This is a genomic window from Magnetococcales bacterium (genome assembly GCA_015231175.1).
Lineage (GTDB): Bacteria > Pseudomonadota > Magnetococcia > Magnetococcales > DC0425bin3 > HA3dbin3.
Genome location: JADGBZ010000019.1, coordinates 1 through 45,625 on the forward strand (window position 1 = coordinate 1; position 45,625 = coordinate 45,625).

49 protein-coding genes and 2 pseudogenes are annotated in these 45,625 nt (G+C 56.3%); 12 read left to right on the top strand and 39 right to left on the bottom strand.

Annotated features, from left to right (window positions below; genetic code table 11):
• Positions 1 to 725: 725 nt before the first annotated feature.
• The 4 genes from dsrA (at position 726) to HQL63_06205 (ending at position 6,522) form a co-directional block, all read left to right on the top strand.
• Positions 726 to 1,994 (top strand): dissimilatory-type sulfite reductase subunit alpha, encoded by a 1,269-nt coding sequence (dsrA, locus tag HQL63_06190; GenBank protein MBF0176424.1) that lies wholly within the window; start codon positions 726 to 728, stop codon positions 1,992 to 1,994.
• Positions 1,995 to 2,018: 24 nt separating this feature from the next.
• Positions 2,019 to 3,104 (top strand): dissimilatory-type sulfite reductase subunit beta, encoded by a 1,086-nt coding sequence (gene dsrB, locus HQL63_06195; protein ID MBF0176425.1) that lies wholly within the window; start codon positions 2,019 to 2,021, stop codon positions 3,102 to 3,104.
• Positions 3,105 to 3,144: 40 nt separating this feature from the next.
• A complete protein-coding gene (locus HQL63_06200; protein ID MBF0176426.1) occupies positions 3,145 to 5,025 on the top strand; it encodes an FAD-dependent oxidoreductase in 1,881 nt (626 codons plus the stop codon).
• A 201-nt stretch (positions 5,026 to 5,226) separates the two neighbouring features.
• A complete protein-coding gene (locus tag HQL63_06205) occupies positions 5,227 to 6,522 on the top strand; it encodes an EAL domain-containing protein (GenBank protein MBF0176427.1) in 1,296 nt (431 codons plus the stop codon).
• A gap of 172 nt (positions 6,523 to 6,694) precedes the next feature.
• Here HQL63_06205 and HQL63_06210 read toward each other — a convergent pair whose 3' ends face one another.
• From HQL63_06210 to HQL63_06220, 3 genes are read right to left on the bottom strand one after another with little or no spacing between them, the layout of a single operon-like run.
• The gene (locus tag HQL63_06210) at positions 6,695 to 7,306 is read right to left on the bottom strand and encodes a class I SAM-dependent methyltransferase (protein MBF0176428.1); all 612 of its coding nucleotides are present in this window, start codon (positions 7,304 to 7,306) and stop codon (positions 6,695 to 6,697) included.
• Positions 7,307 to 7,338: 32 nt separating this feature from the next.
• Entirely contained in the window at positions 7,339 to 8,211 is an 873-nt protein-coding gene (locus tag HQL63_06215; protein MBF0176429.1) for a TIGR02281 family clan AA aspartic protease, read from the bottom strand.
• 32 nt (positions 8,212 to 8,243) lie between these two features.
• A complete protein-coding gene (locus tag HQL63_06220; GenBank protein MBF0176430.1) occupies positions 8,244 to 9,935 on the bottom strand; it encodes a glutamine--tRNA ligase/YqeY domain fusion protein in 1,692 nt (563 codons plus the stop codon).
• A gap of 319 nt (positions 9,936 to 10,254) precedes the next feature.
• Here HQL63_06220 and HQL63_06225 point away from each other — a divergent pair, with 319 nt between their 5' ends.
• The gene (locus HQL63_06225; protein MBF0176431.1) at positions 10,255 to 10,761 is read left to right on the top strand and encodes a hypothetical protein; all 507 of its coding nucleotides are present in this window, start codon (positions 10,255 to 10,257) and stop codon (positions 10,759 to 10,761) included.
• Positions 10,762 to 10,855: 94 nt separating this feature from the next.
• Here the strand turns inward: HQL63_06225 and HQL63_06230 are convergent, their stop codons facing one another.
• From HQL63_06230 to HQL63_06250, 5 genes are read right to left on the bottom strand one after another with little or no spacing between them, the layout of a single operon-like run.
• Positions 10,856 to 11,386: a hypothetical protein gene (locus HQL63_06230; GenBank protein MBF0176432.1), complete on the bottom strand. Its 531-nt coding sequence runs from the start codon at positions 11,384 to 11,386 to the stop codon at positions 10,856 to 10,858.
• 12 nt (positions 11,387 to 11,398) lie between these two features.
• Complete coding sequence (locus HQL63_06235) at positions 11,399 to 12,004, bottom strand: hypothetical protein (protein MBF0176433.1); 606 nt, start codon at positions 12,002 to 12,004, stop codon at positions 11,399 to 11,401.
• A gap of 7 nt (positions 12,005 to 12,011) precedes the next feature.
• A complete protein-coding gene (locus HQL63_06240; GenBank protein ID MBF0176434.1) occupies positions 12,012 to 12,257 on the bottom strand; it encodes a hypothetical protein in 246 nt (81 codons plus the stop codon).
• A 17-nt stretch (positions 12,258 to 12,274) separates the two neighbouring features.
• A complete protein-coding gene (locus HQL63_06245; protein MBF0176435.1) occupies positions 12,275 to 13,105 on the bottom strand; it encodes a tetratricopeptide repeat protein in 831 nt (276 codons plus the stop codon).
• Positions 13,106 to 13,156: 51 nt separating this feature from the next.
• Positions 13,157 to 13,471, bottom strand: coding sequence for a DUF3301 domain-containing protein (locus tag HQL63_06250; GenBank protein ID MBF0176436.1), 315 nt, complete (start codon positions 13,469 to 13,471; stop codon positions 13,157 to 13,159).
• Positions 13,472 to 13,633: 162 nt separating this feature from the next.
• On the opposite strand from HQL63_06250, the gene HQL63_06255 reads away from it, so the two are divergent.
• Positions 13,634 to 15,211, top strand: coding sequence for a peptide ABC transporter substrate-binding protein (locus HQL63_06255; GenBank protein MBF0176437.1), 1,578 nt, complete (start codon positions 13,634 to 13,636; stop codon positions 15,209 to 15,211).
• 16 nt (positions 15,212 to 15,227) lie between these two features.
• Positions 15,228 to 15,977, top strand: a complete 750-nt coding sequence (locus tag HQL63_06260) for a metal-dependent hydrolase (protein MBF0176438.1) — start codon at positions 15,228 to 15,230, stop codon at positions 15,975 to 15,977.
• A 203-nt stretch (positions 15,978 to 16,180) separates the two neighbouring features.
• On the opposite strand, the gene HQL63_06265 is transcribed toward HQL63_06260, so the two are convergent.
• The 8 genes from HQL63_06265 to HQL63_06300 all read right to left on the bottom strand — a co-directional run bounded on the left by HQL63_06265 (position 16,181) and on the right by HQL63_06300 (position 23,551).
• A complete protein-coding gene (locus HQL63_06265; GenBank protein ID MBF0176439.1) occupies positions 16,181 to 17,149 on the bottom strand; it encodes a PHB depolymerase family esterase in 969 nt (322 codons plus the stop codon).
• Between the two features lie 101 nt (positions 17,150 to 17,250).
• The gene (locus HQL63_06270) at positions 17,251 to 18,177 is read right to left on the bottom strand and encodes a methyltransferase domain-containing protein (protein MBF0176440.1); all 927 of its coding nucleotides are present in this window, start codon (positions 18,175 to 18,177) and stop codon (positions 17,251 to 17,253) included.
• Between the two features lie 17 nt (positions 18,178 to 18,194).
• Positions 18,195 to 18,722, bottom strand: a complete 528-nt coding sequence (locus tag HQL63_06275; GenBank protein ID MBF0176441.1) for a chorismate lyase — start codon at positions 18,720 to 18,722, stop codon at positions 18,195 to 18,197.
• A 130-nt stretch (positions 18,723 to 18,852) separates the two neighbouring features.
• The gene (locus tag HQL63_06280; protein ID MBF0176442.1) at positions 18,853 to 19,833 is read right to left on the bottom strand and encodes a glycosyltransferase family 2 protein; all 981 of its coding nucleotides are present in this window, start codon (positions 19,831 to 19,833) and stop codon (positions 18,853 to 18,855) included.
• 72 nt (positions 19,834 to 19,905) lie between these two features.
• Positions 19,906 to 20,667: a class I SAM-dependent methyltransferase gene (locus HQL63_06285; GenBank protein ID MBF0176443.1), complete on the bottom strand. Its 762-nt coding sequence runs from the start codon at positions 20,665 to 20,667 to the stop codon at positions 19,906 to 19,908.
• 90 nt (positions 20,668 to 20,757) lie between these two features.
• Positions 20,758 to 22,692, bottom strand: coding sequence for a hypothetical protein (locus HQL63_06290; protein MBF0176444.1), 1,935 nt, complete (start codon positions 22,690 to 22,692; stop codon positions 20,758 to 20,760).
• Between the two features lie 291 nt (positions 22,693 to 22,983).
• Positions 22,984 to 23,235: a type II toxin-antitoxin system MqsA family antitoxin gene (locus HQL63_06295; GenBank protein MBF0176445.1), complete on the bottom strand. Its 252-nt coding sequence runs from the start codon at positions 23,233 to 23,235 to the stop codon at positions 22,984 to 22,986.
• 1 nt (position 23,236) lies between these two features.
• Positions 23,237 to 23,551: a DUF4258 domain-containing protein gene (locus HQL63_06300; protein MBF0176446.1), complete on the bottom strand. Its 315-nt coding sequence runs from the start codon at positions 23,549 to 23,551 to the stop codon at positions 23,237 to 23,239.
• 100 nt (positions 23,552 to 23,651) lie between these two features.
• On the opposite strand from HQL63_06300, the gene HQL63_06305 reads away from it, so the two are divergent.
• On the top strand, positions 23,652 to 24,080 hold the full coding sequence (locus tag HQL63_06305) for a hypothetical protein (GenBank protein MBF0176447.1): 429 nt from the start codon (positions 23,652 to 23,654) through the stop codon (positions 24,078 to 24,080).
• A gap of 481 nt (positions 24,081 to 24,561) precedes the next feature.
• Here the strand turns inward: HQL63_06305 and HQL63_06310 are convergent, their stop codons facing one another.
• The 11 genes from HQL63_06310 to hisB all read right to left on the bottom strand — a co-directional run bounded on the left by HQL63_06310 (position 24,562) and on the right by hisB (position 30,691).
• Positions 24,562 to 25,053, bottom strand: a complete 492-nt coding sequence (locus tag HQL63_06310) for a sel1 repeat family protein (protein MBF0176448.1) — start codon at positions 25,051 to 25,053, stop codon at positions 24,562 to 24,564.
• A gap of 82 nt (positions 25,054 to 25,135) precedes the next feature.
• A complete protein-coding gene (locus HQL63_06315; protein ID MBF0176449.1) occupies positions 25,136 to 25,321 on the bottom strand; it encodes a hypothetical protein in 186 nt (61 codons plus the stop codon).
• 25 nt (positions 25,322 to 25,346) lie between these two features.
• Complete coding sequence (locus HQL63_06320; protein ID MBF0176450.1) at positions 25,347 to 26,096, bottom strand: 16S rRNA (uracil(1498)-N(3))-methyltransferase; 750 nt, start codon at positions 26,094 to 26,096, stop codon at positions 25,347 to 25,349.
• Between the two features lies 1 nt (position 26,097).
• The gene (locus tag HQL63_06325; GenBank protein MBF0176451.1) at positions 26,098 to 26,451 is read right to left on the bottom strand and encodes a histidine triad nucleotide-binding protein; all 354 of its coding nucleotides are present in this window, start codon (positions 26,449 to 26,451) and stop codon (positions 26,098 to 26,100) included.
• Between the two features lie 47 nt (positions 26,452 to 26,498).
• Positions 26,499 to 27,239, bottom strand: coding sequence for a phosphoribosyl-ATP diphosphatase (locus HQL63_06330; GenBank protein MBF0176452.1), 741 nt, complete (start codon positions 27,237 to 27,239; stop codon positions 26,499 to 26,501).
• On the bottom strand, positions 27,236 to 27,625 hold the full coding sequence (gene hisI / locus HQL63_06335; protein ID MBF0176453.1) for a phosphoribosyl-AMP cyclohydrolase: 390 nt from the start codon (positions 27,623 to 27,625) through the stop codon (positions 27,236 to 27,238). Before hisI ends, HQL63_06330 begins: the two co-directional genes overlap by 4 nt.
• Positions 27,604 to 28,431 (bottom strand): imidazole glycerol phosphate synthase subunit HisF, encoded by an 828-nt coding sequence (gene hisF, locus HQL63_06340; protein MBF0176454.1) that lies wholly within the window; start codon positions 28,429 to 28,431, stop codon positions 27,604 to 27,606. Before hisF ends, hisI begins: the two co-directional genes overlap by 22 nt.
• Positions 28,432 to 28,436: 5 nt before the next feature.
• The gene (locus HQL63_06345) at positions 28,437 to 28,724 is read right to left on the bottom strand and encodes a SemiSWEET transporter (protein MBF0176455.1); all 288 of its coding nucleotides are present in this window, start codon (positions 28,722 to 28,724) and stop codon (positions 28,437 to 28,439) included.
• Entirely contained in the window at positions 28,721 to 29,461 is a 741-nt protein-coding gene (gene hisA / locus HQL63_06350) for a 1-(5-phosphoribosyl)-5-[(5-phosphoribosylamino)methylideneamino]imidazole-4-carboxamide isomerase (GenBank protein MBF0176456.1), read from the bottom strand. The genes HQL63_06345 and hisA overlap by 4 nt, the downstream gene beginning before the upstream one ends.
• A 1-nt stretch (position 29,462) precedes the next feature.
• Positions 29,463 to 30,098: an imidazole glycerol phosphate synthase subunit HisH gene (gene hisH / locus HQL63_06355; GenBank protein MBF0176457.1), complete on the bottom strand. Its 636-nt coding sequence runs from the start codon at positions 30,096 to 30,098 to the stop codon at positions 29,463 to 29,465.
• Positions 30,095 to 30,691 (bottom strand): imidazoleglycerol-phosphate dehydratase HisB, encoded by a 597-nt coding sequence (gene hisB / locus HQL63_06360; protein ID MBF0176458.1) that lies wholly within the window; start codon positions 30,689 to 30,691, stop codon positions 30,095 to 30,097. Before hisB ends, hisH begins: the two co-directional genes overlap by 4 nt.
• Before the next feature lie 144 nt (positions 30,692 to 30,835).
• Between hisB and HQL63_06365 the strand changes: the two genes are divergently transcribed.
• From HQL63_06365 to HQL63_06375, 3 genes and pseudogenes are all read left to right on the top strand, one after another.
• Positions 30,836 to 31,156, top strand: a complete 321-nt coding sequence (locus tag HQL63_06365; GenBank protein ID MBF0176459.1) for a hypothetical protein — start codon at positions 30,836 to 30,838, stop codon at positions 31,154 to 31,156.
• A 231-nt stretch (positions 31,157 to 31,387) separates the two neighbouring features.
• Positions 31,388 to 31,519, top strand: a pseudogene (locus HQL63_06370) (IS110 family transposase).
• Positions 31,520 to 31,667: 148 nt separating this feature from the next.
• Positions 31,668 to 31,906, top strand: a pseudogene (locus tag HQL63_06375) (DUF433 domain-containing protein).
• Between the two features lie 52 nt (positions 31,907 to 31,958).
• Here the strand turns inward: HQL63_06375 and HQL63_06380 are convergent.
• The 7 genes from HQL63_06380 to hrcA all read right to left on the bottom strand — a co-directional run bounded on the left by HQL63_06380 (position 31,959) and on the right by hrcA (position 39,130).
• Positions 31,959 to 32,819 carry an isocitrate lyase/PEP mutase family protein gene (locus tag HQL63_06380; GenBank protein ID MBF0176460.1) on the bottom strand — a complete coding sequence of 287 codons (861 nt, stop codon included), beginning with the start codon at positions 32,817 to 32,819 and terminating at the stop codon, positions 31,959 to 31,961.
• A 32-nt stretch (positions 32,820 to 32,851) separates the two neighbouring features.
• Entirely contained in the window at positions 32,852 to 33,214 is a 363-nt protein-coding gene (locus HQL63_06385; GenBank protein MBF0176461.1) for a hypothetical protein, read from the bottom strand.
• 37 nt (positions 33,215 to 33,251) lie between these two features.
• Positions 33,252 to 34,061 carry a 4-hydroxy-tetrahydrodipicolinate reductase gene (gene dapB, locus HQL63_06390; protein ID MBF0176462.1) on the bottom strand — a complete coding sequence of 270 codons (810 nt, stop codon included), beginning with the start codon at positions 34,059 to 34,061 and terminating at the stop codon, positions 33,252 to 33,254.
• 70 nt (positions 34,062 to 34,131) lie between these two features.
• Positions 34,132 to 35,280, bottom strand: a complete 1,149-nt coding sequence (dnaJ, locus tag HQL63_06395; protein ID MBF0176463.1) for a molecular chaperone DnaJ — start codon at positions 35,278 to 35,280, stop codon at positions 34,132 to 34,134.
• Positions 35,281 to 35,299: 19 nt separating this feature from the next.
• A complete protein-coding gene (dnaK, locus tag HQL63_06400) occupies positions 35,300 to 37,225 on the bottom strand; it encodes a molecular chaperone DnaK (protein ID MBF0176464.1) in 1,926 nt (641 codons plus the stop codon).
• A 165-nt stretch (positions 37,226 to 37,390) separates the two neighbouring features.
• Complete coding sequence (gene grpE / locus HQL63_06405; protein MBF0176465.1) at positions 37,391 to 38,014, bottom strand: nucleotide exchange factor GrpE; 624 nt, start codon at positions 38,012 to 38,014, stop codon at positions 37,391 to 37,393.
• A 39-nt stretch (positions 38,015 to 38,053) separates the two neighbouring features.
• Positions 38,054 to 39,130 (bottom strand): heat-inducible transcription repressor HrcA, encoded by a 1,077-nt coding sequence (gene hrcA, locus HQL63_06410; protein MBF0176466.1) that lies wholly within the window; start codon positions 39,128 to 39,130, stop codon positions 38,054 to 38,056.
• Between the two features lie 545 nt (positions 39,131 to 39,675).
• On the opposite strand from hrcA, the gene HQL63_06415 reads away from it, so the two are divergent.
• Positions 39,676 to 40,101, top strand: coding sequence for a DUF3124 domain-containing protein (locus HQL63_06415; GenBank protein MBF0176467.1), 426 nt, complete (start codon positions 39,676 to 39,678; stop codon positions 40,099 to 40,101).
• Between the two features lie 184 nt (positions 40,102 to 40,285).
• Here the strand turns inward: HQL63_06415 and HQL63_06420 are convergent, their stop codons facing one another.
• The 5 genes from HQL63_06420 to HQL63_06440 all read right to left on the bottom strand — a co-directional run.
• Entirely contained in the window at positions 40,286 to 41,305 is a 1,020-nt protein-coding gene (locus tag HQL63_06420; protein ID MBF0176468.1) for an aspartate-semialdehyde dehydrogenase, read from the bottom strand.
• A 154-nt stretch (positions 41,306 to 41,459) separates the two neighbouring features.
• Complete coding sequence (leuB, locus tag HQL63_06425) at positions 41,460 to 42,539, bottom strand: 3-isopropylmalate dehydrogenase (protein ID MBF0176469.1); 1,080 nt, start codon at positions 42,537 to 42,539, stop codon at positions 41,460 to 41,462.
• 17 nt (positions 42,540 to 42,556) lie between these two features.
• On the bottom strand, positions 42,557 to 43,198 hold the full coding sequence (gene leuD / locus HQL63_06430) for a 3-isopropylmalate dehydratase small subunit (GenBank protein ID MBF0176470.1): 642 nt from the start codon (positions 43,196 to 43,198) through the stop codon (positions 42,557 to 42,559).
• A gap of 420 nt (positions 43,199 to 43,618) precedes the next feature.
• Complete coding sequence (gene leuC, locus HQL63_06435) at positions 43,619 to 45,034, bottom strand: 3-isopropylmalate dehydratase large subunit (protein MBF0176471.1); 1,416 nt, start codon at positions 45,032 to 45,034, stop codon at positions 43,619 to 43,621.
• A 335-nt stretch (positions 45,035 to 45,369) separates the two neighbouring features.
• A partial coding sequence (locus tag HQL63_06440) for a hypothetical protein (protein ID MBF0176472.1) occupies positions 45,370 to 45,625 on the bottom strand: 256 nt, incomplete at its 5' end.

Consider the following 45,625-nt stretch of genomic DNA (forward strand, 5'->3'; position numbering starts at 1 on the left):
GGTGGTGGTGTGACCGACTTCTTCGTGGCGGAGGGTGGAGAGGCAGGGGCGGGTTCGGAATGGGTACGGGTTGCGGAGTGGTCAGCCTCATGCTTTCCAGCCAGGGCGAGCAGGCTGAGGAGGACGGCTGGGGTCAGGAAAACCTGCATCTGAAGTTTCCAGAGGTGAGGCAAAATCAGCAAAAACCACAATGGCAGCATGGTCCATCCCCGCAATGGAAATATGGTCTGTAGATCGCGTGTACCTTTCAGGAACAGCCACTATTCAGCACCCGGCAACAAACCGGGGTCCAGGGGGCTGGCTCCCTGCCAGGGCCTTGGACAGAAGACTGGTGGGGTTCGGGGCGAAGCCCTGTCCAAGGCTTTCATGTTCAGGCTTTTCTTGCAAGGGTGCTGAATGGTTGCCAGGCACATTAATCTTTACATGCGTCGTTGAAAAGTAAAAACTCTCCCCCTGCGATCGATCACCCTGGCGGGGATTATACTTGACGACGGAGAGGAAAGCGGGAAGAATCGGCTGATGGGTCGATTAGAAAAGATTGGGTTGCATATGGGATTTTTTTGGGTTAAGAAACCCTTGATTGCCATTTCAGAACTTTATGATGTTCTGATATGCTAATAAATCAACTTATGAACGATTAATTCTCCTTCTACCAATCGCTTGTCCAAAAACCACAAGTTTTCAAAGGGAGTCGCTGCATGAGTGTCAAAAACGATGCCCAAAGGATGGCGTTGAATACCCCTCTCTTGGACCAACTGGAGTCAGGTGGCTGGCCCAGCTTTGTCACGGATCTGAAAGCGTATTCCAACAAGCGGCCCCAGGTCGGGCAGTTGTTGAACCAGCTCAACGAGTCGTATGAGAACCGCTGGAACTACTGGATCGGCACGGTTCTGAACGTGCCTGGTTACGGTGGCGGCGTGATTGCCCGTCTCTCCCAGAAGGCCGACAAATATCCTGATCTGGCGCAATTTCACACGGTGCGCATCATTGAGCCGCCGGGTTGGGTGTACAACACCAGCAAGTTGCGCGAATTGGCGGATGCCTCCGAAAAGCATGGCGCGGGTATTCTTCAGCTGCATGGCATGAGCGGCGATGTGCTGTTGTTGGGATTCGACAACGACCAGTCCATGTCGGTTGCCGAGGAGCTGATGGAAAAAGGTTGGGACATCGGGGGTTCCGGTGGTGCCTTGCGGACTTTGCAGTGCTGCGTTGGTCAGGCCCGTTGTGAGATGGCCTGTTACGACACGATGAAGGTCACCAAGCACCTGACCGACACCTTCATTCATTATCTGCATCGTCCGGAGTTTGTCTACAAGTTCAAATTCAAGCTCTCCGGCTGCGCGAACGATTGCGCCAACGCCATGATGCGTTCCGACATGCCGATCATCGGAACCTGGCGTGGAGAGATGCAGGTCAATCAGGGCAAGGTGAAAGAGTACGTGAAGGCCAAGGGCCGCGCCTACGTCATCGACAACGTGATCACCCGCTGCCCCACCAAGTGTATCTCCCTGAAAGACGATGACACCCTTGCCGTGGAGCATCAGGATTGTGTGCGTTGTATGCACTGCATCAACGTGATGCACAAGGCCCTGAAGCCTGGCAAGGACAAGGGCGTGACCATCTGCATGGGTGGCAAACGGACCCTGAAGATTGGTGATACCATCGGCATCATGATTGTTCCCTTCATGAAGTTGGAGACCGATGAGGATCTGGATAAGTTGACTGAGTTTGTCGAGCGGGTGTGGGAGTTCTGGAATGACAACGGCATGGATCACGAACGGGTAGGGGAGTTCATCGCCCGTGTGGGTCTGTCGACGTTCCTGGCTGGTATCGGGATTGAACCGGATGCCCGCATGGTGATGCGCCCGCGCAGCAGTCCCTATATCAAGTTCGAGGAGTTGGCTCCGAGCCGTTTTGGTGGTGAGCAGACCAAGATGCCCCCGGTCTGGAACAAAGAGCCCGAAACGACCGAAGCTGCCCAGGCCCAGCGGTAATCCACATCCCAGACTTTTGGAGCGATGACGGACATGAGCGAAACAAAGATGGCGCCCCGCGATCAGGGCGCACCTGATTACAAGATCAACCTGCATCCGGTCATGCTGAAAAACTATGGCAAGTGGGATTATCACGAGCGGGTGCGCCCGGGCGTGTTGGTCCATGTGGCCGAGAATGGGGAGAAGATTTGGACCATTCGCGCCGGTTCTCCCCGCACCCTGAGTGCGGACAAGGTGCGGGAGATTTGTGCGGTCGCCGACAAGTACTGCAAGGGGTATTTGCGGTTTACCACCCGGGCCAATGTCGAATTTTTGGTGGATGACGAATCCCTGATCCAGCCGTTGATCGACGAAGTTGAAAAGGGGAGCCTGAAGTTCCCCGTCGGTGGTACCGGGCCGTCGGTTTCCAACGTTGCGCACACCCAGGGCTGGATGCACTGCAACCTGCCCGGTTCGGACGCAGCCGGTTCCGTGAAGGCCCTGCTCGACGAGTTGATCGAGGACTTCAAGAGCGAGCGGATGCCCAACCGGGTTCACATCTCCTCGTCCTGTTGCCAGATCAACTGCTCCAGCCACGCCGATATCTCTGTGATCGTGCAGCATCATCATCCACCGCGGATCAACCACAGCAACATGCAGATTTGCGAACTGCCCAAGGTGGTCGCGATCTGCCCGGTGGCTGCCATTCGTCCCGCTGTGGTCAACGGGCATGAATCGGTGGAGGTGGTGAAGGAAAAGTGCATGTATTGTGGCGCTTGCCACGGCCAATGCCCGAGCATGGAAATCCGCGATGCGGAGACCGACACCCTCTCCATATGGGTTGGCGGCAAGACCTCCAATGCCCGGACTCCCCCCACCCTGATGAAGCTGGCGGTGTGGGGCCTGCCCAACAATCCGCCCCGTTGGCCGGAGGTGGGCCAGGCAGTGCGGACCATCCTGGACGCTTACAGGAAGGGTGGCAAGGCCTATGAGCGTGTGGGAGAGTGGATTGAGCGGATTGGTTGGCAGCGGTTTTTCGAGGTGACGGGTTTCCCCTTCACACGCTACCACATCGAAGACAGCTCTGATGCCCTCCTGACGTTCAACCGGTCCACCATGGTTCGGATCTGACGGTCTTTTTGTCGTCACCAGGTTAAAAGGAACCGCACGCATGCAGACCAGTATTTTACAGGAAGGACTTTCTCGGGACCAGGTGGCCGACCTCCTCAAACCCTTTGCGGGTGAGGAGGTTGTGGTTCGCAACGGTGCGAGTTGGAAATGTCCCACTTATGTTCAACGTCAGCCCCCCTGTCGGCACGAATGTCCTTCCAGTGAGGACATTCGTGGGTATCTTACCGTCATTGCCCAGGCCCAGATGTTCAAAAGGTCCACGGATGAAGCCTTGGACGAAGCCTGGTACCTCCTGACGGACAAAAACCCCATGCCGGCGACCCATGGTCGTATCTGTCCGCATCCATGCGAGACTGGATGCAATCGGCAGCACAAGGAAGATGGATCCGTGGCCATCAACAACATGGAACGGTTCATTGGCGACCACGGCCTGCGCCGCAAGCTCAAATTGAAAAAGCTTACCGAGGAGAAAACCCGCCGCAAGGTTGCCGTGATTGGCGCCGGTCCGACGGGGCTCTCCTGTGCCTATCAACTGGCCCGCCGGGGCCACTCGGTCACCATCTTCGAGGCTTTCGAGAAGACGGGTGGCATGCTGCGGTACGGGATTCCCCGCTACCGTTTGCCGGATGATGTTCTTGATGCCGAAGTCCAGAACATTCTTGATCTGGGCGTCGAGTTGAAGCTCAAGACCCGTATTGGCAAAGATGTCTCCTTTGAACAGATTCGTCGGGATTTCGATGCTGTTTATCTGGGTATCGGCGCCCACAAGGGGAGCAACCTGGGTATTTCTGGTGAAGAGGGTGCTGCCAACGTGTTTACCGGCGCATCCTTCCTGAACCGGGTCAACACCGGCGCCAAAATTGAGGTGGGCAGCCGGGTGGTGGTCATCGGTGGTGGTGACAGTGCGGTCGATGCGGCACGTGTCTCCCTTCGTCTGCAAGCCGAGTTGGAAAAGGCCCAGGACACCGGCGACGAGAAGGCCATGTTGGCTGCGGAACAGGCCTATGACAAGGAGGTCCACAAGGAAGAGGGCACCCACATGACCGCCAAGATTGCCGTGGATTCGGCACGGGCGTCCTTGCGGGTTTCCAAGTATTCCGAAGTGACCATCCTCTACCGCCGTACCAAGAACGAGATGCCGGCCATCGCCAAGGACGTGGTGGAGGCTGAACACGAGGGCATCAAGTTTGAGTTTTTGGCTGCGCCCAAATCCCTGATTCGGGAGGGTGGGCGTGTTACGGCGATCGTTTGCCAGCGGATGCAGTTGGGTAAACCGGACAAGTCAGGTCGGCGGAGTCCGGAGCCCATCCCGGGAGATGAGTTTACCCTGCCGGTGGACACGGTCATCGTTGGCATTGGTCAGGTGCCGGAGTTGGAAGGCGAACTCTCTGCGCTTGCCAACAAGTGGGGGTGGGTCACGGCCTCCACCTCCATGCAGACCGAGCAACAGGGGGTTTTCGCCGGTGGCGATGTCCTGGGGCTTGGTATCTCGACGCGCTCGGTGGGGCAGGGTCGAATCGCTGCGCAGGCGATCGATGCCCAGCTCCTTTCCAAACACTATTCACCTCCAGCCAAGGGCAGGCCTGTACGCCAGACCGACATGCGTCTGGATTTTTACAAGGCCATGCCGCGTAACGAAGAGGCGCAAATCCCGGTCGATGAGGCCACCCAGGGGTTCCAGGAGATTTTTTCCACTCTCTCCACGGAACAGGCCCTGACCGAGGCGAAGCGATGCATGAGCTGTGGGCAGTGCTTCGTTTGCGACCGGTGCCGCATTTTCTGTCCGCGTGAGGCGATTTCCCGTGATCTGAAACGCCCCAAGGGACAGGTGATGCATACGGATTACACCCGCTGCAACGGTTGCCATGTATGCAACATGGCGTGCCCTTGTGGTTACATCCAGATGGGTATGGGTCTGTAACCGGTTGAACAGGCATCACAGAAGAGCAGGATAATCCCATGCCGGGTTTCCCAATCCCGGCATGGGATCTCTTTATCTAATATATGTTATTAAAAACAAACTCTTGCGTGCGACAGAAAAATAGATGCTTCCCTTAGGAAATCAATTTGTTATCTTGTGAGGGGCTTGCAACCGCCTTATTGTCCCAATTGGAGTCCGAACATGACATCGTCCGATGAAAATAACAGAGTCTTCGACTTCCTGGACCACTCCACACACCTGGAAGGGGATCGTCTGGTTGGGGAGTACCAGGGTTTGCGTTTGTTCAGCCACTTTCAGTCGGTATTCAGCCTCGCCCATCAGCGGCAGGTCGGAGTCGAGGCCATCTTCAGTGGTATCGATCCGGGCAAGCCGGATGAGGGGACACTGACATCCTTCAACGTCTTCTCCAGAATTCCGCCGGAAGCTGTGGTGCCGATGGATCAGCTTCGCCAGTATCAGCATTTCAGGAATTTTGTCGGCGCCAACATGAAAGATCGTTGGCTCTTCATCAACCTTCATCCGAAGATTTTGATGAGTCAGGGGGGGCAGGATATTGAATTTCTGGGCGACCTTTTGCAACATGTTGGCCTGAAACCCCATCAGGTTGTCGTTGCCTTGCGGGAGCACTCGGATGTCGGCAGTGACAAGATCGTCCGCACGATGGAAGGCCTGCGCAAACTGGGCACCCTGATTGCGTTTGATGACTACAGCTCCGGTATTGGCAATCTGGACCGTCTTTGGACCCTGCGTCCGGATATCGTCAAGCTGAAGCACAACTTTATTGAAAATGCCATGCAGCATCCCCAGGCCATGCGCATGCTGAATAAGTTGGTCTCCCTGATTCACGCCTCGGGCTGTCTGGTTTTGATGGAAAAGATCGAGACTGCCGATGAAGCCGTCGTGGCGATGGAGACCAGCGCCGATTTTGTCCAGGGGCACTTTTTTGGCGGCGCCCATCCCCGGCCCATGCGCAAGGATGTTCGTTTCAGCAGCGGATTTTTTGCCGACCTGGCGGAAAAGCACGAGCGTATCCTCGTTCGCCGAACGCGGAACCTCAAGACCGATCTCTCCGATTTGACCAACGACTTCATGGATTGTGCCTGGGGTATCGCTGATGGCGGATCCATCGATGATGCTGGCCAGGCTATCCTGCAACGGCGGCGGACTGAGCGGCTTTATCTTCTCAATGAGCATGGCGTCCAGGTTGGTGAGCACATATACGGACATCACCAATCGGCCCACAACGATCCCCGTCATCTCCCCCTTGAGGATTCGATGGGCTCCACGTGGACCCGGCGTGCCATCTTCACTGATGCCATTCGCCACCCCTCCATTGTGCAGACTTCTGCGCCCTTCCGCTCTATTTCCAGTTTGAACACCTCTGTCACCCTGTCGGTTTCGGTGCGTATTGGTGGCAAGTTGCATGTGCTTTGCTGCGACGTGCGCTGGGATGAGGGTGTTGTGGAAAATGGTTGAGGGGTGCTGTTTTAAAGACCAGGTTTTGTAGTTCCCGAGGCTTTGGTTTGCCCGGGATTTGGAAATGGACCCTAAGTGCGCCAAGGGGGGAGTGAGTATCTCTCCAACTTGGACCTTGGGGTCTTTTTTTTGTCCAAGCTTTTTTTGAAGGATTCCGGTTTGTTGCTGAAGGTTATAACCTGCGGAACCGGCAATAAATAAAACTTTGCTTTTTGTTTTTGGGCGTCGTGTGAATCTCCGGGATCGATTCCAGCAGCTCGAAATGGGGACCGAGTTCGCGTGACAGCGATTTGGGTGTATAGCGAACGGTCTCGAGGTTGCTGCATTTTTCGGGTCCATCCACGGAAAAGGTGGCGATGATGACATGGCCGTTGGGTTTGACGTGTTCTTCGAGGCTGGCGATATAAGCGCGACGTTGGTCGCTTTGGGTGAAAAAATGGAAGACGGCCCGGTCATGCCAAAGGTCAAAGGGGCCCGGGCTGTCAAATCGAATGACATCGGCCTCAATCCACTCCACCTCTCTTTCCCGGTCCATAAGGCGCAGGCGGGCGTTTTCCAAGGCTACGGATGAGATATCCAACACGGTCAGGTTTTGATAACCGGCTGTCAAAAGGTGATCCACCAGCGTCGAAGCCCCTCCGCCCACATCGATGATGGCTCCATCCTCGTTCATCGCGGTATTTTCAATCAAGGTCATGGACGTCAGCGGGATTCTTTGGTACCAACTTGTCTCGGTAATCTTTTTTTTGCCGTAGATTTTTTCCCAATGCGCTTTTCTGTCCATGTGATTCCCCCTCTGTCAAGGGTGTTGGATGGCTATGACTTGCTGCCGTCCTGCTTTGGGCCGGGATCGACAGGTGAACCCTTTTTAGAACGCCAACGCAGGGTCATCCTATCTCCTTTAACCTCCCAGGAAAGCATTTGATTGAAGAATTGTATGCCCAGGAGGGCCGTGCGCATGGGGGCGCCGTTTATGTTGGCCGTGACCCCCTTCATGTGCAGATCTCCCAGCCTGAACTCTTCCAGCACCACGGTGGCAACTTGAAGGTTGCCACGGGTTGTGGGAAGGGTTTGATCAAAGTTTAAATTTTCCGGACGGAATCCAAGTTTGCGCGCTGTTCGGGGTGGCAGCACAATGCCGGATGATGCGGTATCGATCAGGAAACTGACGGGTTGCTTGTTGATCAGGGCTTCCATGTAGAAGTGTCCGTTGGTTGCCCGGTAGAGGGTTGTGGAGGCGGATTGTTCATCATAGCCAAAGCGGGGTATCAGACTGGCCATGACGTGGTCCATCAGGTGGTGAATCTCCGTTCTGAGGGCCAAACCGGCTCCAAGGCACACGACGATGGACCACCATATCGTGTTTCGTTGTATTTTTCTGAACAATTGCTTCACAGTGTTGGAGGCCAGCAACCAACCCGCCACGATGGCCAGAACCAACGGACCGCCCAGGGAAGTGTGCAGGTCGTGACCTGACAAGGGGCCTACAAACAAAGTGTGGCCGAACAGGACAATCGCCACCAGGGGTCCGGTAAAAATCAGGAACCTGAACCAGGACCAGTTTGTCTTGTCGTTGTTTTGCGGGGCATGGGCGTGTTTGTGGCGCATGCGTTTCAGGTAGCAGGGCTGATCCTTGGGTTGCCTGGCGCCAAGCGCGACGATGGGTATGGGGTCCGGTCCTGGTGTCATGGTCGATCCGATCCTTGTTCAGGAGGTCATCCTTATTGTTTTGCCTCAATTTTTGCCCAGGAATCACGCAGGGTGACGGTGCGGTTGAATACGGGCTTTCCGGGGGTCGAGTTTTTGGTATCGACGCAAAAATATCCGAGGCGTTCCAATTGGAAGCGGCTTCCGGGCGTGGCGAGGTCCAGGGAGTTTTCCATGGGGCACGTTGGCAGGGTGTGCAGTGAATCAGGATTCAGGGAGTCCCGGAAGTCTTTCTCTTCCCGGTCTTCGCCAGGGTTGGGTTTGCTGAACAGGCGGTCGTAGAGACGGATTTCGTGCCGGACGCAATGTCGGACCGACACCCAGTGGATGACCCCTTTGACTTTGCGTCCCTCCGGGTTGGCATTCAGGGTGGTGGGATCCAGGGTGCAATGCAACGCGACGACGACGCCGGTGTCAGGATCTTTGGTGACCTGATGGCAACGGATCACGTAGGCGTGGCGCAGACGCACCTCTCCGTGCAGGGCCAGGCGCTTGAATTTGGGGGGTGCGATCTCTCGGAAGTCGTCCCGCTCGATATAGATGTCGCGACTGAACCCCAAGGTCCGGGTGCCCATGTCGGGATGATTGGGGTGGCAGGGGACTGTCAGCATCTCCTCCTGTCCATCCGGATAATTGTCGATGATGACCCGGATCGGGTCCAACACGGCCATGGCCCGGGGGACGCTCTCTTCCAGGTCGTCGCGCAAGCAGTTTTCCAACAGGCTCATCTCCACCTTGTTGGGGGCTTTGGTAATGCCGATGCGATGGCAAAATTCTCTTATGGATTCTGGTGTATAACCGCGTCTGCGCAAGCCGGAAATGGTTGGCATGCGGGGGTCATCCCAGCCGCTGACCACTTTGGACACCACCAGCTCGTTGAGCAGGCGTTTGCTCATTACTGTGTATTCCAGGGAGAGCCGGGAAAATTCAATTTGCCGGGGGTGGCATGGCGTGGACAGTTGATCCAATACCCAATCATACAGGGGGCGATGGTCCTCGAACTCAAGGGTACACAGGGAGTGGGTGATTCCCTCCAGGGCGTCTGACAGGCAGTGGGTATAGTCGTACATGGGGTAGATGCACCACTGATCGCTGGTTTGATGGTGTGATGCATGGATGATTCGGTACAAAATGGGATCCCGCATGTTGATATTGGGGGAAGCCATGTCGATACGGGCGCGCAGCACATGTGCCCCATCGGGGAATTCGCCGGCCCGCATGCGGCGGAACAGATCCAGATTCTCTTCCACGGAGCGGTTGCGGTAGGGGCTGTCTTGTCCGGGTTCTGTCAGGGTTCCACGATACACCCGGATTTGTTCCGCGCTGAGACTGCACACATAGGCTTTGCCTGCCATGATCAGGGCTTCTGCATAGGCGTAGATTTGGGGAAAATAGTCCGAGGCAAAATAGCGCCGTTCTCCAAATTCAAAGCCGAGCCAACGGACATCCTCCTCGATGGAACGGATATACTCCGGTTCCTCCCTGGTGGGGTTGGTATCGTCAAACCTGAGGTTGCACTTTCCCCCCGGATTTTCCTGGGCAACTCCAAAGTTGAGGCAGATGGATTTGGCATGCCCGATATGCAGGTAGCCATTGGGTTCGGGTGGAAAACGGGTCACAACCTGGGCATGTTTGCCACTCCGCAGATCTTCGGCCACGATGGCCCGAATGAAATCGATCGGTTTGGCCTCTTCCGGTTTTGCCATGGGGACTCACTCCACTCCTTGATTGCTGGCGCTCCTGATGGGGAACAACTTCCGGTAAAATATACATTTTGTGCAGCCTCGCCAACCCTTTTTCCCACCGCAGGCGACAATCTGTGTCAGTATCATGACGATCGTCAAAAACTCAACACGCAAACGCCGTGGAGGCGTGGCATCGGCTGTGGTTGAGGGCCTTCCATTCGTGTTTTTGAAGATTGGCGACCTTTGGCCCGAAAATTGCTCTAACCCTGACGACTGTCCATTTTGCCCCAGAATTGGCTGTAAATGACGTAAATAAATATAAAACGGAAAGGTTGCAAACATGTCCACACAGACTGTCGATCTTGACAAGTTGGCCAAGGTCTTGAATTTGACCTTCGCTGACCGGGAGGGTGAAGTTCTCAATGCAACCCGTATGGCCATACGGATGTTGAAGAATGCCCGCATGGATTTTAACGATATTTTTCGGCTGTCACAGGGTTCTCCCCGGGTGGAGCAGGAGCAGGCATTGACGGTGCAAGGCGTTCGCAAGGAGTACGATGCGTTGATCGAGTCGCTGCATCGCGACTACGCCATGCGCATCGCCTCCCTGAACAGGAGGATTGCCCAGATGAACCAACAACCCTCTTCGCAACAAGCTGCCCCCGCTGACGTAAAGAGCAAGGAGTATCAAGAGGAGATCAATGCCTTGCGTCGGCAGGTTGAGTGGTGGAAGGCGAGGAACAATCAGCAACTGGAAAAAGCCCAGGAGAAACACCGTCGCGAGATTGACCACCTCAATCGAAGGCTCGACTTTTGGCGCAACTTTGCCACGGCGCAACGCGCATAAGCATCATGGCGAATACCAGGGCTGCCATGGCTGTGGCTGACGTTGGGTGCAGCCAAGCCATGGAGAGCCCTGGAGTGTGTACGTTGAGGGGGCGTCAGCATCCGTGGACGCGGTCGCTCAACTCGGCGAGGGCGCGTTCCATATCGCGCAGTTCCTGTTCTTTGAGCGTGACATCGGTTTTGACCAATTTGATGGTGTCGGCGATAAAATGGCGTATCACCTCCTGGCGGGGACCGGGGGGGATATCATGCAAACGTTCCACAAAGCTCTGCAGCTGTCCGCGTGCGGTGTGGATGGAGAGTTCGAGCTGGACGGTTTTTTGCTGCCGTTCCAGGATTTCGTCACGCACCTGAGCCAATTTCAGTTGTTGGCCATGGTCGAAATCCCGGGCGCGCCGATCCAGATAGATCTGGTAGGCGCTTTGGAAGCGTGCCCAGAGGCGTTCGTCTTCTTCGTCTCCCGTTGAAGGGATACCGCGCAGTTGGTTCATGATACGCCGCAACGTTTTGCCGGTGGTCCGCCAGTCCTGGGAATGGATCAAGCTTTCAGCGGTACGTACCAGCATCTCTTTACGGACACGGTTGATCAAGCGGAGCTTGTGATTTTCCCGATTCTGTTCTTCCATGGGTGCCGTGCTCTATTGATGGGTGGCGTTGAGTTCTTCTTGCAGGGCGTTGCGGTCGAACCACCAATCCCCCATGACCATGACTTCCAGCCCATCGATGACTTTGGACAGATAAAAGTCCGGTTCATTCAGGCGGTTGGCAACGACCCAATCCTGAAACGCCTGCTCTCCCTCGGGAACTTTTTGGGATTCACAGATCAGGTGCAACATCTGCTGAGCCTGGGCGACGGCAAACTCACGGCCTGCGTCATCTCCCTTCCGGTGGCGGGCCAAAAAATAGGCCAGGGCGCCCATGGGACCGGCGAGTTCGTGTTGTGGTCCGATGGTCATGACGACCTCCCGCAAAGCCGTTACCACAGCGATGGCGGCAACGTTGCTTTTGAGGGCCATCCAGGCGCGCTGTGCTGCCGCCTTGTGGGTATGGGGAAAGCGCCGGCTTGTGGAGAGATCGGTCAAGACCTTGAGTGCTTCTTCCCAGTTGCGCTTTTCACTGCACTCGGTCAGATAGAGGATTTTTTCCTGCCACGGAGTCTCTGGAGGGGCACTCAGCCCGGGGGGAGGGGAGGGCATGGAAATAGAGATGGGGAAGGTTTTTTTGGATTCTGTAGTTCCAGACATGACCAGATCACCTTTCGGATGCCTGAGAGAACAACTCAGGAGCCTGATGGCGTAGGAGATAGAGTTCGGCGGTGATGATTGGTGCATCGACACGTTTGGCGCGGTGAAGCCGCTTCGCGACCAGAGGGATTAAACGTTTTCTTTGACTGTCCGTCAATAACGAAAATTCATTGCCATCCAGGATTTGGGCAACTTGAGCTTCCAGGCGGGCCATCCGTTCCGGGGTGTCCAGCGCAATGGATTGTTGGGTCATGGGGTCACGTTTCGTTTTCAGTGTGGTTTGCCAAGCCACCAGGGCGGTGGTGCCGACGAGGGATCAAACAGCCAGTCATCGGAGCCGACCAGTGACTCCAACAAATGGTTCAAGGCGGGCAAGAGCTGGTTGACATCGTGCCACTGTGGGTCACTGAGCCAGGCATCCAACTCCTCGGGGGGAATTTCCCGGGCATCGGCACAGGCGGCCAACAGGAGGAGGGCTTTGGCGCGCTCCTCGGAGTTGGGCAGTTCGTTGCCTTTGCAGCGCAGCAGGAGGAGGGGGGCGCCCGCTGCGATCAACAACCCGCCGGGTGATTCCGGCCCCAATTCGTTGAGCATTTCGGCGCAGCGATTCAGCAGGACATCAGGGGTGACAGGTACCCGCAACGCCAGCCACAAGGCTTGTGCCCGACCTGGGCGGATGGCATCCTTGTCGATGAAGGCGTGGTTGTTCACCACGGTGACCAGATCCGACCAGGCGTCGGCGCGTTCCAGTGCGGTGATGGCCTGGAGGTTCAAGCGGATGGCCTCGTCATAATCCTTGGCCTTGAAGGAGACGAAGGCCATATTGGCGAGGGTGTTGGCCATGCCCTCCAGGTCTCCCTGGCTTTCGCGCAGCTCCATGGCGTGGCGAAACAGAACCATGGCACGCTCCGCATCGTCGGTATGGACGGCCAGAAGGGCCATTTGGTGAAGCGTGGTCGCTTCGCCAGGGTTATCCCCGCAACCCTGATAACCCTCCAGCGCCTGCCGGTAAAAATTCAAGGCGCCTTCATGATCTCCCTGCATGGAGGCCTGATTGCCTTGTTTCAGGAGCCATTCGTTGGGGTCGTGGTCTTGGTTCATGGTGGAGTTTCGCTTTCTGGAAAAGGATCCCGGTGTGGCAGGGGGTTGCGGTCAGCTCGGAATGACCGGAGAATCTTCGATCAGGAGGGTTTCCAGGTGACCACCCAGATAGATGACGGTTCCTTGTCGGCGGAGTTGTGTTTGATCCGTAAACTCGAACGTATAGACACGCTGGATGCACATCTGGCCGGAGGCGTTACGGCGGAGGCCCAGGTAGCTGATTGCCACCGTGTCATCCAGGAGTTGGATGGCCATGTCGTCACACACCCTTTGGGCCAGGAGCAGGGTGCGCTCCCTCGCCTGCATTTGAAAATACCAGACGACAACGACCAGGAGTATGCAAGGGATGAGCACGGATTCAGTCACGCAGCGACCCATGGGCAAATCATATGGTTGGCACGGATGATGCCGGGCATTTGAGATATTGTCATGGGGCCGTTGCCGTGGGGCGCCCATCCAGATCCCTCCACGGTACATCGAACCCACGAGAAAGACAAAAGAAAAATGATGCTCCGGCTGGTTTTGGTGATGACAATCTGGACGTATGGGCTGTCGGCCATGGCGGAAGATGCCGTGGATCATGCGCGGCAGCGCATCACCCTGGCCATGACCGAGGAACCCCCGGGTCTCAACAGCATGAAGGCGACGGACCAGGTGAGTTTTTTTATCCTCAACCATATTGGTGAAGGGTTGGTGCGCTATGGTGAGGGGAACCGTCTCGAGCCGGGAGTGGCGGAAAGCTGGCATCTGGACGAACAGAGCGCCGTGTTTCATTTGCGTCCGACGGCCCGTTGGAGTGATGGCCGACCAGTCACGGCGCATGATTTTGTCTTTGCCTGGCGGATGGTCGTGGCCCCGGAAACAGCGTCGGAATACGCCTTTTTTCTCTATCCTGTCCGCAACGCCCGGGAGATCAACATTGGGCAACAACCTGTCAGCAATCTTGGCGTCGTCGCCCTGGATGATCACACCCTGCGGGTTATCTTGGCCAGGCCATGCAGCTATTTTTTGCGTCTGACCGCCTTTGGCACCTATTTCCCGGTTCGGGAGGATTTTTTTCGCAGCCGGGGCGAGCGCTATGCAGCCGATGTCTCCGACCTGCTCGCCAACGGTCCCTTTCGCTTGACGCGCTGGGTCCATGGAGCCTCGTTGCGCCTGGAACGCAACGAACTGTATTGGGGTCGGGAGCAGGTCAATCTGCGGGAGATCGATATTCCCTTCATCACCTCCAACCCGGCTACGCTTTTCAACCTTTTCCGGGATGGCAAAATTGCCATGGCCGGCCTGGATGCGGAAACCTTGCAGGAGGCTTTGCGACGCCGGTTTCACTTGCGCCGTTTTGCTGACGGGTCGGTGTTTTTTCTGGAATTCAATTTTCGACCGGACCGGGTGACCCGCAATCTGAATCTACGCAAGGCGATGCAGTTGGTGTTTGATTCATCCGAGCTGGTCAACAAGGTGATCGGACTGCCTGGCACTTTGCCGACTCCTTCCCTTTTTCCGACCTGGCTCAAGGGGGTCAAACAAACGTTCCGGGAGGAGTTTCCGGTTCCCGAGATGCACCGGGATACGCATCTGGCCCGGGAGCATCTGGCCATGGCCAGGAAGGAACTGGGAGTGACCGCCATTCCTCCCCTGGTGTTCCTGACCGGGGACAGCGACAGTTCTGCCAAGGAAGCTGAATATTTTCAGTATCTTTTTAAACGTGAACTCGGCTTGCATTTGCGTATTGATCGCCAAACCTTCAAGCAACGTTTGGCCCGCATGAGTGCGGGGCAGTTTGACATCACCTCGGCGGCTTGGGGGCCCGATTTTGATGACCCCATCACCTTTGGCGATCTTTTTGCCTCCTGGAATCAGAACAATCGAGGGCGTTATGTCAGTGCTGTTCTTGACCGGTGGGTGGATGTGGCCAGGGATGAGCTTGATCCTGCCCTGCGCATGCAAGCCTTTGCCGGCATTCAGGAGCAACTGATTCGTGATGTGGTGATCCTGCCAGAGTTTGAGCGGAGTCTGGTTTATGTCCAAAACCCCCGTTTGAAGGGGGTGGTGCGGCGTATTTTTGGCGCCGACCCGGATTATACCCATGCCCGGGTGGTACCCTGAAGGAAACCGTGACGCCATGGCCAACTTTCGCACACATTTCAATGTGGCTGCCGTGGCAGGCGGTGTATGCGCCACCTCCTTGCTTGTTGCCGGGGAGATGGGATGGGGGGAGACGTTGGCCTGTTTTTCGGCAGCCATCATCGGGGGGTTGTTGCCTGACCTGGACGCCGACAACTCCACACCCCTGAGTGTCGCCTTCAGTATTCTGGCCGTCTGTTGTTCATTTTTGCTGATGTTCAGCCAGGTGGGTCGGTTTTCCGTGCTGGAGCTGCTGTTTTTGTGGGGTGCCGGCCATTTTTTGGTGCGGCAGGGGGTTTTTCGCCTGTTTAACCGGTTGACTGTGCATCGAGGCATTTTTCACTCGGTGCCGGCCATTTTTTTGTTTGCTTATCTGACGGTGCTTGTGGTGTGGGGGTTGTGCGGCGCTTCCCCGAAAACGGCTTGGCTGACAGGAACCTTTGTTGGCATAGGTGTCTTTATTCATCTGTTTCTGGATGAAATTTTCGGCATCAACCCGCTCAATCCCATGGGCATGAAACACGCCATGGGTTCAGCCCTGAAACTCCACTCCCGGGAGTGGCTGGCGACCGGCTTGATGTATGTGGCCGTTGCCGCACTGTACCTTGCCACGCCGCACACCGATGGCCTCTATCAACACCTGCTCCGGCAAGACACCTGGCAGCGGATCGAACAGAGGTTCATGCCAAAATCCGGCTGGTTTGTGGGAGGCTTTTCTGGACCCGTCAGCAAATCAACAGGTCTGTAGCACTATTCAGTGGATCGGATTTTCGTAACTATTCACCACCCTTGCAAAAAAAGCCTGGACAGGAAAGCCTTTGTCAGGGCTTCGCCCCGAACCCCGCCAGGGCTCTGCCCTGGACCCGCCAGGGCTCTGCCCTGGACCCACCAGGGAGCCAGCCCCCTGGACCCCGATTCGTGGCCGGGTGGTGAATAGTTACGGATTTTCTTTCATGCTCCTGGTTCCAACCCCCAAAACTGCGTCAGGCGCTCGCTGACACAACTTGTTGTGTCCGGAAAAAAGAGCCCCTGCCGGCCACAGCCATGGCTTGGATCCACGGATTGTCCGTGTCCCTGATCGAGCCGATGTTCCTCCACGACGACATCCCCCTGGGGTAGTCGGTACTGGAGGCGCTGGTGACCGTCCACTCTCTCTTGTTGTCCATCATGCGTGTCTACACCGTGCAACGAACGCCACTGCTCGACAAGTTCCCGGGCATTATCCGGATTGACCACCCAATCGTGACTTCCCTGCCATATGGAGACCCGGGGCCAATGTCGGGGCGGGGAAACGGCCTGACGCACCCGATCTCCCCACTCCTGCGCCGTGCGGTCCGGGGCAAAAGCCATGCACAGAGCCCCTTGCCAGGCATTGCTGGCACACCGGGCAGGTATGCCCGCAACGATCCCGCCACCGGCAAAAGTGTCTGGCGAGGTGGCCAACATCAGGGATGCCATGGCGCCGCCCCCCGACAGACCGGTGATGAACACCCGTCGCCGATCGACAGGGTACGTTCGAGTCACTTGGCCGATCATGGCCATGATGGAGGCCACCTCTCCGCCCCCATGGGCCTCTTTGCTACCGAACCAGTTGAGGCACCGCATGGGGTTATTCCAAAACTGTTGTTCCGGCAGCAGAAGAATCAATCCAAGTCTCTCGGCCTGTGCCACCCAGCCGCTGGCCTGGGCAAAGTGCGCCGCCGACTGGTAACAGCCATGCAGCGCAACGACCAGGGCTGGATGGGGCGCCACCTTCCGGGGCAGATAAAGCCACATGTGTACATGACCCGGATTGGGAGAAAAATTGTCCACATGGTGCAACCCGGTTTCTTCTCTCGGGACAACCAGGTAGATGACCCATAAAACACCCATGACCAACCCGATGCGACGCCGCCATCGATACCGCAACCACATCGCCATGGATTTTTTTTTTCCGTCATGGGGCACTGTTCACCACCCGACAACGCATTGGGGACCGGGGGGCTGGCTCCCTGGCAGGTCCAGGACAGAGTCCTGTCCTGTTACCCATCCAGACCCCCTGTGGTGGCAACGGGCGTTTCCTCATGGTCCGTGGATGGGGGTTTACGCAGATGAATCAAGATAATGGCCGCCATGGAAATGAATCGGGCATGGCCAACAAAGAGAAAATCCAAAAATTTCAAGGGTGCCAATGGCACGCACAGGAGGAGATAAAGCAAGCCTTGCAGTTTTGGTTGACCAAAGCTGAGCAGAATGGAAAAAAACTCCGTCACGGCTGCGTTGAAGAGGGAAAAAGGACCGGCCACGGTGATTTGTTGGAGCACCTGCCAGCCGGAAAAAAGGTGCGCCAGACCGGCATGGGTGTAGCGTTGGAAATCGTCAGGCGAGGCGTGAAAGGGGTAGAGAAATGGAACCACATGAATATTCTCACCATTGGGCTTGGTAATCCTTTGGATTTCTTCCCAGGCATGATGGATGTATGGAATGTGTTCCATGACATTGTTGGTCAGTACCATCGTCACTGAATGGGAGCGAAATGGCAGTTGGTGGATGCTGCACACAATATCCACAGCTGCATAGTCCACGACATCTATGGCGAACACATCCGGGTGGATCCGATGGTTGCCGCTTCCCAAATCCAGGACGATCTCCTCGCCGGGCCGACAGGATTTCAGCAGATATCCCAGAGTGTCATACGGGTAGCTTGGAGATATGGCGGGCCGGACAAGGCGATAATAGAGTGGACCCAGGAGACGTTTGAAATGATATTTCATCCCATCCAGGGAGTCTTGGGTCTGGATGGGGGTGATAAAATGGATGGCGCCATTTTTCACAGGATAGGTGGCGTGGCAGGATGGACACACCAGAGCCGAATCCTGCTGGGTCGACTCTCCTTGCTGGATCAGATCCCCCTTGCAACCGGGACAAACACAAACTCTGAGGATTTTTGCAAATTTTTCCGGGTTCATTTTCCTGGATCCTTTTGTTACGGCCACGCAAGGAACATTTCCAGGATGCGCGCCCGCATCACAGAACCGGTCAAAAACAGGGAGCGCCTGCACCAAAAAGGGTGATGGGGGAGCATGCCTGCACGCAGAGCCAACTCTGGCGCCCTGACCCGGGCCAACTCCAGGTGCTGGCGGCTGACCTCGCCATCCCGTTCCTGGAACACCATACCCAAGGGTTCTTCGCCTTGTTCCACGGCACTCCGAACGACCTGTGCAAGGCCATCCAGCAACATTTCCGAGTGGGCAAAGATCAAATCTTTCCGAGCAATGCTCAGCCAAGCCTCCCGAACCAGGATTTCCTTGCCAACCGGAAGCTGGGGAAGTCCCTGCCAGAGCACCAAGTTTTCTTGCCAGGATGGCCGCAGAGTCTGCCGCTCCAGGCGAACCCGCAAAGGCTTTCCTGTGGTGGTTTCCAGGTGGCGGGTCAATGAACCGTCACAAACTAAGGCCTGCTGCAAAGGGGGATCCAAAACGGAGAAGGATGCACTTTTTTCGGTCAGAGACAAGCAACCTTGCCATCCCTCAAAAATCTGTAATGAAGAGAGGATATCCATGGTCCCGTCATCTCATCCCGACCCAAGAAAAACCGGAGTCCCGCCCAAACCACCCCATCTGGCAGGGTGCAGCCTTTCCAGGTCAACCTGTTTTTCGCGTGCCTCTCTTGGCCTTGAGTTCATATTGGGAAATGCCGTCTTTCTCGTGCATGATCCGAATGATCAACTCCCCGAGCAAACCGTGAGCGACCAGTATCACCCCCGTCAGCATCATGGTCACACCCAACAAAAGCAGGGGTCGTTCGCCAATATTGTGACCCTGGACAAATTTCACCCAGGCCAGGTACAGGGAGATCAGGAAACCGCTGCCTCCGATATAAAACCCCAAGCGACCGAAAAATTGGATGGGCCTTTGAATATACTTGCGCAAAAAATTGATCAGCAGAAGATCGAGGACGACTCTGAAAATTTTATTCAGGCTGTATTTGGATTTGCCAAAGACTCTGGGACGATGATTGACCGGGAGTTCACGTATCTCCGCACCAACGGCGCTGAGCAGGGCAGGCAGGAAGCGGTGCAACTCCCCATAGACCCGCAGCCGGGATAGAACATCCCGACGGTAGACTTTCAGGGAACAACCATAATCATTCAGGTGAACGCCGGTTTTTTTGGATATGATGCGGTTGGCGACCTGGGAAAAGAAAACACCCAGAGGGGGATCTTTGCGAATTTTCCTCCAGCCCGACACCACATCCACATCTTCGGTTTTCAGGTGATTCAGCAAAAGGGGAATATCTTGCGGATCGTTTTGCAGATCCCCATCCATGGTGATGACGATGTCACCCTGAGCGTGATCGAATCCGGCCTGCAATGCGGTGGACTGGCCATAATTCCTGGCCAACCGGATCACACGCAGTTCCGGAACTTCCGGTATGAGGCGCTGGAGGTTGGGCACCGTTTGATCGCTTGAGCCGTCGTCGACAAAGATGATTTCGAAGGTTTTGCCCAAGCTTCTGGCCACATCCAGGATCTCCTGGGCGAGCATGCTGACGTTTTCTTCTTCGTTATAGACTGGAATGACGAGGCTCAAATCAGTGGGAGCTTCTCCAGATAAATCACTCATTCTCATGCTCCACAGCGCCTTCAGGGTAGTCCATGCACCGATAGGTCAAGGCAAAACGGTACCGTGTGTCGGTCAGAACGGGATATAGTATACGTTTCGCTCATGGATGCAATGCAGCAACTCGCGCAGATAGGCCCAGGAGAGATAGTGGCGCAGATATCCCGGCGCCATGCCCCGCATGCCCTTGCCGTGTACGGTGGTATTGAACGAAAGATGGTAGCCTGGCACCTTGTAATTCCCACGGAGATAGCCGAGGACACCATAACTCCGGTACGGGCGACAGCCGAGTTTGATGAAATAGTCACAATGTTTCAGTACTTCTTCATAAAGTTCCGGGGTCTCTTTGGGATGAGTCGGACCATAGGCATCAAAAATGATATCGAAATGCAGATCGGGTTGCGAACGGAGGTATTCCAGGGCGTTGGCGCAGACATAGTTGACGCCGGGAAAGAGCTTTTTTGCTGTGGAGATGGCCAAAGGGTTCATATCCAAGCCGACCACGTTGGGAATGGAGTGACTCAAAAGCCAAGGGCTGACACCAAACCCACAGGCAATTTCAAGGAAACTTCCTGGGGGTTTCTGATCCAGGTAGCGGAAGATGGGTTTTTGTCGCTCCGTGATCCAAAACATGACGGTCAAGATATTGGACAGGGGATTGTGCGGTTCGAGAAATGTCTTGTTCAGAGGGTATTCAATCTCCAACCCTTGGATTTTGTCCAAAATATAATTTTTAAATCGGACAGGTCCATCCTTGTTCAAAAAATAATCGTTGATCGCTGTCAGATTGTCATATTTTTTATGGAACGTCCTTGAGTATAAATAACTGATTCCCATATTCTTTCTCAATATCAAACGGTTTAGGGGAGGGATTGTCGCTGTCAAGAGGTTCGGACCATTCGGAAAGGCGGGGGCCTCATGCCGTGCTCAGGGTTTGTCGCAATTGTGGCGATCCGCAAGAAAATAGAGATGGACAGGACCAAACTTGCCAGCAAAATCCAGATACAACCTGGCAGGGTTGGCCAACTTGAATCGCGACAAAACAACACGTCCGCCCATGCGAACAAACTGGCACATATCATAATCCAGAGGAATCTCCGCCAAGTGACGGCTTTCTTTGGCTACATGGGCATAGAGATGCGAAGCAATCTTGTTGTCGAGGTGGTCTTTGGCTTTTTCCCGGGCATGAATTTTTTCAAATTCATAAAAATAGGCGAGGGGGAAATCGTAAAAAACACCGTCCAGTATGGGATAGCCATGAAACAGGGCAATCGAGGGTGGTATCCCGATGCTGAGCACCTTTGCGGCCTGTTTGCCGGCAGGGACACGCGCCCGGACGAGGGGATCGATCTGGCGGAAAACATCCAGCATGTAGTAGTCGCGCAGTCGAAGGTATCCGCGATCATTCATGATGAGGGAATCTTCCGAGGTATAGACCTCTGTCCCTAGAATTTTGCCCAAGGTTACCCTGCTGTCTGCGCTGCCCTGCAAAATCTGTTGGTTGCCGGAGATCCATTGGACCATGGCAGCCCTGAACCCCATCTCCGGGGAGAGTCCCAGGCGATCCTTGATGGTCTCCTTGGCTCCCGGAAACTGGAACAGGGTATGAAGTGTCGCCAGCACCGTAAAAACGATCAAGAGTTTTTCCATGCCCAGCCATGCACGTCGTGCGATGGTTTCGTGAACGATGTGGAGACTCAGGGCGAAAACAACCCACCACACCGTTGGCGAGATCGTATCCAGGCGCTTCAGATCCAGGGGCAGGTTGAACCATTTCATCAGGAACTGCTCGCTGTCGAAAAGGGCAAAAAAGAGGCTGATCAGGAGTTGCAATCCCAACAGAAACCAGAGCAGCCTGCCGGCATTTGCCAGCGGTTCCTGACTCAGGGCACTCTCCTGACGACCCTCTGCCACTCCCAGCGGAGTGGTACCTTTTCCACCCACCAAACTGGCCCATCCAACCATGACCAAAGCCATGAAAACCCAGGGGAAGTGATAGGAAAAATGGCGGGTTTTCAGACCCAGGAAAAAGTGATTGAAGAAGACACTCAAAACCTTGCTCAATTGGAACTCGGTGTGGATATCAAATTTTCCCTGTATGCGATAGGAAGTATATTCGTAGGCTGGGAAAAACCAGTGATAAAAAAGACGGTGCTCGCCTGCCACGGAGATGACAACGAGAAGGAGGGTCGCCAACGCCATGTGCCGCCGGGTCGGGTGGCCGATCCAATAGGCATGGAGCGTTGCCAGGAGCAACCAGCCACAGGCCATGAATCCACCCCAGGCCAAGGCGGAAAAAAATGGGTATACACAGATGGCCACCCAACTCATCGCTCCCGCACGACTGCGCCAGATGTTGATGGTGGCCCATGCCAGGAGAGGGAGATAGACCACGGTGCCACTGCGTGTCATGGAGTGCGGAATAACAGCAAAAGCAAAGGCAACCACCCCCACAATAGAGGCTTTCAACCGGCTGTTTTGGGGAATGATGTGGTCGTGCAACAACAACATCATGCCGAAAAAGGCCACCCCATGCACAAGGAAGCGTTCGACGACAAACCCCGTGAAGGGATCGAAAAGCCGGTACAGGTTGTAGGCCAGGTGGAAATCTCCCATGGCCAGGGCATTGTACGGCATCCCTCCGGCCAGATCCGGGACCATGTAGTTCAAGTCCAGGAACAGGCCAGGAAGTCTGGCCCGCAGGACATAGTATGGCAGAAAGCTGTCCAGAAAATCTTGGGCAATGGCAAACGCATTTCCAGGAGGCAGGCTCTGAAAGACCAGCAGGCCGACCAACAGCATCGCAAAGAGAACCAGAATCAGATGCCTGGAACGATCCGTGGAGGGGGCGGAGCGATTCACGCAAGAGGCCTCATCTGTAAAAGATTGAAATGGGGGCATGCACCCGGGCAACCACGGCTGGGCGTCGCATGGCCACGCGCCGGGTATGGTATCCTTTGTCGCCCTTGATGACAACCGACCGTCACCCGGATTCCAGGGCAATCGCCTGAAAAAGGGCAGTGCATCTCTTTGGTTGATCGTGCAGAACCCTGCGGGAGTGTTCTATCTGCCAAGGAGGGTATGATGGCTGTCGTGGATGTTCGGTGTCTCTGTGTGTGGAAGTTTGAAGGTTGTAAAATTCAGGAAACAGGTTCACAGGCTCGAATAAGCCTCCACCGGAACCTGGATGGTCCTCATGGGTTTCTTGCCTGTGCTCTGAATGGCATGAAAATCGGCCTCAATGCGCTTCAAAACGGTGGACTCGAAATACCGTTCACCACAAAACTCGCATTCCAGACAAGGGACATCGGTCACCACCATGAATCGCTCTCCAAACCGGTAGAGATATTCCACCTGCCTGGCAACCATGTGGCGGTGGCCGCAGAAGGGACATTTTCCAGCCATATCAATCACCCCTCTCGAAAGGTGTTTTAAACTTCGGCGGGCCGGGAATGTAGACGGTGATGATCACCATCCGTTCTTCCCATTGACCGCAAACCACATGCACAGGCTTACCCGCATGGGTAAATCCAACCACCAGACAGCTTTCCCCACGTCCAGTGTCGTCGTACTGCTCCAGCATCCGCCCGGTAAGAATGGCTTGTTCAACTTCAACGAGGGTCAGGCCGTCGTTGCCACGCTCCTGATCGCCATGCCGGGAGTAGAAGTAGGTATCTTCACGGACGGAGTGTCGAATCCATTCCAGGTCTGTCAATTCCATCCCTTTCCATCACAACAGACTATCTTTTGGGTCAGCAGCCCGTTGATCGAGATTCCCTGGTCGCGAGGGCATGCGGTCCAACACGGGGTGGGAATCTCCCGTGGATCCTGATGCTCAGGCGGCCAGGCTGAAGGACGGCAGTACGCATTTTGCCTACAAGCCGGGACACGCGGTGGATTTGGAAACCGGGGCGGTCGTGGCATTGGAAAAGGGTTCATGGAAAAGCCGGATTGCCGAACCTGAGCGGTCTGGGGTCCAGCACTGGCGCGGCGATGATGAGGCACGCCGGACGGTATACAACAACCGTATACGGTTTTCGTCCGAGATCGGCAAGGCAATGATGCGCGAGCGCGACGAGCTATTCTGTTCATCGTTTTGGTCATGGCTCCGAAGGCTGCAAATCTTCTGCTGGTGGTCTTCATGGCACCCTTGTTGGAGTTGTAAAAACGGGGTTTTTCAACGGGCTGTTAATATAAGATCCTTTTTATTTCTTGCAGTGCAAAAAGAAACAGAAAATAATAATGGTTAGGAGAAAATGCATAAAAAGGAATTATGAAGGAAATCTAAGATAAATAAAATAAATTAAGCCTATCGAAAAATAAGCAGAAGAATAATAACGATTAAGAGAAATTTCGTAGAAAAAAAGAATCCTGAAGAAAATCCAATGTAAATAAAATAGATTAATATTATCGAAACAGATGCACCAAATATGAGAAATAAAATATTTTTAATTAATTCACTAATATTATTTATAATTTTCTTTAAACTAATTCTTTTTACTGATCCACCAATATTATTTAGAATTTTTTTAAAGGAAAAAGATTTAATAAATTTAAATGCTATATAAAATATCATTATAGATATTGCAGAAACAAGAAAAATAAAACTATAATTTACTAAAAACATAGTTTCGATATATAGAACATCCTGCTGGTCAAACACAATGAAAAAGATCCATAAAATATTGATAGTGGCAATAATAACTGGCTTTCGGTTGCTCCAATGAACCATCACAAAAGAAACATCAATAAAATCAAGAGAAGATCTAAAACAAACGGTACGTTATTATCTCTAAGGTAACGTTGAGCATGAGCATTCCCCTTTTCTGCCGCCAGCTGAAACCACTTTATGGCCTCCTTGTCGTCCTGGGGAACACCTCTGCCAGAGTGGTACATTTCACCAAGCTGTACCTGAGCGTCAGTATCCCCCTTTTCTGCCGCCAGCCGAAACCACTTTATGGCCTCCTTGTCGTCCTGGGGGGGAGCACTTTTGCTTGGAAAACGTATCAACAAACGATATTTTGGACCAGGGCGATCACTCAGGTGTATAATTCCCTTTTGGTCAACAAAAGCAAAAATATCCGCATAGGCTGACTGGTTGACCAACAGTGCTTCAACAACCAATATAGTCAACAAAATTATAAATAACTTCAATGTTTTATATTGGTGCTCGAAATGGTCCGGGCGTCTCAATGAACAGCTCCACTTATCCACGAAATCCATCGCGTTCGACGGTCAGTCTTGCAAGATCTTCTTCGGACACTCTGACTCCGACTCTATGGCACAGCCCATGGGTACGTTCAGACTAGCACACCGTTGATGAAGTCGCCACAGCACGCAACGGTCTTCCCTCAATCGCCACAACATCCTGGAGTTCACGGCGGAGGCCATCTATCCAGGCTACAAAACACTTTCGAAACGCTTTCGGGTCCAAGGCGGGGAAAATGTCTCCCAACGTATCGCAGGAGGAGACCCTGTTCTCGAACGGCATAAATTTCCTCATAAATTCAATCTTCTCATCCCATATCACCCCAGAGGGTCTGGACCATGGTCAGAACGGCCAGTGCGGCTGTTTCGGTCCGCAAGGTGCGTGGACCCATTCCGACGGTTTGAAAACCCAATTGGTCGCGGGCGAAGGCGACCTCATCAGCTGTCAACCCACCTTCCGGGCCGGTCAGCAGGGTCACGGGCGAACCAGGGCGAGGCGGAGGCAGCGCTCGCAGACCGGTTCCATGCCGTTCCTCTTCCCAAAAAAGCAGGCGGGTTCCTTCCGGAATGGCGACGGCGAGGGAGTTCCAGGAGAGTGGGGCATGGACATGTGGTATCTGTGTGCGTCCGCACTGTTCGGCAGCTTCGATGGCAATACGCCGCCAGCGTTCGAGCTTGTTGGCGCCTTGCCGCTCATCCGGACGGCTGACGCTCCTTTTGGTCAACAGGGGGATCACGGCCACGGCGCCCAGCTCAACCCCTTTCTGGATGACCAGCTCCATGGGCGCCGACCGCGACAGGCCATGTACCAGCGTCACGGCAAGAGGGGATTCACATCCCCCGGGTAAATGTCGCACCAGCCGCACCTCGGTTCGACTTCCAGCGGTGTGCAGGATCGCTTCCCACTCCCCTCCCGAACCATCGAACAGGCGCACCACATCTCCCGAGGACAACCGCAGCACACGTTGCAGATAGTGCCCACCGCGTTCATCCAGGGGGTGGATCTCCCACCCTGGTTGCAGGCCTTCAGCGATGAAAAGGCGCGGAACGGTTGACAAGTCAGCGCCGGGAGGCTAGTGGTCCAATCGGTCGTCCACCCAGGATATGGACATGAATATGGAACACCTCCTGGCCACCAAATGCGCCCACATTGGTGCTGACCCGATAACCATTCTCGACCAACCCCAACTCCCGGGCCACATGGGCCGTCCGCTCCAGGAGGTATCCTGCCATGTCCCGGTCATCCAGGGTGAAACTGTCCAGAGACGCATAATGATGTCTGGGAATGACAAGCACATGGACCGGCGTCTGTGGATTGATGTCGTAAAAGGCGACCACGCGATCATCCTCATAGACGATCTGGGAAGGAATTTCCCCCTTGGCAATCTTGCAAAAAACACACGTCTCAGACATGACGACTCTCCCTTGCCGGAGCTTGCACGACAACATGGATGGTACGATCAATCCGTGCGAAAGGCATCCTTGAATGCGTCTTTCGACAGGGCGAAAGTAAACAAGCCCAAATTATCGACGATCCTCAAGCCAATTCCGTTATCGGTGACCCGGACCACCTCGAACTCAAAGCGAAAATCCTGGCCATGGGCCAGACACCCCTGGTTCAGATGGACCTGAAATTCCTGGTCACCCACCTCGATTCGTACACCCGTTGTTGGCAGGGTCGGATTGATATCAGGTGGCATTTCGATTTCAAAAAACCCGCGTTCGCCGATCAGCTGCCATTTGGGCTCGTAGTCGATCTCCAGTTGGAGACCCTCCATGCTGACATCCGTCGTGGCGCCCATCAGGGTCAAGCCACTGAACATGTTTAGAGTCAACTGTTTATTGTGGGTACGGCGTTCGCTTGTGCGCCGGGGAACGGCTGCCATGGAGAGGCCGGAGGTACCAAAACGGTCCAGCAGTTCCTGAAAAACGACATCGGGATGAATATCCATATCGGCCAACATGACCCACAGGTGGAACAACAGATCTGCGGCCTCGTGGATCACTTCGGCAGGGTTGTCATCTTTCCCGGCCATGACCACTTCAAACGCCTCCTCGTCCACCTTGCGCAAAATCTCCCCACGTCCCTTATGGTACAACTGTGCCACATAGGAGTGTTTGGGATCAGCCAATTTTCGTTGCAAAATAATCTCATACAAATCCAGAAGGACTGTCTGGGTGGTGGGCCCTGACGCGCTCATTTGCCGTAGATCTCCTCCGGGTTGATTTCTGGTGCGCATATTTCGGCCCACCTGTCGTCTTGGACCTCCAGGTAGAAACAGTTGTGTCTTCCGGTGTGGCAGGCGACGCCAACCTGATCCACCAGGAGCAGGAGGGTATCCCGGTCGCAATCGGTGCGAATGTTCTTGATCCGTTGCACATGTCCCGAGGTTTCTCCTTTTTTCCAAAATTTTTGCCGGCTGCGGGACCAATAGCAGGCGACGCCGCTACGCAGGGTTTCGATGAGGGAGTTTCGGTTCATCCAGGCCATCATCAACACTTCGCCGGTATCGTGCTGTTGGGCAATGGCGGGGATCAACCCATCGGCGTTGAATGTCAGGCTATTCAGATCGGGGAACGTATCCATGGTGGGTTCTCATATTCGGACGCGGTGCATGAAGTGCGAACTTCGACACCGTTCGCACGCAGATAGGCTTTGGCCTCGGGTATGGTATGTTGGCGGAAATGAAAAATGGAGGCTGCCAGGACGGCATCGGCCCCACTGAGTTGTAAACCTTCCAGCAGGTGTTGCAGGGTTCCCACACCACCGGAGGCGATGACCGGAACGGTGGTGGCTGCGACGATGGCCCGGGTCAAGGGGATATCGTAACCGATTTTGGTGCCATCTCGGTCCATGGATGTGAGCAAAATTTCGCCCGCCCCGTAGGCTTCCATGCGTTGTGCCCAGGCCACGGCATCCAGGCCGGTCGGTTTGCGCCCGCCATGGGTGAAAATCTCCCAACGGAGGGGTTGGTTGTCGGCCCCGCGCTCCACACATTTGGCGTCGATGGCCACGACGATACATTGGGAGCCAAACTGGTTGGCAGCCTCCTGAACAAATTCGGGTCGAAACACCGCTGCCGTGTTGATGCCCACCTTGTCGGCGCCCGCATTCAACAGGTTGCGGATATCCTGATTGGTGCGCACGCCCCCGCCGACTGTCAGAGGGATAAACACCTGTTCGGCAGTCCGGCGCACCACGTCCAGGATGGTATCCCGGCCTTCGTGGGAGGCAGTGATATCCAGGAAGGTCAATTCGTCAGCCCCTTCGGCGTCATAGCGCCGGGCGGCGGCCACTGGATCGCCGGCGTCCACCAGCCCCTCGAACTGGACCCCCTTGACAACCCGCCCCTCCTTGACGTCCAGACAGGGGATAATGCGTTTGGCCAGCATGCTCCCTACCCTCCTGTCTGTTGGTGACCAAATTTGAGTTTCATGGTCAACATGCAGAGCGACAAAGTGAGGATGATTCCATTGGCGCTGATGATGGGTACGGACCCAGCCAGGAAACCATACCACAACCAGAGTCCAGCGCCGGCGGAGTTGATCAGGAACATGCTCAGGGAGATATCCCCGACCGAACGGGTGCGCCACGTCCGAACCACCTGAGGGAAGAACGCGGCGCAGGAGAATATGGCAGCGACATATCCCAGCAGGTCAAGTCCTGGCGCCAAGAGGGGTATCATCCCTTGGTGGCGGCCACAGCAGCAGCCAAGTCAAGGCCACCATCGTAAATGGCCTTGCCTGTGATGACGCCGGATATTTTGCCGCCATTCGGAAACGGCCCGGCGTTGACCATCACCTCACGTATATCCTGGAGAGAGGAGATTCCTCCCGACAGGATCACGGGTACCCGCACATGACTTGCCAGGGCACGGGTTGCTGGAATGTTGGGCCCTTTGAGGACACCATCGCGGCTGATATCGGTAAAGATGATCTCGGTGGCTCCCGCATCTTCGAGGCGTTGCGCCAGATCCAGGGCGGAGATTTCCGTCGTTTCCGACCATCCATCGATGGCCACGCGACCGGCGCGTGCATCAATACCAACGGAGATTCGGTCTGGAAAGGTTCGGCAGGCTTCCCGGACAAAATCCGGATTGCGGCATGCCACCGAGCCCAGGATGGCGATGGAGACCCCCATGGTGAAACAATTCTCAAGGATCTGCATGCTGCGCAGCCCGCCTCCCAGCTGCACTGGGATGGTTGCCGCATCCAGGATGGCCCGGATTGCTTCCAGATTGACGGGGTGGCCGGCAAAGGCGCCGTTGAGATCCACCACATGGAGCCGTTCCGCACCTGCTTCTTGCCAGCGGGCGGCGATGGCCCCGGGGTTATCCGAGTAGACGGTGTCGAGATCCATGGCTCCCTGATAGAGACGCACACAGAGCCCATCTTTAATGTCGATAGCGGGGATAACGATCATGTCAGGTTGACCACTTCAGAAAGTTGTGGAGAAGCCGCAAGCCATGTTGCTGGCTTTTTTCCGGGTGAAACTGGGTTGCGAACAGGTTCTCCTTGGCCACTGCGGCAGTAAAGCCGACACCGTGGAAGCTGGAGCCGGCCACATCCGTCGCGTGGGTGACCTGGCCATGGAAGGAGTGGACAAAATAGAAGTGACTGTTGTCCGGGATTCCGACCCACAGGGGGTGATTTTGTTCCTGGTGCACCTTGTTCCAGCCCATGTGAGGCACTTTGAGGTGGCGTTCGGGGTCGGTTGCATCTGTCATTGCGCGGGAGAACGGCACCACGCGGCCCGGAATCAAATCAAGGCCGGGATGGTACCCAAACTCCTCGCCAGCGGTAAAGAGCAGTTGCATACCCACACAAATGCCCAGGAAGGGACGCCCCGTCCGGAGATGTTCCAAAACGGGTTCTGTCAGACCTCTGGCGTCCAGGTTGGCTCGGCAATCGCCGAAGGCGCCCACTCCGGGCAGGACAAGCCGCTCAGCACGGGAGATATCCGCCGGGTCACTGCTGATCCGCACCCGACCGCCGACGATCTCCAGAGACTTTGTCACGGAACGGAGGTTACCCGACCCATAATCCACGACAATGATCATGTATTCAAGGTTCCTTTGGTGCTGGGAACCTGGCCTCCCAGATTTGGATCCAGGGCGCAAGCGGTGCGCAACGCCCGTGCCAAAGCTTTGAAGCAGGATTCGATGATGTGGTGATCATTCTGGCCATACAGGCTGGTGACATGCAAGGTCATGCCGGCATTGTTGGCAAAGGCCACGAACCACTCCCGAAACAGTTCGGTGTCCACCACTCCCAGCCGGGGAGTGGCAAAGGTCACATCCCAAACCAGGCAGGGCCGATTGGACAAATCCACGACGACACGCGACAACGCCTCGTCCAATGGAACGTAGGCATGGCCAAAACGGGTGATCCCCTTGCGTTCGCCCAAGGCTTGACGGAAGGCCTGTCCCAGGACGATGCCGACATCCTCGACCGTATGGTGACCATCCACGTGGAGATCCCCCTCGGCATGGACGCGCAGATCAAAAAGTCCATGCCGACCCAGTTGCTCCAGCATATGATCGAGAAACCCCAGCCCGGTACGAATTTCCGTGACTCCGTTGCCATCCAAAGCCACCTCTGCCCGTACCCGAGTCTCACGTGTCGGGCGTTCGACAACAGCCTTGCGTTCCATTTTGGTCTCTATACATCTCAACTTTCGCAGTTCGCGAAATGGCTTGGTGGCCTGATTTCCGCCAAATACCCGGGTGAGGCCGGCCCTTTTGTGCTAAAATATTGCTTGCGAATTCAATATGTCAGCACGAGAAAGGCTGGCCTCATGGATAAGAATACCAGGAATCAGGCAGCATTGCCCACCCCCATGATCGATGACATCAAATCCCGGTCCTTCGGGACATTCGGGGTAGATGGCGCCGTGTTTGATCTCCTCAAGGAAATGGCCTTTTTGGGCATTTTTTCCCGCCATGGATGGAGCAAGCGCTCCGGCAAGGATCTGCCCGTCCTGATCGTCCTTCTGATCATACATCCACTGCTGAAGGTGCGTTCGGTCGTGTCTCCAGGTTGGTGGAAATTCGGAAGCGGCATAACCCCGACACCTCGTCATTTGATCATGCTGCCTGATCCAAGTCCAGATTTATAGGCGGCTCCTGAAGCGTTTTCCAGCCTTCTACCCGTCGCATGATGATCTGCCCAGATGCCATAAGCGCCCAGAAAAACATGGTAGCCGTTTCTAACGTGAACAATCTCTCCCCTGCTTCTTCCAGGCTTTCGGCGACCCCGCGACATTTCAGCTTCCACTTGGCAAGGAATTCTTTGCGTCTTTTTAAGACCTCGGCTGCCGAATCGGCGTACATCCCTGGAGACACGACCTTTCAACCCGGTCATACGCCACTTTTATCAACGCCTGCTTGATGCAGGAGAACCCAAAAAGGTAGCAATCACGGCCTGTATGCGGAAGCTCCTGACCATTCTCAACGTCATGATAAAAAACATGAAAACATGGACCCCCCCCTGGCAGAAGCTGCTTGACAGTCAAGACAGTTGCTGGACCCCAATTCGTTGGCGGGTGGTGAATAGTTGCGAAAAACGTTGGGTGGATGGGCTGCTGGCTCGCAAAAAGGGGTTGGGACGCCAAGCAAAGGAGACAGACTATGAACTGGCGAGATGACATCACCGCCGATCCGCATATCTGCCACGGGCAGGCCTGCATTCGCGGCACCAGGGTTCCGGTTGCCGTGGTTCTCGACAATCTGGCCACCATCAGTCCCATCAGGAAACCCTGCGAAGCTACCCCTCCCTTACCAAGGAATCACTTTGTGCCGCTACCCATTATGCGGCGGATTTGGCCAGGGAAAGGATTGTCGATTTGGGACGCCGGGTCGTGGCATGAAGTTCAAGATTGACGAAAACCTCCTTATTCACCGAAGATCCAAGGCAGTGCCCTACGACTTGAACCGCATCTCCAACGCATGGTAACGCTCCGTGGCGACAATATTCTTGAAGGCGTCAAAATCAACCGCCCGGGTGCCCACCACACCACGCTCACGCATCTCCCGGAAACAGCTCCTGATGGCTGCTGTCGCTTCAAACAAGGCCGACAGGGGAGAGACCCCCAGCTTGAACCCCATGGCCGCCAGATCCTGGAAAGGTAAGTTGGGCGTGCGCCCCCCCTCGACCAGGTTGACCATGAGAGGCACGCCGGAAAGCTCTCTGGCGATGGTACGCAACTCCTCTTCCGACTGCGGCGCCTCGATGAAAATCATGTCCGCCCCGGCTGCATGATAACTCCGCCCCCGCTGGATGGCCTCTTCCAGACCCAACGCCGCCCGGGCATCGGTCCGGGCCACCACAACGATGTCCCCTGCCTCCTGCCGGGCCTCCACCGCAGCGCGGATTTTCTCGACATGCTCCTCCCGGGAGATGACCCGTTTGCCGCTCATGTGCCCACACCTTTTGGGCCATTCCTGATCCTCCAGAATCACCCCGGCAACGCCCAACCGCCTGGCCATGGTGACGGTCCGGATGACGTTCAGGGGATTGCCATAACCGGTATCCATATCGGCAATCAGAGGGATGCGCAAAGTCGCGGCGATGTTTCCCGCCGCCTGCAACATCTCCGTGCCGGTGATCAACCCGATATCCGGCAAACCCAGCAACGCCGCAGCCATACCATAACCGCTGGAGAAAGCCAGCTCACAACCGCTCTGTTCGGCCAACCGGGCGCTCAGGCAATCATATACCCCGGGGCCAAACAGGAACCCTGGACGGGCCAACAAGGCGCGCAACTGCTCACATCTCTCCATGCCCCCTCCGATACCCGGGCCATCACTATACGCTAGGCGCTCTTCTCTGCTGCGGCGTCGGCATCTTCTTCCCCTTCATCCTCTTCCTCATCCATCTCGATGCCACCGACAGGCCGCCCAAAAAAATCCCGGATCTTCTTGTTGAGGCCAAAATTTTTCCGATCCTCGGCGAGGGCCTCCTCCAGAGAGAGGGAGACCGGCTCCATGCTGTAGTGCAGGGGTTCATCCTCGACGATGGCCTCGTCCAGAATATAAAACTCCCTCTCCTCGGGGAACCAATCCTCCACCTTGAACTTTTTTGGTTCGTCCAGTTTGGTCAGCACGGCCTCCCGTTCACCAAACTCCAGGGTCAAATTTTGGCCGGGCTTGATTTTGGCAACTTCGATACGATCCATGGCGAGGATTCCTTCTTGGACGGGAGCAGCTTGACAGTTAACGGAAACCCAAAACATCTCGCATGTCATACAGACCCGGCGCCCGACCCTGGATCCACTGGGCAGCACGCGCCGCACCCCGGGCAAAGGTCAACCGGCTGCTGGCCCGATGGGTGATCTCCAGCCGTTCCCCCTCGCCGGCAAAGAGCAGGGTATGATCCCCGACCACATCACCCCCACGCACCGTGGCAAAGCCGATGGTCTGCCGATCCCGGGCGCCGGTGTGTCCCTGCCGGCCATAAACGGCCACATCGGCCAGGGAACGCCCCAAAGCGTCGGCAATCGTCTCCCCCAGACGGACTGCCGTCCCGGAGGGGGCATCCACCTTGTGCCGATGGTGGGCCTCAATGATCTCGACATCAAATGCGTCACCCAGCACTTGCGCCACCTGGGCAGCAACCTGAAACATCAGGTTGACGCCGACACTGAAATTGGGAGCCAGAACAATGGGCACCTGCGCCGCCGCCTGGGCAATCCGTTCGCGGGCTTCGGCACTGAAACCAGTCGTGCCAATGACCATGGGCGTCTGTGTCGCCACGGCCAGGGGCAGATGCTCCAGGGTCGAGGGGATGGTGGTGAAATCGATCACCACATCCGCAGCAGCAAAACCCGCCTGGGCCTGATCACCCAAAACCACACCCAGGGGCTGGCTGCCAACCAACTCGCCCACATCCCTGCCCACCAGACCATGGCCCGGCTTCTCCCAGGCCGAGGCCATGCGCAAGCCCGGCTGATCCAAAACCGCCTGGATCAACATCCTGCCCATGCGCCCGGCGGCACCCGCAACGCCAACGCCCCACTCGGACATACCCACCCTCCCGCTTCTGGCCGCAACACCCCATGCCACTCCAACCCCATGCCGCACCCGAAAGCAAGGCTCAGGTGGAAATCTTTTTATCCAAAAAATCCTTGACCCTGTTCAAGAAGGAGTGGGATTCAGGTTGACAATCCTGCCCGGAACAACGGGCAAACTCCTCCATCAACTCCCGCTGCTTTTTGTTCAGATTGATCGGGGTCTCGACCTGAACCTCCACGACAAGATCCCCGAAAAGCCCGGGGCGGTTCAGGTGCGGCAATCCCTTGCCCTTGAGAACAAAACGCTTGCCGGTCTGGCTGCCGGGAGGAAGCGTCACCCGGGAGCGTCCCCGCAATGTGGGAACCTCGATTTTGCCACCCAGAGCCGCCTGCGGAAAGGTGATGGGCACCTGACAAAGCAGATCGGCATTGTACCGCTCAAAAATGGGGTGCTTGGCCACCTCGATGATGATGTAGAGATCGCCAGAAGGACCATTGCTCTGGCCCGCCCCCCCTTCGCCGGAAAGACGGATGCGGGTTCCGGTCTCCACACCTGGGGGAATCTTGACCGTCAGATTCTTCTCCGACCGCTTGCGCCCCTGTCCCTGGCACTCCGGGCAAGGGTTACGGATGATGGAGCCCCGGCCATGGCAAGCCCCGCAAGGGCGGGCAATGGAGAAAAACCCCTGTTGGGTCCGCAACTGTCCGGCACCCCCGCACACCCCACAGGTCTCCGGCCCGGAGCCGGCTTGCGCACCACTGCCACTGCACTTGTCACAGGCCACAACCGCCGGGATGCGCAAACGCTCCTCGGCCCCCTCCATGACATCTTCCAACTTGACGGTCAGATCGTAGCGAAAATCCTCGCCTCGCTGCGACGAGGAGCGACCACCCCGGCCACGTCCGCCGCCGGCTCCAAAAATATCTCCGAAAAACTCCTCGAAAATATCTCCAAAGCCACTCTGACCACCGCCCGGGAAACCACCCGGATGACCGCCCCCCACATTCTGACCCAGTCCGGCATGGCCAAACTGGTCATAGATGGAGCGCTTCTTCGGATCCTTCAAGACATCGTAGGCCTCATTGACCTCCTTGAACCGGGACTCCGCATCCTTGTTGCCCGGGTTGCGGTCCGGATGGAGCTCCATGGCCAGTTTGCGGTACACCTTCTTGATGTCTTCCGCAGGGGTGTTGCGGGGGACACCAAGGATATCGTAATAATCCTTGGGCATCGGCGGTCATTCCGTGGAATCAATGGCTCGGCTTCTTGTTTTCGTCCTTGATGTCCTCGAACTCCGCTTCAACCACATTCTCGTCCTTGTCAACATGTGGCCCTGCACCTTCAGGGGCGGTCCCCTCTCCAGGTTTGGGTGCAGCATCTTTGTAGATGGCTTCGCCCATCTTCATGGAAACTTCCATGAGTGCCTGGGTCTTGCTTTCGATGGCATCGACATCATCGGCCCCAATCACCCCCTTCAACTGGGAGACGGCGGCCTCGATTTTTCCCTTGAGATCCGCATCCACCTTGTCGGCATGCTCCTTCAGGGATTTTTCCGTGGTGTAGATCAGGGAGTCGGCATGATTGCGGGCATCGATCAGCTTCCGCTTTTTGCCGTCCTCCTCGGCATGCGCCTCGGCCTCCTTGATCATCTTCTGGATTTCGCTGTCCTTCAAACCACCCGAGGCCTGAATGCTGATGGATTGCTCCTTGCCGGTCCCCTTGTCCTTCGCCGACACCTTGACGATGCCATTGGCGTCAATATCGAAGGAGACTTCAACCTGGGGCACGCCCCGGGGGGCCGGTGCAATGCCCATCAGATCAAACTGGCCCAACAGCTTGTTGTCCCCAAACATTTCCCGCTCGCCCTGGGCCACCCGGATCGTCACAGCCGACTGGTTGTCCGCTGCGGTGGAAAAGATTTGCGATTTTTTGGTGGGGATGGTGGTGTTTTTGTCGATCAGTTTTGTGTACACCCCGCCCAGGGTCTCGATGCCCAACGAGAGCGGCGTGACATCCAGCAGCAGGATATCCTTCACATCCCCCTTGAGAACACCACCCTGGATGGCCGCGCCGATGGCAACCACTTCGTCGGGATTCACCCCCTTGTGGGGCTCCCTGCCAAACAGCTCGGCGACCAGCTTCTGGACCTTGGGCATCCGGGTCATGCCACCGACCAGGATCACCTCGTCTATCTGAGAAGCAGTGATTTTGGCATCACGCAGGGCAGTCTTGCAGGGCTCGACGGTGCGTTGAATCAAACTGTCGACCAGGCTCTCCAGTTTGGCTCGGGTAAAGCTCACGTTCAAATGCTTCGGCCCCGAAGCGTCCGCCGTGATGAAGGGGAGATTCACCTCGGTCTGCGTGCTGGTGGAAAGCTCGATCTTGGCCTTCTCTCCAGCCTCTTTGAGACGTTGCAGGGACATGCTGTCCTGGCGCAGGTCGATGCCGTTTTCCTTTTTAAACTGGTCGGCAAGGTAATCGATGATCGCCTTGTCAAAGTCCTCACCACCCAGGAAGGTATCCCCGTTGGTCGATTTGACCTCGAACAGACCATCCCCAATTTCCAGGACGGAAATATCGAAGGTACCACCGCCCAGGTCATACACAACGATGGTCTGTCCCGCCTTTTTGTCCAACCCGTAAGCGAGGGCCGCCGCCGTCGGCTCGTTGATCACGCGCAAAACATCCAGGCCGGCAATACGCCCGGCATCCTTGGTCGCCTGGCGCTGGGCGTCGTTGAAGTAGGCCGGGCAGGTGATCACCGCCTCGGTGACCTTTTCACCCAGATAATCCTCGGCGGTCTGTTTCATCTTTTGCAAAATCATGGCAGAGACTTCGGAGGGGCTGATCTTGCGACCGCCACCCTCCACCCAGGCATCACCGTTCTCCGCCTTCACAATCTTGTACGGGACAATGTCCTTGTCCTTGCGGGTCATCGGATCGTCATATCGCCGCCCGATCAAGCGCTTGATGGCGTACAACGTGTTAGTCGGATTGGTCACCCCCTGCCGTTTGGCAGCCTGCCCGACCAGGCGCTCCCCATTGCTGGCGAAAGCCACCATGGATGGAGTCGTCCGCACACCTTCGCTGTTTTCAATAACTTTCGGTTCACCACCTTCCATCACGGCTACACAGGAGTTGGTGGTGCCCAGATCAATGCCGATGACTTTACCCATTGCCAAAATCCCTCTCTCGTTGCTTCCTGACCCGCCCGGAATTCAGATGCACCCCAGCAAAAGGGATCGCACCCCTCGACATGGATATGGAAACGACCAACCCTTCTGTCAAGCCCATGCTGCTCATTTTCCTTACCCTGTCCGATTTTATTTTTTTTCCACCGCTCACTGGGCAACCGCCACCAACGCCGGTCGCAACAGACGCTGATGCAACAAATATCCTGCCTGAAATTCCTGGACGACACTCCCGGGAACCGCTCCCTCCTTGGTCACCTGGATCATGGCCTGATGTTGATTGGGATCGAACGGCTGATCCAAGGATTCAATCCGGGTCACGCCATGCTTGTTGAAAATCCGCAACAACTCGGTGCGCACCAGGGTCACGCCATCAAGCAGACCCTTGACGCCCGAATCGGGCGATTCTTCACCGGATTGACTCCCCTCCAGGGCACTCAAGGCCCGGTCCAGGTTGTCCGCCACCAATAACAAATCCTTGGCAAACCCCTCCAACGCAAATTTGCGGGAGGCATCCATCTCCCGTGCCGTGCGTTTGCGCAGATTGTCCATGTCCGCCATGGAACGAAGATAGGCCTGCCGCCACTCTTCGACCTTCTCTTCCAGCACCCGCACCCGCTCCTCGGGATCCACAGCCGGCTCAGGGGCGACCTCCGGTTCAACCTGGACGTCACCACCCTGCTGCTCGGGTGACTGCACCTCACCAACCGGTTCGGACGTATTGGTCACAGACTCCTGACGAGATCCGTTTGTTTCGTCACCTTGGCCATTCATGGGTGAAACCTTCCTCCTGCCAGATTGCAAAAAACCAAATCACGATTCAGGGCGTTCAACCATCTCCGCCGGCGTTACCCCAGAAGAGAGCAGGCCACTCAACGCCAGAACGGTAAACTCCACCAGGGGAATGACATACGAGTAGTCCAGGCGGGTCGGCCCCAGCACGCCCAAGGTACCGGAGAGAAGGTTCTCCGGCCCGGTGAACTTGCAGGCCACCATGGCACACCCCCCCTCCCGGCTCAACTCCGACTCCGAACCAATGAACAGTTGCACGCCGTTGGCGCGCAAACAATGGTCCAAAAGGTCGATATATTTTTTCTTCTCCTCAATCTCCGCAAGCACATCAAGAAGGCGACCGGAACCCGTCAGGTCATCGGGACTCAACAAATTCAAATGCCCGTTGACTATCAGCCCCGCGCCCTCGGACCATGGTCCCACGGCCCCTTCCAGCAATTTTTTTTGCAAATCCCGATAGTCCTGTTCGCCGCTGGCAACCTCTTCGGCAAGCTGCTGTCGCGCCTCCTTCAGGGTCAGCCCTTTCAAACGCCGACTCAAGGAGCGACCTATGGCATCCAACTCCTTCTGCGTATAGGACTCCTCCAGGGTCAGGATGCGATTCTGCAACTGTCCGGAGTGGGAAACCAGCAATGCCACGATCTTGCTGCCACGCACCCCTTGCCGCCCCTCCAAACGGATAAAATGGATCCGCTCCAGAATGGCGTTCTTCATGTCGGGAGGAAGAACAAGGCAGGCTTGATGGGTCAAATCCGCCACTTCCCGGCTGATCTGGTGCAACGTGGCGGGCAGATCCATCCCCCCCTTTTCGCACGCCTCCAAAATGCGGCATTTGGTCCCATTCCCGAGTGGATCCCGCTCCAGCAAAGCATCCACGTAGAAACGAAAGCCCCGATCCGTGGGAATCCTCCCCGCCGAAGTGTGCGGTTGCGTCAGATAACCCATGACCTCAAGTTCCGACATGGCGTTGCGAATGGTTGCCGAGGAGAGGTTCAGGCGCGCCTGCTCCCGCACGGCCTGCGAGCCCACGGCCCCCCCATGCGCTATGTGGGACTCCACGACAAGTTTGAGTATGGTGCTGTGACGCTGGGTCAGCATGACGGGAAAATCGGAATCGGGATAAACCTGCGCAAACACAAAAAACCGAAACGAAGAAAGCGCCCCCATTCCGGCAAACCGAACCTGCTCAAGACCGCAGGATATAACCAGCCCCTGCCTCTGTCAAAGCACAACCCGCTTCCCCGGCAGCATTCAGGCCTCACAGTCAGACGATCAGGACAGCAGAATAACAAGGAAATCCGCATCCGCCCAGCCCAACCTCCACAATCTTGCCATGCACCTGGAAGGCTGTTATGCTCGGCCAGGTGGGTGGGTATGAAACCGGTGCGACCGCCCAACAGGCCAGACAGGCAGCCCCTCCCGGAGCCCCCTCCATACATACACCCGCAGATCCCGACCGGTACCAATCCGCATCAACGGGGGATGCCTCCCGGGCACCACACCGCACCTGATATTCGCCAACCTGGAGAGTCGATTCGGAGGCGCACATGCGTGACCATGGTTTCGTTCTGACTGTCGCCATCCTGTTGCCCTTTTCCGCACTGGCGGGAGATGTACCGGATACTCCTATGGCGAAGAAACAGATGGTTTATGTCCCGGTCTATTCACACGTGCTGCATGGCAACACGAAGCGCGATGGCAAACCCGAAGAGATGCTGCTCTCCTCCATGTTGAGCGTCAGAAATACCGACCCAACGTATGGCATGACTATCACCAGCGCCGACTATTACGACACAAATGGCCGGATTATCCGCCGATACCTGTCCGGCCCAAAAAGCATGCCAGCCTTGGGTTCCACCGATTTCTTCGTGGAAAATCGCGATCGAACCGGCGGCACGGGAGCCAATTTCATTGTCGTGTGGGAAGCCGCCCAACCCATCAACCCGCCTATTCTGGAATCGGTTCAGGTCTATTTTTGGGGAACCCAGTCCCAGGCCTTTGTCAGTCGGGGACAAGCCATTCGCCCACACCCTGTCCCCGCAAAACCCCACGAAATTCCACGCCCATGACATCGGCCCCGGCCCGACAGGGCACGGCGATGTTGACCAAATCCGAAGGGGCGGGCGGAAACCAATCAAGCCACCCCCCCCCTCCGACTTGGCAAATCAGCGGCATCCCGATTCGTCGCCAGGCGCTGAATGGTTTCGAGTCAAGTAAGCATCATGTCCCGGACCTGATGCGCCCCCGCAGGGGTCAGGCCAGGTGATCGCGAATCAAAACTTCGGCAATCTGCACGGCATTCAGTGCGGCGCCCTTGCGCAGATTGTCCGATACCACCCACATCTGCAACCCGGAGGGAATGCTCTCATCCTCCCGGATGCGGGAGACATAGGTCCAGTCCGTACCCGACGCCTCCAGGGGCGTGGTGAAACCGGCATGTTCGGGATCATCCACCACCTTCACCCCGGGGGCGCGGCTCAGAATCCCCCGCACCTCGGCAACAGTCAGCTTTTTCCCGGTCTCCACATTCACCGCTTCGGAGTGACTGTTGAACACAGGCACCCGAACGCAGGTCGCCGTCAGGCGAATATCAGGATCGAGTATCTTGCGTGTTTCATTGACCATTTTCATCTCTTCCTTGGTGTAGCCATTCGCAAGGAACTGATCAATCTGGGGAACTAAGTTGCAGGCAATCTGTTTGGCCATCTTTTTCGGGGAAACGGCAGGACCGAGACCATAATGGGCCTTGTTCTGGCCATCCAGTTCATCGATGGCCGCCTTGCCGGCGCCAGACACGGCCTGGTAGGTCACCACCACCACCCGCTTGATGGTGGCAGCATCGTGAATCGGCTTCAGGGCCACCACCATCTGGATGGTTGAGCAGTTGGGATTGGAGATGATGTTTTTCTTGCGATATTGGGCAATGGCCTGGGGATTGACTTCGGGCACCACCAGAGGCACATCCGGATCCATGCGGAAAAAAGAGGTGTTGTCGATCACCACACAACCCGCAGCGCTCGCCTTGGGAGCGAACTCCTTGGAAACCGAAGCCCCCGGGGAAAACAAGCCAATCTCCGCTTGGTGAAAATCAAAGGTTGCCAAATCCTGTACAGGCAGTTCCTCCCCCCGAAAAGGCAGACTTAGGCCCAACGAACGGCTGGAAGCCAACAAATGCACCTGATTCACCGGAAAATTCCGCTGCTCCAGAATTCGGATCATTTCCCGTCCGACATTTCCCGTGGCGCCAACCACGGCAACATTGTATTTCCGCATGGGTCTATTCCTCAAAGGTCTGATATGATAAATTTTTATTAGGGCTTTGCCCCGATTCCACCAGAAATCTGTCCTGGACTTTCCTGGAAGCCAGCCCCCTGAACCCCGGTTTGTTGGATTTCTGTGCGCCGGGTGCCGGACAGTTGCGGTGTTTCTATCCAACCATGGCGGCAACCACGGCAGCACCCATCTCCCGGGTGCCAACTTGTTGCCTGCCGGTCTGCATGATATCCGGCGTCCGTAGCCCCTGATCCAGAACCTGATGGACAGCCCTTTCGATGCGCTCCGCCGCCGCAGGCAGCTCCAACGAATGCCGAAACATCATGGCTACGGAAAGAATCGTCGCCAACGGGTTGGCCACACCTTTGCCGGCAATATCAGGCGCGGAACCATGGATCGGCTCATAAAGCGCGTACCGGTCTCCCAACGAAGCCGAAGGGAGCATGCCAATGGAACCGGTCAACATGCTGGCCTCGTCGGAAAGAATATCACCGAACATGTTGGTGGTCAGGATCACGTCGAACTGGCGCGGATTGCGGATCAACTGCATGGCGGCATTGTCCACATACATGTGGCTGAGTTCCACATCCGGAAACTCGGCGTTGCGTATGTCGGTCACCACCTGACGCCACAACTCCGTGGACTCCAAAACATTGGCCTTGTCAACCGAGCAGACCCGGTTCTGGCGTCGTTGTGCCGCCTTGAAAGCGGAACGGGCGACACGCTGGATTTCATCGGTGGTGTAGACCAGGGTGTTGAAACCACGTTTCCGCCCATCCGCAAGGGTTTCCACCCCGCGCGGTTCCCCGAAATAAATACCCGAGGAGAGCTCCCGCACCACCATGATGTCGATCCCACTGACCACCTCTGGCTTCAGGGAGGAGGCATCGGCCAACTGGGGAAACACCTTGGCAGGTCGCAAATTGCAGTACAGGTCCAACCGCTTGCGAATGCCCAGCAAGCCCCGTTCCGGACGCACGCTGTAATCCAGGGATTCCCACTTCGGCCCCCCCACAGCGCCCAGCAGGACGGCTTCCGCCTCCTTGGCCTGCTCCACGGTCCTCCCCGGCAACGGGGAGCCGGTGATATCGTAGGCGCTGCCGCCAATCAACCCCTCCGTGAGGCGAATCGGCAACTTGTCGTGGGCGATGACCCACTCCAGCACCTTGCGCGCCTCGGCCACGATCTCCAACCCGATGCCGTCGCCAGGCAACAGCAGAATGGTCTTGTCCATATCTCGTCTCTCTCCAACTATGGGGCCATAGCCCAGGGTTCCGCCTGCCGTCGCCGGGCCTCGAAAGCCTCGATGGCCGGAAGGTGCTCCAGGGTCAGACCAATATCATCCAGCCCCTTGAGGAGGCAATGACGGCGGAAGGAATCAACAGTAAAAGGGTGCTCGGTCCCATCGGGAGCCGTCAAAATTTGCCGTTCCAGATCAACCGTGATCTCGGCGCCGGGACGCGCCAGCACAGCAACAAAAAGGGCATCGACGATCCGGGCCTCCAGCACCAGAGGAAGAATGCCGTTCTTGAAGCAGTTGTTGAAAAAAATGTCGGCATAACTCGGCGCCACAATGCACCGGAAACCATAATCCAGCAAAGCCCAGGGGGCATGTTCACGGCTGGAGCCGCAGCCAAAATTATCCCGCGCCAAAAGAATCTTCGCCCCCTGATACCGGGGTTGGTTGAGAATAAATTCGGAATTGAGAGGTCGCCCGGCATTCGGCTTGCCCGGCTCGCCACGATCCAGATAGCGCCACTCGTCAAACAGGTTGGGACCGAAACCGGTACGCTCGATCGATTTTAAAAATTGTTTGGGAATGATGGCATCGGTATCGACATTGGCCCGATCCAGAGGGGCTGCCAGTGCTGTCAAGCGGACAAAGGGTTCCATGATCGTCATCCTGGTTGTGTGAAAAAAAACTGCACCTTGCGGGGGGGTGCCTCGGATACCGCAGTTTATCGCCCCGGCCCCCATACGGGGCGTTGCCCCGAGCCCCATGGCGGGGTTTTACCGGGTTGCGCCTCGAACACCGTGCGGGGCGTTGCCCCGGACCCCATGCGGGGCGTTGCCCCGAGCCCCATGGCGGGGTTTTACCGGGTTGCGCCTCGAACACCGTGCGGGGCGTTGCCCCGAGCCCCATGGCGGGGTTTTGCTGGGTTTCGTCTCGAACACCGTGCGGGGCGTTGCCCCGGACCCCATGCGGGGCGTTGCCCCGGACCCCATGCGGGGCGTTGCCCCGGACCCCACCAGAGAGGAAGGGCGCAGCCCTTCCTCCTGGACCTCCATCCCAGTCTTTCAAACGTTTTTTTATTACGCTTTTTTCGCCCAGGTACGCACATCGACAAAATGCCCGGCGATGGCACTGGCCGCCGCCATGGCCGGACTGACCAGATGCGTCCGCCCATCCTTCCCCTGCCGGCCCTCAAAGTTTCGATTGGAGGTGGCAGCACACCGCTCACCCGGGGCCAGGACATCGTCGTTCATGGCCAGACACATGGAACACCCCGGCGCCCGCCACGAAAAACCCGCCTCGGTAAAGATACGATCCAGCCCTTCCGCCTCGGCCTGCTGCTTGACCAACCCCGAACCGGGAACGACCATGGCCAAACGGACACTCGCCGCCACCTTGCCCCCCCGCACCACAGCAGCCGCCTCACGCAAATCTTCGATGCGACCGTTGGTGCAGGAGCCGATGAACACCTTGTCCACGGCGATCTCGGTCATCGGCGTTCCTGGTCGCAACCCCATATAAGCCAGCGCCCGCTCCATACCCCCGCGCCGGGTCGGATCCTTCTCCTGGGCTGGATCGGGAACCCGCCCATGGATCGGCACCACCATCTCGGGGGATGTGCCCCAACTCACCTGAGGTGGGATATCCGCTGCGGCAAAGGTCATCTCACGATCAAACCGGGCGCCCGGATCCGAGTGCAGTTGCCGCCAGAATGCCACGGCCTGTTCCCACTGCGCCCCCCTGGGGGCAAACGGCCTGCCATGCACATAGGCGATGGTTTTATCGTCTACCGCCACCATGCCGGCCCGCGCCCCGGCCTCGATGGCCATGTTGCAGACAGTCATGCGCCCTTCCATGGAGAGATCCCGCACGGCGGAACCGGCAAATTCAATCACGTAACCCGTCCCCCCTGCCGTGCCGATCTGACTGATCAGGTAGAGGACCAGATCCTTGCCGGTACACCCCTCCGGCAAGGCCCCTTCGACGGCGATGCGCATGGTCTGCGGCTTTTTTTGCAGGAGGGTCTGCGTCGCCAGGACATGTTCGACCTCCGAGGTGCCAATGCCAAACGCCAGCGCACCAAAGGCCCCATGCGTGGCGGTGTGGGAGTCGCCACACACCACCGTAAAACCAGGCAAGGTCAACCCCTGCTCCGGCGCCATGACATGCACCACCCCCTGACGCAAATCCCCCATGCCAAACAGGGTCACGCCAAATTCACGGCAATTTTTCTCCAGGGTCTCCACCTGAATGCGTGACACCGGATCCACAATGCCCCTCTCCAGATTGTGGGTGGGCACATTGTGATCCGGCACGGCAAACGTGGCCTCGGGATGCCGCATGCGCCGGCCATGCATCCGCAACCCGGAAAAAGCCTGCGGACTGGTCACCTCATGCACCAGATGTCGGTCGATATACAAAAGCGCCGTCCCATCCTCCCCCGTGCGAATCACATGGGCTTGCCAAATCTTGTCAAAAAGCGTCTGCGGCGTCATGAAAAACTTCCTTCGGAGGTAGGTGCAAAATTTACGTGCAAACGTTCTATACTAGTATGGTTTGAGGGTGGTTGACAAGGGGGATTGTCAGCATCAGGAGCGCACATCGACCCAAAAAAACATCGGCGTGCGCCTGCAACCATCCATAAAATGGGTGGATCCCCCTCGCGATTGCAACTTCCCAACCCCGGAGCGTCTAAATCACATATTTTGTTTCGGAATAAAAATTTTTGGGAAGAACCAGGTCAGCACATTCCATCGCTCATATCAAGGATGCAGGCAAAAATTATGGTGTTTTATGGGTTTTTTAAAGAAATGCTTCTGTTGTGAGGCTATTATGTTGAAAATACATAGATGGACGCCAGGAAGGCATCCAGATCGGTGAACAAAAAGGCGAGGCCACGACTCTGCTTCGCACCCTCCGCCGCCGTTTTCCCGACCTGCCCACCTGGGTTGAGTCCAGGGTTCTTGCCGCCAATCTGGAGACCCTGGATACGTGGATAGACAGGGCCATTGACGCACGCTCGATCCATGACATCTTTGGTGACGAGACAACCGGCGGAACGACTTGAACGCAACAGTTGCGCAAGC

Excerpts from the sequence above, each read along its gene's own strand:
- dsrA (MBF0176424.1), top strand. The coding sequence starts at position 726 with ATGGCGTTGAATACCCCTCTCTTGGACCAACTGGAGTCAGGTGGCTGG.
- dsrB (MBF0176425.1), top strand. The coding sequence starts at position 2,019 with ATGACGGACATGAGCGAAACAAAGATGGCGCCCCGCGATCAGGGCGCA.
- HQL63_06200 (MBF0176426.1), top strand. The coding sequence starts at position 3,145 with ATGCAGACCAGTATTTTACAGGAAGGACTTTCTCGGGACCAGGTGGCC.
- HQL63_06205 (MBF0176427.1), top strand. The coding sequence starts at position 5,227 with ATGACATCGTCCGATGAAAATAACAGAGTCTTCGACTTCCTGGACCAC.
- HQL63_06210 (MBF0176428.1), bottom strand. The coding sequence starts at position 7,306 with ATGGACAGAAAAGCGCATTGGGAAAAAATCTACGGCAAAAAAAAGATT.
- HQL63_06215 (MBF0176429.1), bottom strand. The coding sequence starts at position 8,211 with ATGACACCAGGACCGGACCCCATACCCATCGTCGCGCTTGGCGCCAGG.
- HQL63_06220 (MBF0176430.1), bottom strand. The coding sequence starts at position 9,935 with ATGGCAAAACCGGAAGAGGCCAAACCGATCGATTTCATTCGGGCCATC.
- HQL63_06225 (MBF0176431.1), top strand. The coding sequence starts at position 10,255 with ATGTCCACACAGACTGTCGATCTTGACAAGTTGGCCAAGGTCTTGAAT.
- HQL63_06230 (MBF0176432.1), bottom strand. The coding sequence starts at position 11,386 with ATGGAAGAACAGAATCGGGAAAATCACAAGCTCCGCTTGATCAACCGT.
- HQL63_06235 (MBF0176433.1), bottom strand. The coding sequence starts at position 12,004 with ATGTCTGGAACTACAGAATCCAAAAAAACCTTCCCCATCTCTATTTCC.
- HQL63_06240 (MBF0176434.1), bottom strand. The coding sequence starts at position 12,257 with ATGACCCAACAATCCATTGCGCTGGACACCCCGGAACGGATGGCCCGC.
- HQL63_06245 (MBF0176435.1), bottom strand. The coding sequence starts at position 13,105 with ATGAACCAAGACCACGACCCCAACGAATGGCTCCTGAAACAAGGCAAT.
- HQL63_06255 (MBF0176437.1), top strand. The coding sequence starts at position 13,634 with ATGACAATCTGGACGTATGGGCTGTCGGCCATGGCGGAAGATGCCGTG.
- HQL63_06260 (MBF0176438.1), top strand. The coding sequence starts at position 15,228 with ATGGCCAACTTTCGCACACATTTCAATGTGGCTGCCGTGGCAGGCGGT.
- HQL63_06265 (MBF0176439.1), bottom strand. The coding sequence starts at position 17,149 with ATGGCGATGTGGTTGCGGTATCGATGGCGGCGTCGCATCGGGTTGGTC.
- HQL63_06270 (MBF0176440.1), bottom strand. The coding sequence starts at position 18,177 with ATGAACCCGGAAAAATTTGCAAAAATCCTCAGAGTTTGTGTTTGTCCC.
- HQL63_06280 (MBF0176442.1), bottom strand. The coding sequence starts at position 19,833 with ATGAGTGATTTATCTGGAGAAGCTCCCACTGATTTGAGCCTCGTCATT.
- HQL63_06285 (MBF0176443.1), bottom strand. The coding sequence starts at position 20,667 with ATGGGAATCAGTTATTTATACTCAAGGACGTTCCATAAAAAATATGAC.
- HQL63_06295 (MBF0176445.1), bottom strand. The coding sequence starts at position 23,235 with ATGGCTGGAAAATGTCCCTTCTGCGGCCACCGCCACATGGTTGCCAGG.
- HQL63_06300 (MBF0176446.1), bottom strand. The coding sequence starts at position 23,551 with ATGGAATTGACAGACCTGGAATGGATTCGACACTCCGTCCGTGAAGAT.
- HQL63_06310 (MBF0176448.1), bottom strand. The coding sequence starts at position 25,053 with ATGGATTTCGTGGATAAGTGGAGCTGTTCATTGAGACGCCCGGACCAT.
- HQL63_06315 (MBF0176449.1), bottom strand. The coding sequence starts at position 25,321 with ATGCCGTTCGAGAACAGGGTCTCCTCCTGCGATACGTTGGGAGACATT.
- HQL63_06325 (MBF0176451.1), bottom strand. The coding sequence starts at position 26,451 with ATGTCTGAGACGTGTGTTTTTTGCAAGATTGCCAAGGGGGAAATTCCT.
- HQL63_06330 (MBF0176452.1), bottom strand. The coding sequence starts at position 27,239 with ATGAGCGCGTCAGGGCCCACCACCCAGACAGTCCTTCTGGATTTGTAT.
- hisI (MBF0176453.1), bottom strand. The coding sequence starts at position 27,625 with ATGGATACGTTCCCCGATCTGAATAGCCTGACATTCAACGCCGATGGG.
- hisF (MBF0176454.1), bottom strand. The coding sequence starts at position 28,431 with ATGCTGGCCAAACGCATTATCCCCTGTCTGGACGTCAAGGAGGGGCGG.
- HQL63_06345 (MBF0176455.1), bottom strand. The coding sequence starts at position 28,724 with ATGATACCCCTCTTGGCGCCAGGACTTGACCTGCTGGGATATGTCGCT.
- hisA (MBF0176456.1), bottom strand. The coding sequence starts at position 29,461 with ATGATCGTTATCCCCGCTATCGACATTAAAGATGGGCTCTGTGTGCGT.
- hisH (MBF0176457.1), bottom strand. The coding sequence starts at position 30,098 with ATGATCATTGTCGTGGATTATGGGTCGGGTAACCTCCGTTCCGTGACA.
- hisB (MBF0176458.1), bottom strand. The coding sequence starts at position 30,691 with ATGGAACGCAAGGCTGTTGTCGAACGCCCGACACGTGAGACTCGGGTA.
- HQL63_06365 (MBF0176459.1), top strand. The coding sequence starts at position 30,836 with ATGGATAAGAATACCAGGAATCAGGCAGCATTGCCCACCCCCATGATC.
- HQL63_06380 (MBF0176460.1), bottom strand. The coding sequence starts at position 32,819 with ATGGAGAGATGTGAGCAGTTGCGCGCCTTGTTGGCCCGTCCAGGGTTC.
- HQL63_06385 (MBF0176461.1), bottom strand. The coding sequence starts at position 33,214 with ATGGATCGTATCGAAGTTGCCAAAATCAAGCCCGGCCAAAATTTGACC.
- dapB (MBF0176462.1), bottom strand. The coding sequence starts at position 34,061 with ATGTCCGAGTGGGGCGTTGGCGTTGCGGGTGCCGCCGGGCGCATGGGC.
- dnaJ (MBF0176463.1), bottom strand. The coding sequence starts at position 35,280 with ATGCCCAAGGATTATTACGATATCCTTGGTGTCCCCCGCAACACCCCT.
- dnaK (MBF0176464.1), bottom strand. The coding sequence starts at position 37,225 with ATGGGTAAAGTCATCGGCATTGATCTGGGCACCACCAACTCCTGTGTA.
- grpE (MBF0176465.1), bottom strand. The coding sequence starts at position 38,014 with ATGAATGGCCAAGGTGACGAAACAAACGGATCTCGTCAGGAGTCTGTG.
- hrcA (MBF0176466.1), bottom strand. The coding sequence starts at position 39,130 with ATGCTGACCCAGCGTCACAGCACCATACTCAAACTTGTCGTGGAGTCC.
- HQL63_06415 (MBF0176467.1), top strand. The coding sequence starts at position 39,676 with ATGGTTTATGTCCCGGTCTATTCACACGTGCTGCATGGCAACACGAAG.
- HQL63_06420 (MBF0176468.1), bottom strand. The coding sequence starts at position 41,305 with ATGCGGAAATACAATGTTGCCGTGGTTGGCGCCACGGGAAATGTCGGA.
- leuB (MBF0176469.1), bottom strand. The coding sequence starts at position 42,539 with ATGGACAAGACCATTCTGCTGTTGCCTGGCGACGGCATCGGGTTGGAG.
- leuD (MBF0176470.1), bottom strand. The coding sequence starts at position 43,198 with ATGGAACCCTTTGTCCGCTTGACAGCACTGGCAGCCCCTCTGGATCGG.
- leuC (MBF0176471.1), bottom strand. The coding sequence starts at position 45,034 with ATGACGCCGCAGACGCTTTTTGACAAGATTTGGCAAGCCCATGTGATT.